Genomic DNA, 57671 nt, shown 5'->3' on the forward strand with positions numbered 1-57671 from the left:
TTAGCAAAAAAGCGACGGTTCTTATTGAACAGTCGCCCCAATAACTGAAGAAAAACAGTTTTTTATCTACTTCAATATATTATTTAATTGAATGGCTATATTCTTTTTTAATTAGAAGTTGTAAGCTAACAACCATTTTATTTATCGCGCTAAATAATGCTTTAACTGAAGATGTCATAATATCGGTGTCAATTCCGCAGCCCCAAAATACAATACCGTTGTTTGCTCTAATTCCTACATAAGATACCGCTTTTGATTTTGATCCTATTTCTAGCGCATGTTCTTTATAGACTAAATCTGTATAATCGATACCTAATTTAGCTTGAACAGCATTGCTAATGGCATCAAGTCTTCCATTTCCTATTCCCATGCATTCATGTTCTTCATTATTCATTCGAATTGATACCGATGTCTCGTAATGACCATTTTGCGTATGTTTAAATCGAATAAATTCAATCGGCGTATGGATATTCACGTATTCACCGATAAAAATATCATAAATTTCATCCGGCATCAATTCCTTGTGCTTATGATCTGAAACACTTTTCACATGATAGCCAAAACTCTCACGCATTCCGATTGGAAGATCAATTCCATACGATTGCTGAAGAATATAGCCGATTCCGCCTTTACCGGATTGGCTATTAATCCGGATGATATCTCCTTCGTATTCTCTTCCGATATCCATCGGATCAATTAATAAATAAGGAACCGTCCAATGCTGGCGTTCTTCTTCCTCACGCCATTTCATCCCTTTGGCAATCGCATCTTGATGGGAGCCTGAAAATGCCGTAAATACAAGTTCACCAGCATAAGGCTGTCTTTCGTGAACCCTCATCCTTGTTAATTTTTCATATTTAGAAATAATGCTTGGAATTTCTTCAAAATGTAATTTTGGATCTACCCCATGTGAAAACATGTTTAATGCAAGGGTTACGATATCTACGTTCCCCGTTCTCTCACCATTTCCAAACAATGTTCCTTCCACTCTCTGTGCTCCTGCAAGCATCCCTAGCTCTGCGTCTGCTACACCCGTTCCTCGATCATTATGTGGATGGACTGATAGAATTACATGATCCCGATAGCTCAAGTGGTCACTCATATACTCAATTTGACTTGCGTAAACGTGAGGCATAGACATCGATACCGTAGCTGGCAGGTTGATAATGACTTTGTTATCGGCTGTCGGTTGCCAAATATCAAGTACCCTATTACATATATCAAGCGAAAACTCCACTTCTGTCCCAGTAAAGCTTTCCGGTGAATATTGAAATTGGAAATTCCCTTCCGTTTCAGCAGCATATTTTTTCAGCATCTTCGCTCCGGTTACAGCAATATCAATAATTTCTTCCTTCGATTTTCTAAATACTTGCTCACGCTGTGCCACAGATGTGGAATTGTACAAATGGACCACAGCTTTATTCGCACCTTGTAACGCTTCAAATGTTTTTTTAATAATATGCTCTCTTGACTGCGTTAACACTTGAATGGTCACATCATCTGGAATTAAATTTTCCTCAATTAATGTGCGCAAAAAGGCGTATTCGGTTTCCGATGCAGCAGGAAATCCCACTTCAATTTCCTTAAACCCAACTTGCAAAAGTAATTGAAAATACTCTAACTTCTCCTCCAAATTCATCGGAACGATCAATGCTTGATTTCCGTCTCGAAGATCCACACTACACCATGTGGGTGCTTCCTTTATATATTCCTTTTCTGTCCACTTCAAGCTTTGCACTGGAGGCATAAAGTAACCTCTCGTATATTTTTCGCTATATTTCATCTTGACTCCCACCTTCATTTTTTAATGATTCATTTATGAAAAATAAAAAAGCCTCGTCTCTATAAAAAATATAGAGACGAGGCATTGCTCGCGGTACCACTCTAATTGATTAATGATTATCATATTAATCCACTCATTTTCGGTGGCAATCACCACCTATCTTCATAACGGTAGAAAACCGACATCCCCTACTGATATGTTCAGGGAGTAGCTTATGGATGAGTTCAAAGGCAGTAACTACCGATTTTCACCATCCATCGGCTCTCTAAGAAGTTAATAAATCCTTTTACTATTTCCAATCGTTGCAAATAATTATTTAATTAAATATGATGATATATAGATAAGCGCGAATTGTCAATATATAAACATTAAAAATAAATAGTACATTAATTTGCAAGTTGCTTTTAAAAAACAGAATCATAAGTTAGTCAGTTGAGATAATCCAGCAAATATTATTAATCTTAGTTTTTTAGATGGCATCCGGACTTCAAGGCTTGATATCTAGAGCGACATGGTCGGGGCAATCTAAATAAGTTAAGATGTGTGGAGTATTTTTACTAAAATAAACGAATATTTTAATCGGAGGTTACTATTTTGTTATTATACTTTTGATATATCGCCCGCCTAATAATTTATAAAAAGTTTAGGAGTTGATATATATAATGATATACAAAAGTTGCCTTAACGGTATTTCAGCTAATATGTTGGAAGGATTTTTCGTGGATTGGCCTAATCCTCCCGATCCGCCAACTCACTTAAAATTGTTAAAAAACAGCAGCGCAGTTGTCATTGCATTAGATGAACATACAGATCAGGTTGTTGGATTCATCACAGCTATTAGTGATGGTGTCCTGACAGCCTACATCCCGTTCCTTGAAGTGTTGCCAGAGTATAAAAATAAAGGCATTGGCAAGGAATTAGTAAAACGTATGTTAAAAGAACTTGATGATATCTATATGATTGATTTATGTTGTGATGATAGTTTAGTTCCTTATTATGAAAAATTTGGTATGTTTAGATCAAATGGAATGTGCACAAGAAATTATAAAATGCAATCGGGAAATTTAAGCAATTATTAAATTAAAATCACTTCGATATTTTCGTCAGCTTTAACGAAAAAAAATCGGCATTTCCGCCGATTTTTCTATACTTGCCCTTGATCAAATATTTCCCGCTTTTTTCTCGCGATTCAAACGGATTTTATAAATGATTAAAATTAAGGAAGCGACCATTAAGCCTTCAGCAATTGGTAAAAATATCGCTAAAAACGTAAAGAACAAGCAGCCCACGCATAAAAATAAATAGATAACGGCTGATTTTAATAATGGAAGCTTTTTGGCAAACCCTAATTTATATACTAGGATTGCTAATCCCATGATTGTTATCCATAATAACCAATTAGATAAGACCGGATTATTATTCGTCACAGTATAAAAAAACTTTAATGTTGGAGAAAATCTTTCAATTGCTCTTTGGTCTGCCTGTGTGAGCGCTAAAACGAAAAAAAGATTGCCCATCGTTTTCTTTCTGCCCCCTTTTTCAATTCTCAGTTCCATAAAAAATCGGCCCTTATACAAGGACCGATTTTAGCATATCATATTTTTATGCGAAAGGACGCGTTTTATTGTTCCATTTCTGCGAACTTTTTCTTTTTGGCGACTCTTTCCCGCTCATTTTTATCTAAGACTTTTTTGCGTAGTCGAATCGATTGTGGAGTAACTTCACAATACTCATCATCATTTAAATATTCCAAAGCTTCCTCTAGCGACATAATTCTAGGCTTTTTAATGACAGTCGTTTGATCTTTCGTTGCTGAACGAACATTCGTTGCATGTTTCACCTTCGTAATATTGACGGTAATATCATTCTCACGAGTGTGCTCGCCTACGATCATACCTTCGTAAATTTCTGTTCCAGGTTCAACAAAAATCGTTCCTCGGTCTTCTACATGCATAATTCCATACGTTGTTGATTTTCCTGTTTCCATTGAAACGATAACACCTTGTCTTCTGCCGCCTACTTTCCCTGACTGCATTGGTTGGTAGCTGTCAAACGTATGATTTAATATCCCATAGCCTCTTGTCAACGTCATAAATTCAGTTGTATAGCCAATTAAACCACGTGCTGGTACATTAAAAATAAGCCGGACTTGCCCATTCCCATTATTAATCATGTCAAGCATTTCACCTTTGCGTGAACCAAGCGATTCAATTACACCGCCTGTATGCTCTTCTGGGATATCAATTTGCACACGCTCGATCGGTTCACAGCGAACACCGTCAATCTCTCTTACGATGACTTGCGGCTTAGACACTTGTAGCTCATAGCCTTCACGGCGCATATTTTCGATAAGGATGGACAAATGCAGCTCCCCACGGCCAGAAACAATCCATGCGTCTGGAGATTCCGTATCTTCTACTCGTAAGCTTACATCTGTTTCCAATTGGCTTTTCAAGCGCTCCTCGATCTTTCTAGAAGTAATGTACGTTCCTTCCCTTCCTGCAAACGGACTGTTATTCACAAGGAACGTCATTTGTAATGTCGGTTCATCGACACGTAATTCTGGTAAAGCTTCTTGATGATCAACTGGACAAATCGTATCACCCACATCGATATCTTCCATTCCAGAAACCGAAATTAAATCTCCAGCAAATGCTTCTTCGATTTCCACTCGCTTCAGTCCGAGGAAACCCGATAATTTTGTTACTCTAAACTGCTTTACACCGCCATCTTGTTTTAAAACAGCGACTTGTTGGCCAACTTTTATCGTTCCACGATACACTCTTCCAATCCCAATTCGCCCAACATAGTCGTTATAATCAAGCAATGAGATTTGAAATTGAAGCGGCTCATCACGATTGTCAATTGGCGCTGGAATATGTTTCAAAATGGCTTCATATAGCACTTCCATATTTTCATCTTGTTGTTCTGTATTATCACTTGCAGTCCCATTAATACCAGAAGCATAAATAACGGGAAACTCCAATTGCTCATCATTGGCATCAAGTTCAATGAATAGCTCGAGCACTTCATCAACCACTTCTTCTGGACGTGCAAAATCACGGTCAATTTTATTAACGACAACGATCGGTGTTAAATCTTGCTCTAGCGCCTTTTTCAAAACAAAGCGCGTTTGTGGCATACAGCCTTCATATGCGTCGACAACGAGTACCACTCCGTCAACCATCGTTAAAATTCGCTCTACCTCACCGCCAAAATCGGCGTGACCAGGTGTATCTAAAATATTAATTTTTGTATCTTTGTATTGAATCGCGGTGTTTTTCGCAAGGATTGTAATTCCTCTTTCCCTTTCGATGTCACCCGAATCCATGGCACGTTCCGCAACTTGTTCATTGGAACGGAAAATTCCCGATTGTTTTAATAACTGATCAACCAATGTTGTTTTCCCATGATCAACGTGAGCAATAATAGCAATATTTCGTATATCTTCTCTTTTTTTCAAAGTTGTTCCTCCTAAGTTAGAAAAGCAAAAGCATTAGTTGTCGTTTCGTACAACCTTAGCGTAATACTCGACTTTTTAAATCGACAGCTACCTGTTAATATGATTAACTGAATTATTATACCATATCCGATAGAAAATCTGTAATTTTTTTTGTACAATAGACAGAGCAAAGGAGGCGAATGAATTGATTCAGTGGAATGCACTTATTTTAGCGATTTTAGGCGCGTTTTCGATTATTGCGATTGGGATTTTTCTTGGGGAGCGAAGTCCGATCGGGATGTTAATCTCCTTTATTGTTTTTATCATTATTATGATAATCGGTTTTAAATCGAAGAAAAAAGTCGATGACAAAAAAAATTAATAGCAAGCGGAGATTTTCTTTAAACAGATATACATAATGAGAAAAGTCCTTCTATTGCATATTGAAGGACTTTTTTCGGCTTGAATTATTTTTTAATATAATTCATAATTTTTTCATGCAAACCTGGTCTAGCGATGATGACTGGACCTGTTTCTAGTAGATTGACCGGTTCACCCTTTAGATTTGTAACGACTCCTCCAAGCTCTTCGACAATTATTTTTCCGCCGGCGAAATCCCATGGGGCTAAACGCATATTAATGTATGAATCAAGACGGCCAGTAGCAACGTAAGCAAACTCTAATGCGGCCGATCCGTATGATCGTGTACTGCGCACATCGTTAACGAGCGGGATCAACGTTTTTTCAACATCAAGATGGCGATTCGATGCAAGCCATGTTGCACTAAGACCGATGACCGCTTCTTCTATTTTGCCATCTGTAAGCGGTGGGAGTTTTTTCTTATCCCAATATGCACCTTCACCTGCTTGTGCATAATAAAGCTCGCCATGAACTACATCATATAAATAACCGAGCTTGCCTACACCGTTTTCATAAATGCCGATTGAAATGAAAAAATTTCTTTGTTGGTGAACAAAATTCATCGTTCCATCAATCGGATCAATGATCCAGACGATCCCTTGCAAATCTTTTACTTCATCTCCGAAGCCTTCTTCTCCTAAAATACGATGCTCTGGAAAGTTCTTTTTTATTTTTTCAGTGAAAAATTGTTCCGTTTCCTTATCTAAATTGGTTACAAGGTCATTCGCATTCGCTTTCGTCTGAATATTTAACGTTGTTGAAAATGAAGCGATGATCGTTGCCCCCGCTTCTCGTAGCCATTCTTTCGTCAATGAATCCACCTTTGTCCAACTTGTCATATCCATATCCATTCCTCCAAACTTCGTTAACTTTAGCTTAGAGAATATACTGACTTTTTTCAAGCGTAGGGACTTTTCACAAGTAAAAAACGAACTTTCCGATGTTTTTACGGGAAGTTCGTTTTAATCGATGATACATATGCTTTTATAATGCATCTAATTTGATTAACTCTTCACGGATTTTTTCTAGTTTTTGTTTAGATTTCAACTTCATTTCTTCATTTCCGTCTTGGAGAGCGTCGAATAAGACGGCTAATTCATAATTTAATTCTAATTGAAGAACAGCTAATCGTTGTCTATCTTGATTTTTTTTGCGATACGTATTCATTACTTGTTTCACAGTGAAACACCCCTTCCGAAATTAATGTTCACGGAATCCTTTCGTTTATCGCTTATTATATTGTATGTTAGCAGGATTATCCTGTAACAAAATTGTGTGTTTACCTATGAATGAAGGGTCGTTAATACCAATCATCCATACTGATGTTATTTTTAAAAAAATAAGTGCTTTTGTTTATAAATACCCTTTTAGAGAATTTTATAAACGTTTTGCTTTATATCAATTACGTCTTCGTGTAATTGGGTTAAACTAGAAAGGCTCCTTTGAAAATCCTTCCATCCACCGAAAGCGAAGCGTCAGTTACAGTAATTGAACCTTATCTTAATCCGATTTATAGCTTAATCATCGTATCTTCTTGCGTATTTTTCATCTTTTTAATCGCTTGATAAAGAGAATAGCCACTTACTTTTTCAAATTGATCACCGAGTTTTTTTTCATCGGCTTTCCCTGGAACAACCTCTTTAAATTTACGATAGGCTGCGAGCAATTCAGATTTTTGTACTCCTTTTTCGTATACGCGTTCAATTGCCTCATAAAAGTTAATAACTGATATGACTTCCTCGGTCGTCCAATCATGTGAAATCGGATATTGATAATCCATTTTTCCGTCTTCCCCTCTCATTTGTGTCATTTCATGTTCATTTGATATTTTTATCTACTTATACAAAAAATATGGCAAATCTCTTTAGAAAAAGATTTGCCTCGACAATTACTCCTGTACTGGAGTTTCAATTAACTTCGGATCAAGTAAATCATAACCTTTTTCCCTCAAGCCTTTTACAATTTGTTCTAGCCCTTCGCTTGTCCATTTTCGATCATGCATTAATAAATTGGCCCCATCGTTTAATTCAGGTGCGTTTACCATAATCTCAGCAATTGCATCTTTGTCCATATATTGTTTTTCCCAATCGTAACCGTATGTCCAATTCATCAATAGCATTTTTTCCTCTAGTGCAATTTGTCTGCTTTCATCCGTATTACTGCCAAATGGCGCTCTAAAAAAGATCGGGCGCTCACCAATAATTTCTTCTACTCTATCATTCACTGAAATAATTTCTTCTCTTTGTTCTTCCACTGTGAGCGTCTTTAAATCTTTGTGTGAATATGTATGATTCCCAATCGGAAAGCCAAGCTCGTGAATTTGCTTTAATATCTCTTCTTTTTCTTCCCCTTGCAAGAAATGACCATTAACAAAAAAGATCGCAGGTGCGTCTAAAGCTTTTAATGTTTTTGCCATTTCAAGTGCATATGTATCAGGTGCATCATCAATAGTTAAAAGAGCAACTTTTGAATTAGCATCTGCAATCGGTTCGAATCGATATGTTTTTTCATTCATGCGATATTGAGCTTCGATCTTTTCTTCCTCACCTGTCTCATTATTTTCTACTTCCGTTTCTTCTTTTTCATTTGATTCCACTTCTTGTTCCTGTTCATTGGCTTCACTGCTCACATTTTGCTGTTCTTTTTGTTGTTCACTTTGATTATCCGTTGCTGTCTGATTTGCACAAGCCGCTAAAAGAAAAATAACTGCGAGCGGCATGATCCACTTTTTCATGATAATCTCCTCTCTTTTTCTATAAAACTTAAAAACAATTTATTATAGAATCGTCTTTGAGACGGTCATTTGAAGGATGGTATGCAACATTCCATACGTCAAGACACTCAAAAGCGTGATAAAAAAAGATACCTTGTTTGATTTTATCATCATTCTTGCTACCAAGAAAGATAAATAGAAAAAAACGAGAAATAACAATACATTGGCAAAGAGACGATCTTTACCAGATAACCATTCTACGATGGTGAAACCACTCCAAATAATCCATTGCAATAGTAAAGTAATATATTTTTTCATCCGCACGCGCATCACCTGCTCTTAAGTATGTCCCTTCTTATTATATATGCACGTCATTTGCCATCTTAAACCTCTTTATAAGAAAATCCGGGCAAAAGTCATGCCCGGCCTTTTTCTACCTCTTGAAGATTGGAAACAGCTATTGGACATGAGCGGAGGTTTTGAATGGTTAACTGGCTGTTAAGAGGCGCCTATTGGACATAGTTCACGGTTTTGAATGGTTAACTGGCTATTAGGAGGCACCTATTGGACATAGTTCATGATTTTGAATGGTTAACTGGCTATTAGAAGGCGCCTATTGGACACAGTTCATGGTTTTGAATGGTTAACTGGCTATTAGGAAGCGCCTATTGGACACAGTTCATGGTTTTGAATGGTTAACTGGCTATTAGGAGGCGTCTATTAGACATAGTTCATGATTTTGAATGGTTAACTGGCTATTAGGAGGCGCCTATTGGACACAGTTCGTCGTTTTGAATGACTTACTGGCTATTAGGAGGCGCCTATTGGACAGAGTTCATGATTTTGAATGGTTAACTGGCTATTAGAAGGCGCCTATTGGACATGAGCGGAGGTTTTGAATGACTTACTGGCTATTAGGAGGCGTATATTGGACAGTGTTCGTGATTTTGAATGACTTACTGGCCATTAGGAGGCGCCTATTGGACACAGTTCGTCGTTTTGAATGGTTAACTGGCTATTAGGAAGCGCCTATTGGACAGAGTTCGTCGTTTTGAATGGCTAACTGGCTATTAGAAGGCGCCTATTGGACAGTGTTCGCGATTTTGAATGGTTAACTGGCTGTTAAGAGGCGCCTATTGGACAGAGTTCGTCGTTTTGAATGGCTAACTGGCTATTAGGAGGCACCTATTGGACATAGTTCATGATTTTGAATGGTTAACTGGCTATTAGAAGGCGCCTATTGGACACAGTTCATGGTTTTGAATGGTTAACTGGCTATTAGGAAGCGCCTATTGGACACAGTTCATGGTTTTGAATGGTTAACTGGCTATTAGGAGGCGTATATTGGACAGTGTTCGTGATTTTGAATGACTTACTGGCCATTAGGAGGCGCCTATTAGACATAGTTTGCGGTTTTGAATGACTTACTGGCCATTAGAAAATGCCCATCGACAATGTTGGTGATAATCTCATAAAAAAAGCTATGCCTTCTTTCCTAATAAGAAAAGCTGACTCACTATATTGTGAGTCAGCTTCATTCAAATCATTATTTAATGATATGGATTGGTGTTCCAAGTGCAACTTCTGCAGCTTCCATCGTAATTTCTCCAAGTGTTGGATGTGCATGAATCGTCATTGCAATGTCTTCAGCTGTCATGCCTGCTTCAATCGCAAGACTTAGCTCAGAGATCATATCTGATGCACTTTCACCCGCAATTTGAGCTCCGATCACGAGGCCATCTTCTTTGCGCGTAACGAGTTTCACAAATCCATCTGTGTTGTTTAATGAAAGTGCGCGGCCGTTTGCTGCGAATGGGAATTTCGCTGCAACGATGTCCAAGCCATCCTCTTTCGCTTGTGCTTCTGTATAACCAACAGTAGCTAATTCCGGTTCAGAGAATACAACCGCAGGAATACCAAGATAATCAATCTCAGAAGTTTGACCAGCAATAACTTCTGCAGCAATTTTTCCTTCATATGAAGCTTTATGTGCTAATGGTGGTCCTGGAACGATGTCACCGATAGCAAAAATGTTGCTTACACTTGTTCTGCATTGCTTATCAATTTCAATGACACCACGGTCAGTCATTTTAATGCCAACTTGCTCAAGACCAATTTCATCAGTGTTTGGTTTACGCCCAACTGTCACTAATACGTAGTCTGCTTCGATTGTTTTTTCTTCGCCTTTTGACTCATATGTGACAACAACACTGTTGTCTGTTTCTTGAACGCCTTTAGCTAATGCTTTTGTAACAATGTTAACATTTTTCTTTTTCAAGTTACGTGTAACTAAAGAAGTCATTTGTTTTTCAAAGCCGCTTAAAATATCATCCGCGCCTTCTAGAATTGTTACTTCAGATCCAAGATTTGCATAAGCTGTACCTAATTCAGTACCAACATAGCCGCCACCAATAACAACAAGTTTTCCTGGAATTTCTTCCAAGTTCAATGCACCTGTTGAATCAATAACACGTTTTGTATACTTGAACGTTGGAAGCTCAATTGGACGTGATCCAGTAGCAATGATCGCATGTTTAAACGTATATGTTTGTGCTGAATCTTCGTTGATTACTCTAAGGCTATTTGCATCAACGAAATATGCTTCACCACTAACAATATCCACTTTATTTCCTTTAAGAAGGCCTGCTACACCGCCAGTCAGTTGTTGAACAACTTTCCCTTTCCACGCCTGAACTTTCGAAAAATCAACTGTTACATTCTCAGCTGTAACACCAATTTCATTAGATTCTTGAGCTGATACATAACGTTGTGATGCAGAAATTAATGCTTTAGAAGGAATGCAGCCTACGTTTAAGCAAACACCGCCAACATTGCCTTTTTCAACGATTGTAACTTTTTGGCCGAGCTGAGCTGCACGAATAGCAGCTACATATCCTCCAGGGCCAGCACCGATGACAATTGTATCTGTTTCAATTGCAAAATCTCCTACTACCATTGTTTTACGCCTCCATTAATAAAAGTTCAGGGTCGTTTAACAAACGCTTGATTTGGTTAAGTGCCATTTGTGCGCTTGCACCGTCAATTGCACGGTGATCAAAGCTCAATGATAATGCTAATACTGGTGCAGCAACAATTTCACCATTTTTCACAACTGGTTTTTCGGCAATACGGCCAACACCTAAAATCGCCACTTCAGGGTGATTAATAACTGGAGTAAACCACTGGCCACCAGCTGAACCAATATTTGAAATTGTACATGAAGCACCTTTCATTTCGTTTGGTGAGAGCTTGCCACTACGAGCTTTTGCACCAAGTTCATTAATTTCTTGAGAAATAGCAAATACAGATTTTGTATCCGCACGTTTTACAACTGGGACTAATAAGCCTTTTTCAGTATCAGCGGCAATTCCGATGTTGTAATAATGTTTTTGAACGATTTCGTCCGTTGCATCATCAATAGATGTGTTAAGAATCGGATATTCACGCAATGCGCTCACAAGTGCCTTCACAATATACGGAAGGAATGTAAGTTTAATATCCTTTTCCGCTGCAATTTCTTTGAACTTCTTACGATGGGCAACGAGTGCAGACACTTCCACCTCATCCATAAGTGTAACATGTGGAGCCGTATGTTTCGAATTAACCATCGCTTTCGCAATTGCTTTACGAATTCCACTCATTTTTTCACGTGTTTCTGGATATTCCCCTTCAGGAATAACTGGTGCTTTTGCTTGTTGCTCAACTTTTTCTTCTGATGCAGCTTGAACCGTTTCTTCCGATTGAGCAGGCTGTCCACCGCTTAAGAATGCATCGATATCCGTTTTCAAAATACGGCCATTCTTTCCTGAACCTGATACACTGCGAATATTCACGCCTTTTTCACGTGCATATTTTCTAACAGAAGGCATCGCAATAACAAGTTGATTCGAATCAACTTCTGCTGCTTGCTCTGCTGCTGGTGCTGCTGGCGCTTCTTCTGCAGGTGCAGGTGCTTCTGCCGCCGGAGCTGCTTCTTCTTGATCATCAGCTGATTGTAAATGCTCATATCCTGGAGCATCAAATGTAATGAGTACATCACCAACAACAGCTGTTGTACCTTCCTCCACATGCACCTCTAAAACCGTACCTGCTACTGGAGATGGTAGCTCTACAACTGCTTTATCGTTTTGTACTTCACAAAGTGTATCGTCCTCTTCGATTTTATCTCCCGGTTTTATAAACCACTTAACGATATCACCTTCGTGGATTCCTTCACCGATATCTGGCATTTTAAATTGAAATGACAATGTTGTTCAACCTCCTAGATAACAATATTAAAATTCGAGTACTTTTTTCGCTGTTTCAACAATATCCTTATGGTTTGGTAACCAAACTGGCTCTGCTTGAGCAAATGGATATACTGTGTCAGGCGCAGCTACACGCAATACTGGCGCTTCCAAGCTTAAAATAGCACGATCATTAATTTCCGCTACTACGTTCGCTGCAATACCAGCTTGTTTTTGTGCTTCTTGAACAACAATCGCACGATTTGTTTTTTCAACAGATGCGATAATCGTCTCGATATCAAGTGGGCTTACTGTACGAAGGTCAATAACTTCAACAGAATGTCCTTCTTTTTCAAGCTCTTCAGCTGCTTTGATTGAATCATGAACCATCGCACCGTACGTTACGATTGTTAAATCTGTTCCTTCACGCTTTACGTCTGCTTTTCCTAATGGAATTGTGTATTCTTCCTCAGGAACCTCTTGACGGAAAGAACGATATAATTTCATATGCTCTAAGAAAATAACTGGGTCATTGTCTCTGATTGCTGAAATTAATAATCCTTTTGCATCATATGGTGTTGAAGGAATAACAACTTTTAATCCTGGTTGCTGTGCCATTAATCCTTCTAAGCTGTCCGCATGCATTTCTGGAGTAAATACTCCGCCACCAAATGGTGAACGAATCGTAATTGGAGCATTAAATGTGTTACCCGTACGGTATCTCCAACGTGCCGCTTGTCCACTGATCGAGTCAATCACTTCATATACGAATCCAAAGAACTGAATTTCTGGTACAGGACGGAAACCTTGAGTCGATAATCCGATCGCAAGACCCCCGATTCCAGATTCTGCAAGTGGAGTATCAAATACACGATCCTCACCAAATTCTTTTTGCAAACCTTCAGTCGCGCGGAAAACACCGCCGTTTACCCCTACGTCCTCACCGAAAACTAGAACATTTTCATCATTGCGCAATTCCGTACGAAGCGCATCCGTGATAGCTTGAATCATAGTCATTTGCGCCATGGCTTACTTCGACTCCTTCTCTTTATAAATTTCATATTGTTCTTCTAAATTATGTGGTAATTGTTCAAACATATTTGAAATTAAGTCCGTAACTTTTTGCTTAGGTGCTGCATCAGCTTGTTTAATTGCCTCTTTAATATCTTCTTTCGCTTGCTCGATTACAGCATTCTCTTTTTCTTCGTTCCAAATTCCTTTACCTTCTAGGTACGTGCGGAAACGAACAAGTGGATCTTTCTTTTCCCACTCGCTATCTTCGTCAGATGTACGGTAACGAGTTGGATCGTCACCAGCCATAGTATGCGGCCCGTAGCGATAGCACATTGTTTCAATTAATGTTGGACCACCACCATTAATTGCACGTTCACGAGCTTCTTTTACTGCTGCATAAACAGCAAGTGGATCCATTCCGTCTACTAACACGCCTGGAATACCAGCAGCAACCGCTTTTTGTGCGATCGTTTTACCAGCCGTTTGTAGCTCACGTGGTGTTGAAATCGCAAACTGGTTGTTTTGCACAATAAAGATTGCAGGCGCGCCATATGCACCAGCAAAGTTAATTCCTTCGTAGAAGTCACCTTGTGAAGATCCGCCGTCGCCTGTATATGTAATTGCGACTGCTTTTTGATTGCGCTTTTTAAAGCCTAGCGCTACTCCAGTTGCTTGAATAATTTGAGCACCGATAATGATCTGTGGTGGAAGAACATTCACGCCTTCAGGTACTTGCATACCCATGAAATGTCCACGCGACCATAAAAATGCTTGATAAAGTGGTAGTCCGTGCCAAACAATTTGCGGAACATCACGGTATCCCGGAAGAATGAAGTCTTCTTTTTCAAGTGCGAAGTGAGAAGCGACTTGTGATGCTTCCTGACCAGCAGTCGGAGCATAGAAACCTAAACGTCCTTGACGGTTAAGAGAGATGCTGCGTTGATCCAGAATTCTCGTATATACCATCCGACGCATTAATTCTTCTAGTTGCTCGTCTGTCATATCAGGAACAGTAGCGTCTTTAACAATTTCCCCTTTTTCATTCAAAATCTGAACCATTTCAAACTTACTTTCAATAGTTTCGAGCGTTTTAACCGCATCAAACTGTGCCTTCTTTGTTTTAGAAGCCATTGAAGCCACCTATCCTTTCTATTTCATTTATTTGATGATGGACATGGATTTGTTCTGTACCAATTTCTGTTAATAATTGCTGACAGTGCAAATCCCATACTAATATAGGTTTTCCACAATTCACTTAAAGAAAAACAGTAAATCATTCCTTTTATAAAAAAAGAAACTGTACTACTGTTTCTTTCCGCAAATATAACACAATGTTTTTTTCACTCACGAATCAAGATTACATGAAACAAGTTTGCACGTCAATGGATATGCTTAAAAACCTAAATTAATAATTTTTAGAAATTTACCTTCATTTTCAAACTGTATCACTAATCGTAATTATACTGTTTTATAATTTACACACAATTCCCCATCTGTTATAGAGTAGATTTACTCAAACTTACAAACAAGAAACATTACGCTCGTTGCTTATTTTGTTGCCTCGACATTTATCCCAGCCGCTTTATAAAAATTCAACTTTGCTTCATTAAATATTTCCGTTTGTTCATTAAATTCATCATTCGCTTCCATTACTGTTGCAAATGTATCGTTTACTAATTGTATTTGTTCTTCTAGCTCTTCCAATTTCAAATCTTCATTTTTCAATAATTGATAGATTTTTCGATCTTCCTCAAGCCCCTGATTGTATGCCGTGAATATTTTATCGTAGCTTTCGTATCTGTTCTCCATCAACGTTTGTAGCTCTTTTGCCTGTTTTTGTAATTTGTCACCCTTTATCTTATCCATTTCTTTCACAACGGTATTAAATTCTTGTTTTGCCGCGTCAAGAGCTTCTTTCTCTTTTTTCATTAATTCTTCACGCTCATCAAGATTCTTTAATGCCTCATCCGCTTTTTGCGTAATTTGATTAAATTCTTTCATCCCTAAAGCCATGATTTCATCGAACAAGTTTTTTTCAGCTGCTTCAAGCTTGGCAAGAGGTGCTTGTTGGTCTTCGAAATCCTTTTCTTTCTTAACCACTCCTTCTAATGATTGGTAAATTGTTTCTTCAGCCGAAACACATCCAGAAAAGATGATTGCGATGGATATCAAAAGTAGACTTACCATTCCTTTTCTCATAACTAAATCCCCCTTACATTGTCCACTTTTACTATACCGAGGTTCATCACATTTGACAACATCCTGCATCAATTGATATTTATCGCTAATTTTACAACTTTTACTTTGTTTCTCTCTTTGGTACACTAATTTTTATGAAGCACGAGGAGGTTATAATAATATGATATTAATGAAAGATATTATTCGGGAAGGGCATCCCGTCTTAAAAAAAGTAGCAAAAGAAGTCGCCCTTCCATTATCTGATGAAGATATTCAAACATTAAAAAGTATGGAAGAATATTTAAAAAATAGTCAAGATCCCGAGATTAGCCAAAAATACGGATTGCGTCCAGGAGTTGGGCTTGCCGCTCCACAAATCAATGTTTCCAAGCGAATGCTTGCCGTTCGCGTTGAAGACGAAAAAGGAAAGCAATATTATTATTCCCTAGTCAATCCCAAAATCATTAGCCACTCTGTCGAAAAATCGTATTTAACTTCTGGCGAAGGTTGTCTATCAGTGGATCGAAATGTACCTGGCTATGTTTTAAGATATTCTCGAGTCACGATTAAAGCATTTGACATCGATGGCAATGAAGTAAAACTTCGCTTACGCGGATTACCAGCAATTGTATTTCAACATGAGATTGACCATTTAAACGGCATAATGTTTTATGATTATATTAATGAAAAAGATCCATTTCACGTACCAGATGGAGCGATTCCGATCGATCGCTAAAATGAAAATCCCAGTTCACACTGAACCGGGATTTTTTTGTTAAACTTCTTATTTTTTTATCGTCATAAAATCTTCTGTCAAAAGTCCGACCGCTTTTAACCCATTCACAATTCCATTATCATCGACATCTGTCGTCACGTAATCCGCATGCATTTTCACCGCTTCATGCGCATTTCCCATCGCTACTCCCATGCCAACCGTTTGTAGCATCTCAACATCGTTAAAGCCATCACCAAACGCATATACATTTTCCATTTCAAAGCCAAGACGCTCGATAAGTTTTTTAATCCCTTCTGCTTTTGATCCGCCCTTTGGAACGATGTCCATTGCCGTTTCATGCCAACGGATAAATGTCTGTGAATCTTCAAATTCACTTATATAATCCGTTTCGCCTTCTTTTGCAAATAGTAACGCTTGATAAATTTCCTCTTTGTGATAAAAATTCGGATCATGATCCGGATGAATTAATTTTAAACTTTTTAAGCTTTGCGAAATTCTTTCATCGTATGAAACATTTGATTTTAATGTATGCTCATTCATGAAAACAAGGGGATGCCCATTGTCCTCCGCTTTTTTCGCTAGTTGGCCAAGCGATTCACGTGCTAATGGCTTCGTATAAATGACCTCGTTGTTGAAAACCACATACGATCCGTTAAAAGCGACATATGACTCTATATCCAATTCTTTTAGCAACGATGTAATCATAAACGGTCCCCTACCAGTTGCGATTGCCGTATAGACTCCGTTATTTTGTAATGTTTTTACCGCTTCCTTCACTGCTACCGGTAAATTTTTCTCATGATCAAGCAACGTCCCATCGATGTCAAAAAAAACAATTTTTTTCATGTGTATCTCCTTTATACGTATTCACTCACTATTTTTCTCTAGCCATTCTGATAAAGATTCCTCCTTAAGCATATAATAAAAAGAAAAAACTTGCATAAAAGGACGATTTGAACACCAAGTTACTTTTACTTTGGACAAGAATCGGTTAAAATGAGTAGAAGGAGTGATCCACAATGTTAAAGAGACTGAGAAAGAAGCTCTTAAAACAGTGGAAAGATTTGCTTAGAAAAAAAACAATTGCTTAATATCAATTGATTTCCTTCAAGCCCCTCTCTTCATTAGAGGGCTTATTCTTTATTCACGTCTAAATATCGTATTTATCATTGAATAATGATTATATAAATGAAATGAAATTAAGGAGAGAGAAATATGATTTACAAAGTATATTATCAAGAGAAAGAAAATGAAGTACCTGTTCGTGAGGAAACAAAAACATTGTTTGTTAAGGCTGATAGCGTTCGTGCTGTTCGCCAATTTTTAAAAGACCGCCCAATGAATATCGAATATGTACAACTGCTAGAAGGCGCATATTTAGAGTACGAAAAAAACTCTGAAGGCTTTGAATTACAGGAGATTCAGTAAGGATGAAATTTGTAAAAAACAATCAAACAGCCGTTTTTGCCTTGGGCGGATTAGGTGAAATCGGAAAAAACACATACGCAGTACAATTTCAAGATGAGATTATTTTGATTGATGCAGGGATTAAATTTCCTGAAGATGAGCTATTAGGAATCGATTATGTTATTCCCGATTATTCATATCTCGTTAAAAATGCTGATAAGATTAAAGGCCTATTTATTACTCATGGGCATGAAGATCATATCGGTGGTGTTCCCTATTTGTTGCGGCAAATAAATGTGCCAATCTATGCGGGACCACTAGCAATCGGTTTACTAAAAAACAAATTAGATGAGCATGGACTTTTAAGACAAACAAAGTTCCATGAAATTAAGGAAGATGACGTCATTAAATTTAGAAAAACATCAGTCACATTCTTCCGAACAACACATAGTATCCCTGATTCATACGGGATTGTCATTAAAACTCCGCCGGGAAATATCGTTCATACTGGTGACTTTAAGTTTGACTTTACCCCTGTTGGAGAACCAGCCAACTTAACGAAAATGGCCGAGATTGGGAAAGAAGGCGTCCTTTGTCTTTTATCTGATAGTACAAATGCGGAAGTTCCAAATTTCACGATGTCAGAAAGACGCGTAGGCGACAGCATTGAAGATATTTTTCGAAAAGTTGACGGTCGAGTGATCTTCGCCACCTTTGCTTCAAATATTCACCGCCTCCAACAAGTAACGGATGCCGCGGTTGCAAACGGAAGAAAAATTGCTGTCTTCGGCCGCAGTATGGATGCAGCGATTGAAATTGGTCAAGAGCTTGGTTATATTAATGCACCGAAAGATACATTTATTAATATTCAGCAATTAAATCGACTTCCAGCTAATAAGGTGACGATTCTTTGTACGGGCAGTCAAGGGGAGCCGATGGCAGCTCTATCTAGAATTGCAAATGGAACACATCGCCAAATTCAAATCCAACCTGGCGATACAGTCGTCTTTTCATCTTCTCCAATCCCTGGAAATACAATTAGCGTCAATCGGACGATTAATTTATTATACCGGGCTGGTGCGGAAGTAATCGCTGGTTCCTTAAATAACATCCATACGTCAGGACATGGTGGACAGCAAGAACAAAAACTGATGCTCCGACTGATGAAACCAAAATTTTTCATGCCAATTCACGGTGAATTTCGTATGCAAAAAATGCATGCTCAGTTAGCAGTTGAATGCGATGTACCAGAAGAGAACTGCTTTATTATGGATAACGGTGAAGTGCTCGCCTTGACAGAGGACTCGGCAAGCGTGGCTGGAAAAATTTCCTCTGGCAATGTTTATATCGATGGTAGCGGAATCGGGGATATCGGGAATATCGTTTTACGTGATCGAAGAATCTTATCTGAAGAAGGTCTCGTTATTGTCGTTGTTTCCATTGATATGGAACGATATAGAATTGCTGCTGGACCAGATATTATTTCACGCGGATTTGTGTATATGAGGGAATCTGGGGATTTAATTCAAGAAGCGCAAAAAATGATCTCGGTTCATCTTAATAAAATCATGGACCGAAAAACAACTCAATGGTCCGAAATTAAAAATGAAATTAGTGAAACACTTACACCTTTCCTCTATGAAAAAACAAAAAGACGCCCAATGATCTTGCCGATCATTATGGAAGTTTGATTTCATTAAGTTAGAAAAGCGGAAGCACCATTTATTTGGCCTTCCGCTTTTGTTATTCTAGTACTTTCTTTTCAAATCGATTAATATCACTATCTGCACCAATTACGATCAATATATCTTCTCTTAGAATCGGGCTATCCGGATCAGGAGAAACGATGATTTCTTGCCCACGTTTAATCGCCACGATGTTTAAGCCATATTTTGCCCGTACGTCTAATTCAACAAGAGAATAGCCAATGAGATATTCATTCGCCATAATTTCCACAATGCTATACTCATCGGACAGCTCTAAATAATCCAAAACATTCTTTGATACAATAAAATGAGCAATTCTTTTTCCCATATCCCGCTCTGGATGAACAACATGATCAGCACCAATTTTGCGGAGTACCTTTTCATGATAATCATTTTGAGCTTTTACCGTTACATGTTTAACGCCTACTTCTTTTAGCATAAGTGTGGTCAAAATACTGGACTGAATGTCTTCTCCAATTGCCACAATTACATGGTCGAAGTTTCTGAGTCCGAGATTTTTTAATACATTTTCATCTGTTGTATCCGCGATAACTGCGTGAGTAGCAATCGCTGCAAATTCATTTACTCGATCCTCGCTTTTATCCATCGCTAGAACTTCCATTCCATGTTCAATTAACTCTCGGCAAATGCTCCCGCCAAAGCGGCCAAGTCCAATAACTGCAAATTGTTTTTTCAATTTTATTCCTCCACTTATTTCTTCTTAACGATATTATGCTGAAACGCATAAATGACCGCCTGTGTTCGATCTTGCACTTCAAGCTTACTCAATATATTGCTTACATGCGTTTTTACCGTCTTTATTCCAATAAATAATTGATCGGCAATTTCCTGGTTGCTCTTCCCTTCCGCTATGAGCAATAATATTTCTTTTTCACGATTTGTCAAATCTTCATGAAGCGCTCGATTTCCTTTCTCCTTCATTCGCGCCATCATTTTCCCTGTCACTTCAGGTTCAAGAACCGACTGCCCCTCATATGTAGCTCTTATCGCATCAGCGATTTTATCAGCAGTTGACGTTTTTAATAAATAGCTGCTAGCACCAGCCTCAAGCGCAGGATATACTTTATCATCATCTAAAAAGCTTGTAACAATAATAATTTTTGCTTCTGGCCATTCATTCGTAATTTGCTTCGTTGCTTCCACACCATCCATTGGTTCCATAACAAGATCCATTAAAATAATGTCAGGGCGCAAATCCAATGCCATTTCTACTCCGTGTTTACCGTTATCAGCTTCTCCAATTACTTCTATACCTGATTGAACGGATAAATACGCTGAGACACCGATTCTTACCATTTCATGATCATCAACAAGTAATACACGAATCATTTCGAATCAACTCCCCCCGATATATATGGTACTTGTACTTCAACTGTCGAACCTTTTCCAAGAATGCTCATCATTTTAACATTTCCACCAATTTCTGCTGTTCGTTCCTTTATACTTGTTAAGCCAAGCGAACCAGCTTTTTGTTTTTCCACATCAAATCCACGTCCATTATCATGGATTTTCAAATAAACCATCTGGCCAATTTGCTTCAAATTCACTTCAAGAATTGTCGCCTTAGCATGTCTTAACGTATTGGAAACACCCTCCTGAACAATCCTAAATAAATGGTCCTCCATCGCTTTTTCCAACTTTACGTCTTGAATATTCCAAACAACTTCCAAAGCTAATCTCGAAGTTAATTCCGTTAGCATTTCTTCCATTCCATGCTTTAAGCTCTTTCCCTCTAATTGCACAGGACGTAAGTGTAAAAGCAATGCCCTCATTTCCGATTGAGCTTCATTAATAATTTCTTCAACAAGTTTCTTTTGTTTACGAACCGTCTCTGATAAAGGATCGGGGTTTTGATTGATTGCAGATAAAAGCATTGTCGCCGCAAACAATTGTTGGCTGACAGAATCATGAAGCTCACGGGCAAGACGATTTCTTTCTTTTGTAAGCACTTCTTTTTCTTGACGCTGATTCCATTCAACTTTTTGATTGGCTAATTTTTGATTAACGAGCGCTTGCTCTTTGAACTTCGCCGATAGATGATCGACCCGTTTCCATATTTCAGAAAAATCATCCTTTGCTTTTTCCGAAATATTTACCGGCTCATAAACACCTTTTTCTATCTCTAAAAGCTTCTCTGCGACTTGCTTGTTTTGATGTAAAATCATCGCGCCAATAATCGACCCAGTTATCGCTCCAACAAGGCAGCATGTAAGTATAATGAACAACGATGTAGGTATCATAAAAATGGTCGTGGCAAGGAGTGCGTCATACCAATTCGTTTCAATCGTAAAAAATAAAATAAGACCGACAAACAAAGCTGAAAATAAAGCGGTTAACGAGAAATAAATCGAGAATGATTTCCGGATTTTCATATCCTTTTCACCTCGACATTTCCAATGATCGTACTTGTAAATATTTTAATTGTTCGCGTTGCCGCTTCATCTTGCTCAGGTTGAAATATAATATTTGTATTAAATAAGTCCCGCTCCTCATCAAATACTTTGATTTTCCCACTCATCGTCGAATGATTGACAATGACGTCTACATCAAAAGGAACGAATACTCTTATATTGCCAAACAAGCCCCTAATGATAACCGTGCTCTCTCCTTGCGGCAACATCGTCATACCAAGATCAATATCTGTGTCACCGAAACCGCAATGGATGTTAATATCATCCCATTCATACACTTCATTCCCAGTATTGCCCGAGCCCCAAAATCGATTATTGAAATATGGGCGTCTTTCAATATGACGGCGTGTGTGGGCTTGTGGAGGTACCGTATGAAGGTTGATTTTTTTTGTATGCTTTTTTGTTTTTGAGTATTGGATAAAACCATAAATGACGAGACCAATGATCGCTAATCGAAAAAAACTAGTCGAAACAATTGAGATAAAAATAAGTGACAATCCGATAATAAGCTTTACATTTCGATTCTTTTTTCCATTTTGTTGTTTGTTTGTATAAACTAAATAAATTCCGATTAGAAGAGGAATGATTAATCCCCAATTAAACAGCAGTTCAAGCGCCACCCCGATTGTAGCAATTAAAATCAGCCAACCAATCAGGCTTTCCTTACTTATATTCCTCACCCATTCCTCCTCCTTTCAGCAACAGAATGAATGTAAAAAGAAAAACGTAGCGTTTTTCTTTTACATCCATACTTATTTATTTTACCATGTTTTGTCGATTACATTGAATATTATTCGGCTTTATTCATTTCTTTTGCAAGCTGTTGAATACGCGCATCAAAAACCGTTATATCATATAATTGATCCGCCGTTTTTTCTTGCTGCTTCATGTCTGATTCAATTCTTTCAAATTTATCAGCCGCTTGTCCGAATTCCGCCTCATCAATCATTTTATTCACTTTTTCTTTCATCGAAAGAATATTTTCTCTGCCCATTAACTCAAGTCTTTTAATATGCATGTCTTTTACTTTCAATTTCATCTCTTCATGCTTTTGTTCAAGTTCAGCTAATTGATCAAGAGAGGTTTCATAAGCAAGCTGTAATCGCTCTGACTGATTTTCCGCTTGCACTTGATATTTTAAAGCCATTTCCGCTAGTTCCGCTTCCCCAGCAGCCGTCGCCACTTTCACTTGCTCTTTTCTTTTTTCGACGATTGCTTCTACCTGTTTTAATTCTTTTAAAAATTCGTCTTTTAGCATCCGTTGTCTACGAATCAACACGGCAGCTTTTTCAATTTCTGCCTCACTTTCTTTGACATAACGATTTAAGATCGTAATCGGATCTTGCTTATCTTTTATCACAGTCGTTACATGCTCAAAATCAGATTGAAACATTTGCTTCATTTTTTCAATAATGTTTTCCATTGTTATTCCCCTTTTCTTCTTAATTTTCCTTCCATCTCTTTCCACTGGCGCTCAAAACCTGTGAAAGGATCTGTTTCAGTTGGCTCAATAATAATTTCTTTTGTTTTCCACTTTTTATAGCCGGTATATAAAAGATATACAGCGATGATGCCGACCAAAGCAGGAAGATTTCCGATCAAGCCAGAAATACCAACTAGACCAATGATCGCCCAGACGATTTTCCAACCAGTCGATTCCGTTTTTGTAAATTGTTTTAATGAGTAGTATACGATTAGTAAGCTAATTGCCATGCCGATCATATGTCCGACACTACCAAACGCAATCAAAGCTAAAATAATCGCTGCTGTAACGAATAGAAACTTTTTCATATCGTTATCCTCCTTTCGTTTTCCTTATGACTTAACTTTAAACGATATTTGCAGACGCCTTAACCAGCCAGAGCTTGATTTTTAACTAAGACTTAAGGCGGATATGTAATTTTTAACATGAAACATTGGAAGCTTTTCAAGCGATAATTTTGAACTTTTTACAAAATGAACTGAATTAATCTAAAATGCTGAGAATAGGCCAAGTGAGGTTTGCTTAGAGACTCGTTTGAAGATAAATTGCCGGGGATAGGCGATTAGACTCTTCCTTATGAACTTGAATTTAACTTAATTACTGAGAATAAATCCATTAGAATTTGCTTAGAGACAAAATTCCTAAAAAATAGCGTTCAATGTCCATTAGACCATCTCTTATAGACACACTTCTAAAGAAATAGCGTTCAATGTCCATTAGACCATCTCTTATAGACAAAATTCCTAAAAAAATAGCGTTCACTGTCCATTAGACCATCTCTTATAGACAAAATTTCTAAAAAATTAGCGATCACTGTCCATTAGACCAGCCCTTATAGACAAAATTCCTAAAAAAATAGCGATCAATGTCCATTAGACGATCTCTTATAGACACACTTTCTAAAGAATTAGCGATCAATGTCCATTAGACGAGCCCTTATAGACAAAATTTCTAAAAAATAGCGATCACTGTCCATTAGACCATCCCTTATAGACAAAATTTCTAAAAAATAGCGATTTCTGTCCATTAGATGAGCCATTATAGACAAACTTTCTAAAAAATAGCGATCACTGTCCATTAGACCAGCCCTTATAGACACACTTTCTAAAAAATTAGCGTTCAATGTCCATTAGACCATCCCTTATAGACAAACTTTCTAAAGAATTAGCGATCAATGTTTATTTGACGGTGCCTTATAAACTGTTTTGACAAAAAAAGCCTGGTTTTAGGTGATAAGATATTTACTGATACACCATTAAACGGCAAAAGCAGTAGAAGAAACTGCTTCTTCAACTGCTTTTGTTTTTTATTGCTTATTTTGATGTGTCCAACCATCTTCTTGATACACTTTGCCTTCCTTCATTAATTTACCAAGAGCTCGTTTAAAAGAGGCTTTGCTCATATTAAATCTTCTTTTAATTTCTTCAGGTAAGCTTTTATCCCAATATGGCATGGAACCGTCACGTTCGATTAAATAAAGATAAATCTTTTCAGCGTCCGTATCGATTTGCTCATGACTCCTCGGTAAAAATGAAAGATTGATCGTTCCGTCTGGTTTTACATCAATAATTCGGCCATTGACCGTTTCACCTAGACGCGGCTCTGCATGTCGCTCAGATTCATGAACAAACGCTAAATATCCTTCTGTCGTCATTAAAAATGAGCCTTCAAGTAAAAGCCGATAGACCGTACCGGTTACATTTTTATTATAATCCTCTTTTTTTGCCGGGATTGCAATCTGTCTCATTACATCTTCTGTTCCAAGCTTGGCGAATAGACGATTTTTATTATCTGTTTTTAATGAGCAATATAACTTATCACCAACAACAGGCCAAAGATGAGGCAATGCTGGTAAATCATCGAGCGAAACAAGCATGTCTTTTTGAATCCCAATATTCACAAACACACCAAGCTCTTTCTTTACTTCAACAACTTCTACCCAATCATAATGACCAATCCGTACGTTCGGGATCGTCAACGTCGCTGCTAGACGACCTTCATGGTCTTGATATAAAAATACTTCTTGCTCTTTATCCGGATCAAAATGACTAGTTATCTCCGTATGATGCAATAATACATCCTCATAACCATCTGATAAAAAATATCCAAAAGGCACTTCTCTTTCTACTTTTAATGTTGCAACTGTTCCAGCTTCCATTGCAGTATCCCTGCTTTCTTGCTTTATTTTCAGCTCATTATAACATGTTCAATGAAAGATCGTATAATGTGTGCCTACCTAACAGCAAATATTAAGCCACAGATTGCTCCTGTAACGGCTGATTTTTGTATTTTATCTGCATGGCGAAACAAATCAGCATCCCAATAAATGCGAATACTGCCCCAGCTTGATACACAAAGCTGGCACTATAAACCTCCATTAAATATCCACCAACTGAATTTCCGATGATTGCGCCAAGTCCACTATATGTAGCAAAATAAATCGTTTGCCCCGTGGCGAGCATTTCTCTCGGTACAACAGTTGCCACATATTGAACGGATGCTACCATTAAAATGGCGAATGTCACACTATGCATCGCTTGAGAGATGATCAGCATTGTTGGATCATTGAAGGACGCATATAAGAGCCAGCGAATCGTATAAAATCCACCCGAAATACCAATCAATACTAATAATGGAACTCTTCTCATCACTAAATATAGCAAGGCGATAACCGGTGCCTCACTAATTGACGAAACCATCCAAGCCATCCCGACATGTCCCTCGGTTGCACCTAAATGCTTCATATAAATGCCTAGCATTCCGTCATTCATTCTCGTCGGTATCGCAATAAATAAAACAGCGACCAAAAATCCGACATATCGCGGATTTTGAAATGTCTTTTTCATTGCGGTAATCGTAATCGGTGCTCGCTTCGTTTGCGAGTTTGTTAGCTTACTAGCGATAATGAACGAAATGACAATGATTGTTGAGTAAACAAACCATAAATATTGAAGACCTATTTTCCCAATCATATAGCCAATGAAAAAAGAGGCAAATGCAAAGCCAATCGATCCCCAAAAACGAATCGATCCATAACTAACACCTTTATCTTGTGCATACGCGCTAGCCATACTATCAACAAGAGGTTGCACAGGGGACATAAAGAAATTAAAGACCATCATTGCCACAATCACTAATAAAAGTGATGAACTATAAAATAAAGCCGCACTCGTAAATAATGTAACAACTAGTAACATTAAGACGATCTTTTTTACATTTTGTCTTCTATCTGAAATGACTCCCCATAACGGCTGTGAGAAAATTGCCACTAACGGTCCGACCGCAAGCACAATACCGATCTCTCCAGGACCCATCCCTTTATATCTAAGATACAATGGGATAAAAGCGTTCACAACTGCGATCGCCCAATAGTAAAAGAAGTTAAACATCGATAACTGAAGCATGAATTGAATTCTCCTCGTAAAATATTTAAGCACATAGTTGATACTACCTGATTCCATGAAGAAAGCCAAGCTGTTGAGCTGAGCATAGTGTATAATGACACGGGTATCTTATATGAGGATTATATTTCCCAATTTGTTTTTTCACCAATTCAGACTTTCTTCACTATTGTTCCTAAAGACAATTTAGTATGGTGTACTCATAGGTAAATTTCCATAAAAATGACAGCGCTTACTAAAAAAGATAAGAGGGGATGAATTATGAAAAAAACAGTTAAAAATCGTTGGCTTATTGTTGCCTCTGCAGTGGGAATTCACATTTCAATCGGTTCAGTTTATGCATGGAGTAATTTTACAACACCACTTATGGAGCAATTTAACTGGACTGCTAGCCAGGTTCAGCTAACTTTTAGTTTAGCCATCTTATTTCTCGGTTTATCGGCAGCTTTTTTGGGTCATTTTGTAGAAAAACACGGGCCGAGAAAAGCCGGTTTACTTGCTGCAAGCTTTTTTGGAGTCGGTGTTTTCTCGACAGGATTTGCCGTAAATTTGGAGTCTCTTCCTCTGTTATACATATGTTATGGAGTCTTAGGGGGGATAGGGCTTGGGGTTGGATATATTGCGCCAGTTTCAACATTGGTTAAATGGTTTCCAGATCGTCGCGGGATGGCCACTGGTCTTGCGATTATGGGATTCGGTTTTGCAGCAGCAATTAGCAGTCCGATTATGGATGCATTGATCAAAACAGTTGGAATTGCCAATACCTTTTTCATTTTAGGGGCTGCTTATTTTATTGTTATGACCGCTTCCTCCCTTTACATGGAAAAACCGCCTGTTGGATGGTTGCCAAAAGGTTTTAAAGAAAAAATGGATGCTGGTAAAGTAGCCGTCGATTTATCCCAACTTACAGCTAATGAGGCAATAAAAACTCCTCGTTTTTATTATTTATGGATGATGTTGTTTATTAATGTTACGTGCGGTATTGCCATTTTGTCTGCCGCAAAACCACTTGCCCAAGAGAGTATTGGCATGAATTCAGTAGAGGCAGCTGCGCTTGTAGGTATTCTCGGTCTTTTTAATGGACTCGGTCGAATTGGCTGGGCTTCTGCTTCTGATTATTTAGGCCGCCCAAATACGTATACAACATTTTTCGTCATACAAATCTTATTATTTACCCTTTTGCCTTTTACTTCTGTTTCGCTATTATTTCAGCTCATGCTCATCATTATTATTACATGCTATGGCGGCGGATTCTCCTCCATCCCGGCATACATTGGCGATTTATTTGGTACAAAGCAACTTGGCGCCATCCATGGGTATATTTTAACTGCATGGGCAGCGGCTGGGTTAGCAGGTCCTATGCTTGCAGCTCGAATCAAAGATGTTACAGGTAGTTATGCAAATAGTTTACTATTTTTCGCAGGAATGTTTGCAGTGGCACTTATCGTTTCATTGGCGATCCGAACGGAAATCAAAAAACTACGAAATCATGCACAGCCTGTAATTGAGCAGAAGCCAAAAACGATCAACGTCACTTAAACTATTGAGAATTTTCTTTAATATGATAAAATAATAATATGCAATTATAGTTAAGGACTGATTGTTGATATGAAAAAATATGAAGCTGAATTTAGCAATTTAGTCCGTGCGTTTCGAAAGCGGCATATGGGTAAAGGTCCACGTAACATAAAAACAACGTTTTGCAAAAATTGGGCGATTTGTGAAATGGAAGGTAACTTATCACCAGTTGAGAAATTCATTGCGACCGCAGATGATGGAAAACAAATGCTTCGCGCCGCAAGAACGGAAATGGTAAAAGAAATGTATCGAAAAAATCATCCAATCGAGATGGAAGAGTTCCTTGGTGCAAAATTTGTTGATCTCTTCGTCGATATTGATATTGAGAAAGATTTCGGGATGTCGATCTTCGTTTTTGACAAAGATCTTGAAAAGAACTTTAAGCAATAACTCGATAACAGCTTAGGTTGGCACTTGGCAGCGAACCTGTTAAAGACTAACCACCGTATTTCCTTATCAAATGATAAGTGATTTTGCGGTGGTTTTTTATTTCATTAATAATGAAAGGGTGTTCAATATGAATAAAACAAAACATAAAGGACCACAAAAACTTCCAGTACTTCCCGATCCTAAATTATGGGTAAGTCCAATTCCATTTGGGTTAGGAAAAGTAAAACCAAAACATATTAGAGATACCGTAAAAGTAATTGCTGAAAACCGTGATAATCTTCCATACGCCTATCGGATTTTAACTCAAGGTGTTTGTGACGGATGTGCACTTGGGGTTTCTGGTCTTTATGATCAAACACTGGCCGGACCCCATCTTTGTACAACCCGACTCAATGTATTAAGGCTCAATACAATGCCGGCAATCGATCATGATATTTTACATAGTGATATTGATGAACTTCGTAAATTCGATAGTAAGGATCTGCGAAAATTAGGACGCATCCCCTATCCCCTATCACGAAAGCCAGGAGAAAGGAAATTTAGGCGGATATCATGGGATGAAGCTTTAAATAAAGTTGCTGAAAAAATAAGGAGCATTGATCCAAAGCAGCTTGCCTTTTTTCTAACAGCAAGAGGAATTACGAATGAGGTTTACTACACTGCTGGAAAATTTGCCAGGTTTATAGGAACAAATAATATCGACAATGCTTCACGAATCTGCCACTCTCCAAGTAAAACAGCATTACAGCGTTCGCTTGGAATCGGGGCATCAAGCTGTAATTACCAAGATTGGATCGGGACAGACGTTCTCATCTTCTGGGGTTCTGTTGCTGCCAACAATCAGCCTGTTTCAACAAAGTACATGTATGCGGCAAAACGAAAAGGAACAAAGATTATTTGCATTAACCCATACAAGGAGCCCGCAATGGACGGGTATTGGGTACCATCCATCCCTGACTCCGCATTATTTGGAACAAAGATTGCCGATGATTTTTATCAAGTAAACATCGGCGGCGATATCGCCTTTATGAATGGTGTGATCAAGCATTGGTTTGAAATGGAAAAGGAAAGTCCTGGCTCAGCACTGGATCATGATTTTATCCGTAATCATGCAAATGGATTAGAGGAGCTTAGAAACCATGCCAATAACCAGGATTGGGAAGAGCTTGAAAAGTCGTCAGGTTTATCAAAAGAAAGAATGCTCGAATTTGCAACTTTACTAGCTAACTCTAAAAGCGGTGTATTCGTATGGTCAATGGGACTTACACAGCATCGTTTTGGTACAGATAATATTTCACAAGTGGCAAATCTCGCCATTCTACGTGGATTTATCGGTCGGGAACATTGTGGCGTTATGCCAATTCGTGGCCACTCTGGTGTGCAAGGCTCAGGTGAAATGGGTGCAGATCCATTTACTCTTCCAGGTAGTAATTTTGATCCAAATAATATTGAACGCATGGAGAAGATTTGGAATTTCGAAATACCGAAATGGCAAGGTGACATCGTTGGCGTATCGCTAGAAAATGCTATGCTCCCCGAAGACCATGATAGAAAACTAAAAATATTATATACTTCTGGCGGAAATTTCCTTGAAACAATGCCGGATCCTGATTTTATGAAAGAGTGTTTAGAGAATATGGAGCTGCGGGTTCACCAAGATATTATTTTCAATACTTCAACACTTGTGGACGCCAAAGAAGAGGTGATCGTCCTTCCTGCCATGACACGATATGAACAGCGCGGCGGTGGAACTTCTACTTCAACTGAACGCATGGTCTATTTTTCTCCAGAAATAAAAGGGCCGCGGATTGAAGAAGCTCGTTCAGAATGGGAAATTTATGTCGATCTTGCTGCTCGAATAAAACCTGACGAGAAACATTTGCTCAATTTTACGGAAGCAGAGCAAATACGAGCAGAAATTGCGATTGCTAACCCTAATTATGATGGCATTCAACATTTGAAAAATCGTGGAGATGTGTTCCAATGGGGTGGCGCTTGGCTATGCGAAGGTGGAATTTGTCCAACCGAAGATGGCCGAAGCAACTTAATTCCAATTGAGCTTCCAGAACTTAGAAAGCCGGAAGGGCATTTCCATGTAACAACTCGACGTGGTAAACAGTTTAATTCAATGATTTACGGTGAAAAAGATGCGTTCAATGCCGCCGATCGCTATGATATTTTAATCCATGAAGATGATGCTCGCGAACTGGGGATTAGCGAAAAGGATGCCATCGTCGCATATAATAAAGCAGGAACATTCCAAGGAAGGGCAAAATTCGCCGAAACACGCCGCGGCAATATTTCTGTATTCTGGCCGGAAGGAAATGTATTAATTCCTAAAGGGGTCTATGAACACCATGCAGGTATACCTGAATATACTACAGGAGTGATGATTGAAAAGGCTGAAACATACCTTGCTAATAAAGACACAAAATATGCAGAGAAAAGGATTGATGACCTTGAACAGGACATCGGTTAAGAAGGCGTTATGATGGTCCATAATAAATTAAAAGTCATTAAGTTTTCTAATGATTCTTTAATAGAAACAACAGATGTGGCAGCAATTGAATACCCGCTTACGATCTATGTCGATGGCGAGGAGTTTGCAACAATTGTTTGTACACCAACTCATTTAAACGAATTAGTCATTGGATTTTTAGCATCGGAAGGTATGATTCGTTTCAAGGAAGATATAACTCTACTAGAAATCGATGAAAGCCGTGGCTTCGCATATGTGGAGTTAAAGATAAAGCAATCGATCAATAAAGAAATGTTTTCCAAAAGAATGATCGGTTCATGCTGTGGAAAAAGCAGACAATTTTATTTTCACAATGATGCAAAGACAGCGAAAACGATTATGAGCAAACAATTAATTTCAATTGCTCAATGCTTTTCTTTGATGAACCAAATGCAAATGAATTCAACAGATTTCCAACTGACAGGCGGCGTGCACAATGCTGCATTATGCACGACAGATCAACTATTATTTAGCTATTCCGATGTAGGCCGTCATAATGCATTAGATAAATTATTTGGCCATTGCATTCAATCTAATATGCCCCTAAAGGATAAAATCATTGTGTTTAGTGGCCGAATTTCTTCAGAGGTAGTGTTGAAAGTTGCAAAAATTGGTGCTGGGATTCTCCTTTCAAAATCAGCCCCAACTTCGCTTGGGATTGATTTAGCTGCTGATCTAGGTATTACCGTCGTTGGCTTTATAAGAAATGATCAACTAAATATATACTCGCATCCAGAAAGAATAATCGAAGCCAACCAAATAAATAAAGAACCGGAACCTTCCTGTTGAACGGAAGGTTCCAATTCTTTACGATTTAATTTTCTCTAATAGCTCTTCGATGACTTGCATATTTTTCACAGTATCTTTTCCGCTATACATTGGCTCCTTACCAGTTGCGACACAATCAGCAAAATGTTCAACTTGTAATGTATATTGATCTCCAGTGACTCTTTCTTCCTTCACAACACCATCTGCATCCTCTACAACGATTAAGCCTCCTTCTTCCTGCTCATCTGGACGAAAAGCAAATGGAAGCTTAATTGAACCTTCCGTTCCGTAAATCTCGTATACATTTCTTCGTTGCTGCTCAAAGCTACTATTAAATGAGGCAATCACGCCACTAGGAAATGTTAACATGCCAACAAAATTTACATCGACTTGGAGCTCAGGATGAATCGCTGCTGATCCTTGGATCGACGTTGGCTCCTCCCCTGTGATCATCCGAGCTGCATGAATACAGTAACAGCCGACATCAAATAGAGAGCCGCCCCCTACTTCCTTGTTTAAACGTATATTATTCACAGTTGGATCTAAAGGAAATGTAAACGCTGAGTGGATAAATTTCACCTCACCAATTTCTCCACTTTGAATAATCTCCTTTACCCGCTCATGTTGTGGGTGAAATTGATACATGAACGCTTCCATAAACACAACACGATTTTGTTGGCAAACTTCGGCCATTTCTGCTGCATCTTCAGAAGTTAGCGCAGCTGGCTTTTCACATAATACATGCTTCCCCGCTTCGGCTGCAAGTAACGTCCATTTTTTGTGAAGATGGTTTGGCAGCGGAATATATACCGCATCAATGTCCGGATCAGCCAATAATTCATCATATGTACCATATACTTTCGGAATATTGAATTCTGAAGCAAATTGTTCGGCCTTCCCGCTTCCACTTGCAATCGCAGTTACTTCTGCATTTTTTGAGCGTTGAATTGCTGGAATTAATGCCTTTCTAGCAATCCCCGCTGCACCTAAAATACCAAATCTTATTTTTTTCATCTAACTCCCTCCCCTATTTATTAGTATAGATGATCGTGTAGAAATGAAAAGGAAAATAAATATTTTTTATATTGCTTCTAGAACTTTAAACTGTGCTTTTACAAGGCGATAATATTCACCGCGCTGCAACATTAATGTTTGATGATTTCCTTCCTCAATGATCTTCCCATTTTCAAGAACATAAATATTGTCTGCCTCCCTAATAGTGGAAAGTCGATGTGCGATAATAATTGATGTTCTGTTTTTTAATAATGTTTTTAATGCATGTTGGATTTGTACTTCCGTTTCCGTGTCAATGCTTGCTGTTGCCTCATCCAAAATAATGATGCGCGGGTCTGCTAATAATGCCCTTGCAAAGGATAGTAGCTGACGCTCACCAACCGATAATATATTTCCTCTTTCCTCAACTTCTGTCTCGTATCCGTGCGGTAAGTTTTCAATGAAGTGATTTGCACCGATCGCGACGGCAGCATGAATCACTTCTTCATCTGTCGCTGTTGGTCGTCCAAAGCGAATGTTTTCCATAATCGTCCCAGAAAAAATAAATGTTTCTTGAAGAACAACACTTATTTGCTGGCGTACACTTTGTAACGATAGATCACGTAAATCCTTTCCATCAATGCTCACAGTCCCCGCTGTTGGATCATAAAATCGCGTAATTAAATTGGCAATCGTTGATTTGCCTGATCCCGTATGACCGACGAGAGCGATTGTTTGCCCTGGCAGCATTTCGAAAGAGACCCCGTTTAACGCTTTTCGTTTCTCGTCATATGAAAATTCTACACAATCAAATTGAATTCTTCCTTCTATTTCTTTCAGTTGCTCTGCCTTTTTCTTCTCATGAACGATCGGCTGTTCATCTAAATACTCAAAAATTCGCTCAGATGACGCCATCCCCATTAATAACTGGTTGTATACTTGACCTAAACGGGAGATCGGTTCCCAAAACATCCCTAAATAAAAGGCAAAGGAAACGAATTCTCCTAGCGTTAATTGCGATGACATAATTAAATGTGCACCTAACCAAATAAGTACCGCAGAACCAATCGCATTCGTTAATTCTACAAGCGGTCGAAATACTGCACTCTTCTTCGAAGCAATTCTCCATGCTTCAAAGTTTTCAAAGTTTACCCCTTCAAAAAAGGCAATGTTTTCGATTTCCTGCGTATAACTTTGAGTCACACGAATTCCTTGAATACTTTCATTTAAATGTGAATTAAGTTTCGATTGCTTCATGCGCATGTTTTGCCATGCCCTGCGAATGCTTTTTCTTAATGTTGTAGATAAAAGAAACATTAATGGCAAAATGACAAGAACAGCTAATGTGAGTTGCGGGCTTAATGTAAACAAAATAATTATAACACCGAAAAGCATTAATAAATCCATGAAAATATTAATCACACCATTTGTGAACAGCTCTTGCAATGAGTTTGTATCATTCATAATCCGGACAAGAATTGAACCGGCTGAACGCTGATCGAAAAATCGGTGTGATAAGCCTTGAACATGTGTGAAAATATGCTTTCTTAAATCATAAATCACCCCTTGCCCTAGTTCATAACTCCATTTAATCCGAAAAATATTAGCAATATAAGAAATGACAAATAATCCAGTAATGATTGCAACGATGACCAGTAATAAGGTAACGTCTTTATCCTTCGTAATCGCCTTATCTAATGCGTACACACCGATTAAAATCGGGATGATCAAGCGTACCGCGGTTGTTAGCAATACCATTAAAATCGATGCCGGCAAAAGCTTTTTTGAATAAGGCTTCAAATAACCAAGTAGACGAATCATTTGTTTCCAGTTAAATGGTTTATCAATGAGTTGCTCCGTTGAATAGCGAAACCGCTCAAGTACAAGCGGATTTATTTTATTATTTCGCGCCATTTTCATCCCTCACCCTCTATTGCCTTGTAGCACTGCCTGTTGATCTTTGAATTGAATGTTGAATATTCGCTCGTATGGTCCGCCATTTTGAAGTAAATCTTCATGTTTACCACGCTCAACAATTTCACCTTTTTCAAACACCAGTATCTCATCCGCATGTTTTAACGATGAAATCCGATGTGCAATAATAAAGGTCGTTCTTCCCTTCATTACATAACGAAGAGCCCCTTGAATTTTGAACTCCGTTTCCATATCAACGGCACTTGTCGCATCATCAAAAATAAGAATACTTGGATCAAGGCATAAGGAACGAGCAATCGCTAGCCTTTGTTTTTGTCCGCCAGATAAACCGAGTCCGCGTTCACCCAATACCGTGTCATACCCATCAGGAAGTTCAATAATAAATTGGTGTGCATCGGCACTTTTTGCCGCTGCAATAATTTCCTCCATCGACGCATCTGGTCTTCCGTAGGCAATATTCGCTTTAATCGTTGATGAAAATAAAAAGCTTTCTTGATGAACAAAGCCAATATTACTTCGAAGCGCTTTCAAATCATATTCTTTTACATTTTTCCCATCGATCAACACCTCGCCGGCTACCGGCTCGTAAAATCTCGTAATTAATTGAGTAATACTTGTTTTACCCGAACCTGTCGAGCCAATCAAGCCAATCGTTTTCCCGGGCTCCACCTTAAAATTAATATCTTTTAATGCAGCATAATCATCACCTGCATAGCGGAGCGTTACGTTTTTAAATTCGACCCCACCAATGATCCGCTTTGGTTCGTACGCTTCTTCTGGATTTGTAATGTCTTCCTTCGCTTCTAATATTTCGAGTAGACGTTCCCCCGATGCTTTTGATTGAGAAAACATATTAATTGTAAATCCTAAGCTCATAATCGGATATAAAATATATCCTACTAAACTATAAAAAGCGACAAGCTCCCCGGGTTGCAATGAACCTTGAATGACTAAATAGCCGCCATATGATAAAAGAGCAATGACACATACATTTCCTAAAAACTCCATTAACGGAAAATATTTCGCCCAAATATTAGAAGTAAATATCATCTGATCTTTATAATCCGCATTGGAATCATTAAATTTCCCCTTTTGAAACTCTTCACGTGAAAGCGACTTTACTGTATTGATTCCAGATAGATTCTCTTGCACATTCGTATTTAGCTTCCCGAATGACTTGCGAATGCCACGGAAGGCAGGATGAACCGCACGATCAAATTTATAAACTGCTATAAATAAAAAAGGAAGAGAAATCATCGTTGCAAACGTTAAAGGTACGGAATAATAAAACATAACGGTGAAACAAATAGCCAGCATTAAAATAAAGCGAAATAATTCAGAAAATCCAAACGATAGGAAAAATCGAAAGGATTCCACATCTGCGGTCAGTCGTGACATTAAATCTCCTGTTTTCGCGTTATCATAATAGCGGAAGGGTAGTACTTGCAACTTTTCATACAGTGCATTTCTCATGGAATAGACAGATTTAATTCCAAATAAATCGCCACTATACTGATGAACAAATGTAGCAATTCCTTTCACAACCATAATTCCAACTACGCTTAAAGAAAGAAGCATAATTAAATCATACTTTTGATTAATAATTACCTCATCAATCGTCAGTTGTAAAATGATTGGATATACGACTGTAATCGCTGTCACAAAAAGCAAAAAAAACATTGAAAAAAAGAAATAATGCTTATAAGGCCAATAATACTGTTTCAGCTTTTTAAAGGTTTCCATTTTTGTTCCTCCTAAGGCAACAATTTACCATACACATAAATATATCGGGTTCCGAAGTATTTTGCCAGTACTTTTCACTACTTTTCTGATTATTCTCGCACGTGATTAGTTAAAAAAATACGCCCTATCATCCTATGGGCGTATCGTTCGCATTATGTGTATTTACGCTTTTTCAATTTCTTCATGTGAACGGTATACTCTTTTTTCGAGCATCTTCATGCCACCACCACCAGCTTGAAAATGGTAAAGCATCCCCTCCTTATCGAATATGTAATAAGCTGGGATATATTGATTTTCAAAACAATTTGTTAGCGTTAATTCGTTATCAACAAAAATAGGTTGGGTCATCTCATGTTCAGCAGCTACCTTTTTAATTTCTTCCATAGCAAGATCTTTTTCCGATCTCGGCATATGTATCGCAATCACATTTAAATTATCTTTATATTTATCACGCAATTGATTTACATCTGGCATTGCTTCCTTACATAGGTGACAGCTAATCGACCAAAAATGAATCAATGTCGGAGTTTCACCAATAAGTTCTTCTTTTGATACTTGACCATTTATCCATTCTGTTGCACCGATAAGCTCAGGCATTGGTTCACGCAGTTTCATTTCGAACCCTCTCTTTATGAAATCAGCTAAGTAAAATTACTCTAATACTGTTTGATCTTGCCTCAAGTTTTCAGAACAAAGTCCGCCGTCAACAATCCGCGATGTGAGACCCTTTTTCATGTGTATAATTAAATACCTATCATCTCCAAAAAACGACCATTCATACGGTCGTTTCGAGTTCTTGTCTTTTTATTCCGGTTGTTTTTCAATAAATTCCTTAATTGTTTTTAAAAATGCGTTTACTTGACGGAGTTGAAAGACCGACTCATATCCGAGCAGCCATGTATCCCTTTTAATTGGTTGATTGCGTTCGTCCATGAGCGGTATTTTGAACACATTCTTTTCTGCTCCACTTAATGTAATCGCTGGCAGGATCGCATAACCAATTCCATTATACGTCATTTGCTTACATGTCTCGATTTGGTCAACAACGATTGTCCTTTTTGGAACTGTTTGAAATTGTCGATGCCACCAATTTTGGATTTCTTGATAATAATTGGAATCGCTTTTAAATTGAATAAATGGACGATCAGTTTCCATTACCTCTTCAACTTTCTGGATTTCACGGTCGACGAGATAAAGGCTATCCTCAAATAAATGGAATTTCTCACCTTTCCAATCCGTGTTCCCCCTAATGATGCCAATATGTACTTCTCCTTCATAAAGGCTTTTTAAAATTTCGCTACTCCAGCCGGTAATAAGTGATATTTTTGCATTCGGATATTCACTGACGAAATGTTTTAACACCTTTGGCAGCCAGTTTTGACCAACAATCGATGCACATGCAATTTTTAACGTCCCATGGACGGTTGATTCAAGCTCATGAATCTCTTCATATACGCGCTCTTGCTTTTCAAGCATCTCATTGGCATATGAAACAATAATTTCCCCCGATGGTGTGAGCAAAAGTCCTTTTTGTGTCCGAATGAACAGCTTTACTCCCCATTGCTTTTCAATACTTTGCAGTCGCTGTGAAAGTGCTGGCTGTGAAACAAATAGTCGCTCTGCTGCTTTTCTCATATTTGCTTCTTGTGCAAGGACAACGAGCAAGTTCAAATCTGATAATGACATACTAACTCCTTTCAACAGGTAATCCCCTGTAAAAAAGATCGGCCCCCTTTAGGTGGGAGCCGGATACTAGTTATTTAGCTTATACATATATTCTCTTAATTCTTTTAAAAGCGCTCTTCTCGTAAAAATCCCTTCGAAAACTCCATCATCATCTGCAACACATAAGAATGGATGATCGATAAGTAAATTAAGTGCTTTTTCAAAGCTATCATCAAGTGACACTTTCGGAAAACGAATCGCCATGACGTCCTCAACCTTCTTATCATTAAGCTTTTCAAACTCAATTCTTTCAAGTCCAAGGATCGATTCGGTTATCATTGATGAGCTTATTAAGCCGTGAAGGCGAAAGCGCGCATCAAGAACTGGTATAGCAGAATATCCGCTTTTTGTTAAAACGAGTAGTGCATGTTCCAAACTATTTCCAACTTGTACATGGGCTACTTTTTCGGCCGAAATCATATAATCACTAATTTTCGGATCCATAAATGTATGATCTTGTAAGGAAAGCACCATAAACTCCCCCATCTTTTTATAATCTTTCCTTTATATTTTACCACATTTTTCAAAGGAAACATGAGTATTCTGTGATGATTTAGGAATGGTAGTTAAGACGGATTTTTTTCTTCTTGAATAATGTCAAATATTTCAATTGCTGCCATATCGATATCATCAAATTGATATTTTTGCATATTATTATTTTTATCATATTCCTCAACTTCATAAGTGCTCGTTGCAGGAAAATATTTAACTTGACATAATACTCTTCCGTTAACCTCAAATAGCCGTTGTGGATGATCCTCCTGCTCACCGACATTTTGCATTGTTTGTAATCGTTTAATAATACTTACTAGCTGTGACATGTTTAAGCCCCTTTCTTTGAAAGACAATGCAATTATAAAAGAAGAATGGGTATGATGCAACCATCTTCATTCAAAAAGGTAATTGATTTAGCCATTGACCTCCATCCAAAGTGATACATTCACCGTTCATATATGCTGCTTTTTCACTCAGCATAAAATAAGCTAACTCAGCAATTTCCTCTGGTTCACCGAGACGCCCAAGCGGAATCCCCTCTACTGTACGCCTTATCTCCTCTGCCGATTGTGCAAGCTTTTCTACTCCACCCGTCCGGTTAATCGCTCCAGGAGCAATTGCATTCACTTGAATTCGATATTTCCTTCCCCATTCTACTGCTAATGTTCTCGTTAATGACAAAACTCCTGCTTTGGCTGCGGCCGAATGGACGATACCAGCTCCAGCATCCCACGCATATGTTGCGACAATGTTAATAATCTTCCCTTTGATTTGATTCTCAATCCAATATGAACCCAATTCTCTACTACAATAAAAAGTGCCATTTAATACAATATCAATCACACTATTCCAACCGTTAACCGACAATTTTTCAGCTGCAACAAGGAAATTTCCCGCTGCATTATTTACTAAATAGTGAACAGAGCCAAAGTATGCAATTGCTTGTTCCAGCATTTTTTTTACGTCTTCTGGTTTTCTTACATCCATTTGCACGATTTGTACATTTTCAGACTCCCCACTTATTTCTCTTTTTGCCTCCAGAAGTCGCTGTTCATTTCTTCCTGTAATTACGACATTCATTCCTGAGTTTGCAAATTTTTTAGCCATGTATTTCCCCATACCACTTGATCCACCAGTAATAATGACTGTTTTCCCTTCCATCATTTGCTCTCCTCCATTTCCATGAATGAATATTCACTCATATTGTATCAATATCATTAAGCTTAGAGCAACATTGTTAATAAGAAAAACACACTCCAAATTGAAGTGTGTTCCTCCCCTAAGAAAAAACCCCTTTTGACAAAATATTAGCTTCAATTTCTTCAGCTTGAAGTGGATGGCTAAAATAGAAACCTTGTGCCTTCTGACATTGGGCTTCCGTTAAAAACTCTACTTGCCTCGCTTCTTCAACACCTTCTGCGACCACTTCTAAACCGAGACTATGTGCAAGATGAATAATCGTTTTCGTAATTGCTGCATCTTTGTCATTCATTTTTATTTCACCAATAAATGAACGGTCAATTTTTAATATATCGATTGGATATCGTTTTAAATAATTTAATGATGAATAACCTGTGCCGAAATCATCAACAGATAAAATCATTCCTAATTGCTTTAATTTATTTAATATTTCTAATGTTGCATTTGTATCATGCATAGCCCCTTCAGTAATCTCAATTTCAATCGATGTTGGAGGCAGATCATATTGATCCAACGTTTGTTTAATAAAGTAAGGTAAATTTTTTTGAATAAATTGTCTTGGTGAAATATTAATGGCTACTCTTATATTTTTATAACCTTTATCGCGCCATTCTGCGATTTGTCTACACACTTCTTTAATCACCCATTCCCCTATTAAAACAATCAGCCCAGATTGCTCAGCTATCGGGATAAAAACGGCGGGAGAAACGGAACCAAGCTTCCAGTTGTTCCAACGTAATAATGCTTCAAAACTTTCAATCTTACCTGTTTTCAAATTAACTTGCGGCTGATAATGAAGAGTGAGTTCTTTATTTTCAATCGAATTTTTGAGATGGGACTCCATCATCAGGAAATTAGACATATCTGTTTCCATTGCCGAGCAATAAAATCGTGAATGATCTTTCCCCTGATCTTTCACAAAAAATAAGGCACGATTGGCATTTTTCAATAATGTATTTGCATCTTTACCATCTTGTGGAAACATACTAACGCCAATGGATGGTGTCATATAATATTCCTCATTATCAATGTAAAAAGGTTGATCAAATAATTGAAGAATTTCCTGAACATCATGTTTTGTTTCTTTTCTATTCGTGTTTATAATGAGAATAATAAATTCATCCCCACTGAGGTGGTACAAACGACTTGTTGGCTGATTCCATTGAGCCATCCTGCCGGCAACCATTTTTAACAATTGATCTCCTATATGATGCCCTAGAGAATCGTTAAATTGCTTGAAGCGATCAATATTAACATTTACAATCGAAAATTCTTGATTTACGGTTTCCGCTCTTGATATTTCCGTTTGTAAATGCTCCATCATCGCTTTTCGATTCCATAAACCTGTTAATCGATCAGAGCGCTCCAACTGTTTGATCGTTTCAGCATGCTTGTCATCAATCTTGCGAATAATCCAAATGAGATGAGTAGGATCATTATTTTCATTTCTCATTATCTTAAAGCTTGATTCAAAGATGGCTCCATCCTGATCTACTTGTTCTTCGGTATACATAACCAATTCATTTGAATGTAAAGCTTTTTTATAATGGCTGTATATTTTAAATACACGTTCTGAAGGAATAACATCCTCTAATAATTTTCCAACAGGATTTTCATCAAGCTTAGCAAAGTCCATTCCCGCTTGATTTACAAATAAATAACGGAATTTCGGTCCCTCTTCAATTTCCATAATAAAAACCATATCCGAAAAATGATGAAAAAGTATTTCAGCAATCAACTTCTCTATACCTTGTTGTCTTTGTTTTGACTTTTTATATGTAGAGTCGGTAACTATTTCCATTTATTATCATCCCTTATGTTCGCCATCGGACTTCTCATGCTATGTAAGTTTTCTTGAGTGGCATTGTATACCCGCTACTCCCCCATGGGACGAGCTTTCCAAAAAGTGTATATAATGTTATAATATTTATAATTTCAGTTTTTACTAAAAAATAGAAAGGTGTCATTGCATGAATTCTCATACGAAAAAACAGATTGTATTAGAACCTACCGTATCAAACCTCTCTCAAGCAATATTCACCGTAAATCGTCATGCAAAAACAGCTACTGATCCGAAGTATTTGTACGAATTGAAAAAAGCAGCACTCGCTAAAATGATTTCGGAAAGGAAAGCGATGAAAATCGGGCTTCATTTTTCAAGAAATCCCAGATTCAGCCAACAACAATCGGATGTTCTTGTCGAATGCGGCGATTACACTTTTCATATTCCACCAACAAAAGAGGACTTTGCTAACTTGCCTCATCTTGGTCAGCTTGATCAACACTCCCGCAACCCAAAATCCCGCATGTCTCTTAATATGGCAAAACAGCTTCTACAAGACTATACCGGAATAAAGGAGAGGAAAAAGACACAAGCCGAACAAAGGCAAAGACCTGTTTTCAAACGATTAGGCGATTATTTTTAATGATCCAGTTTACGAGGATTTCCATTTTAGGAGATCCTTTTTTAACAGAAAGAAAAAGACTCCGTCCACTTTAACCGTCTAGTGATTGCCTTTGCGCTAGGCCAACTTCGCCATGTCTTTTTAGGTCCACTACATAATATAAATCTCACCAACGCCTTTGTGCCTCTGCGAATTACAAAGGCGTTGCCACAGGACGTGGTGGTGTTTTAGCCTTTGCTCCCTCATTCGGTTTAGCCTTTGCTCCTCGTTCGAACGTATCCACTTGTTGGTTAGGCAAAATCACAAAGAGATTTGAGCATATAACCCACGCTTGTACTTTTCTTAATTAAGCAGCGATTCATAATATGTGTTGATCAACTTTTAAAACGAGTTCACCTATTTCCGGTTTCGATATTTGCTCAACTGCTCCAACTTTTTCTCCCTTATGACGAAGCTCATCACTAATAAGGGAGGAAAAGATAATGACTGGCAATCGTGATAAGCCTTCATCTTCTTTAATCCTTTTAACTAGATGATGACCATCCATTTGAGGCATTTCAATGTCTGTAATAACAAGCTGGACTTCTTGGTAAACATCTTTTCCGGCGTTTACAATCCCTCGTAAATATTCCAATGCATCTAAGCCATTTTCAAAAAAATTTACGTTTTCATATCCAGCTTCACTCAGCGTTTCTTTCATTAAATTCCGTAATAATGGTGAATCCTCCGCTACAATTATTCGTTTTGCCGATCGTTCACGTTTACCTAGACTTTTTATTTTCCCCATATGAATCCCTGATTCAGGTTGAATATCGACAACGATTTTCTCAAAATCAATCAGTAAAATCATTTCATCTAACATTTGGATGACGCCGATAATATGATGATTCGCATCAGAATATACATTTCCTGGTTTTTCAATGTCGCTCCAAGAAATTCGATGAATTTGACTTACATGATCAACTTGAAAAACAACCTTTTGCATGTTAAATTCCGCAACAATTAATTTCGAACTTGCACGTTGCTTGTCACTTTCCTCCATATTCAAAGCTCTTGCCATACTAATGACAGGTAGAACCTCTCCGCGCAATTGAATAAGCCCTAATATGTTATCGTGTGCATGTGGGATTGATGTAAGTGGCAACGGCTGGATAATTTCCTTTACCTTTAAAACATTTATGCCAAATTTCTGCTGATTGATTTCAAACTCAATCATTTCAAGTTCATTCGTGCCACTTTCTAATAAAATTCCAGAATCGATTGTCATTGTTCGCAATCCTTCCCTTATTTACGTATGTAATCTAATCTTTCCAATAATGAATTAATGCCTGTGTTCCATGGTTTTCTTCCCCTTTTTCAGCAAGCGCATCGTACATTTTTTTTGCCAACTGAAGCCCTGGAAGCTCAAGCTCCATCTGTTCAGCTTCTGCCAAGGCGATCCCCATGTCTTTAATAAAATGTTTAATGAAAAAGCCAGGTGAGTAGTCTTCTTGTAGTACACGAGGAATTAAATTAGTCATTGACCAGCTTCCTGCCGCTCCACTGCTAATTGATTTTAAAACATTATGCGGATCTAAACCGGCCTTTTTCGCATAAACAAATGCTTCGGTAACACCAATCATATTTGAAGCAATTGCAATTTGATTACACATTTTCGTATGTTGACCAGCACCAGCTTCTCCTTGATATACAATATTCGTACCAAGAATTTGCAAGATCGAGCTTAAAGCAGCGAACGTTTCCCTCTCTCCTCCTACCATAATCGATAACGTTCCATTTTTCGCTCCGATGTCGCCTCCAGAAACAGGCGCGTCTAGCGCTTTCCAGCCTCTCGTTTGAGCAGATTTATCAATTTTTTTAGCCAATGTAGGGGTAGAAGTAGTCATATCAACTGCAAACAATTCTTTACTCGTTCCCGCAAAAATACCATCTTCGCCAAAATATACTTCTTCTACATCTTGCGGATAACCAACCATTGTAATTATTATTTCGACACTATTCGCAATTTCTTTAGGACTTTCCTTCCAAATTGCGCCTTCTTTTAATATTTGTTTCGCCTTATCTTTCGTTCTACTATAAACAAAGAGCTGATGACCGTCCGCTAGTAAATTTTTAACCATACTTTGTCCCATAACACCTAGACCAATAAAGCCAATTTTCTTTTTATTTAACATGAACATTTCATCCTTTCTTCGTTCTGAGATTTCAAAATTTATTACATTATAACACTTTTCCTTCTTATTACGTTGGAAAATAAGCGATCATAACGTTTTAATACGAAAAAACTTGACAAGCTTTAGTTCTTTTATTGAATTTAAAAAATTCCATTTAAAGGAAATAGTTTGAACATGATGATTTTCGTGTATCCACCTAGATGCTGACTGAAAAATGATTAAGACTCTACAAACAAGGGACAATTCAAAATCAAAACACGATAAAATTAGCAAACTAATGGACATGTAGGGGGATTTGCAAGCCATTGCGGAGTTTTTCTAAGCCGTGGCTGAGATTTGTAAGCCATTGTAGACTTTTCTAAGCCGTGCTGAGATTTGTAAGCCATTGTAGACTTTTCAAAGCCGTGGCTGAGATTTGTAAGCCATTGTAGACTTTTCTAAGCCGTGGCTGGGATTGTAAGCCATTGTAGATATTTCTAAGCCGTCCAAGGAATTTACAATCCATTGCCCTGATCCCCATCTCAACTAGAAGAGGATACCAAGTTATTATAATAAGTCGAGAAAGCAATTTTTCTTATATTAGCCGCAAAGTAAACAAAAAAACCACAAGACATCAAGTCCTGTGGTTAAAAAAGGGGGAAAAATGAGAATGAAATGACTATTAAAGTCACGTCAATCATAATTATTATTCTATACCACCTTTTATTAATATATACTCCTAAATTACATTACATTTTTATTACAATGTTGTAGCTTGTTTAACGAGCTCCATTACTTGCTCTGAAGTATCCTTTTGCAATGCTTCTTCAGCTAATGAAGCCATTTTGCTTTGGTCTAGTTGTTTAATTTGACTTCTCGCCCTTAAAATGGACGAAGCGCTCATTGAAAACTCATCTAATCCAAGACCAATCAATAGCGGGATCGCAATTTCATCTCCTGCCATTTCCCCACACATTCCAGCCCATTTACCTTCTTTGTGAGCTGCGTCAATGACCATTTTTACTAATCTTAAAATGGACGGGTTATAAGGCTGATACAAATAGGAAACTCGCTCATTCATACGATCAGCTGCCATTGTGTATTGAATTAAATCATTCGTTCCAATGCTGAAGAAATCAACTTCCTTCGCAAATTGGTCCGCTAATACAGCCGTTGATGGGATTTCAACCATAATACCAAGCTCAATTTTTTCTGCAACAGCAATTCCAGCCTGTTCAAGCTTTTGTCTTTCTTCTACTAAAACTGCTTTCGCATCTCTAAACTCGCCAAGCGTTGCGATCATTGGGAACATAATTTTTAAGTTTCCATGTACACTTGCACGCAATAATGCTCTTAATTGTGTACGGAAAATATCTTGCTCCTCTAAGCATAGTCGAATCGCTCGGAAACCTAAAAATGGGTTCATTTCTTCAGGCATGTTTAAATAAGGTAGATGCTTATCGCCACCAATATCAAGTGTACGAACAACGACTGGCTTTCCTTCCATTCGCTCTAAAACTGTTTTATATGCTTCATATTGTTCTTCTTCTGACGGTAGCTGGTCCCTTTCCATATATAGAAACTCAGTTCTATATAGGCCTACACCTTCACCACCATTAGCAAGTACACCATCAACATCTTGAGGTGTTCCAATATTTGAAGCAAGTTCAACTTGTTTGCCATCACTTGTAAATGTCGCTTCATCTTTCAATAAAGCCCACTCGGCCTTTTGCAACTCTAATTTTTTCGATTCTTCTTTGTACGTATTCACTACTTCGGCGGTAGGATTAATATGTACTTGACCATTTACACCGTCGACAATAATGAAATCACCATTTTCAATTGTTTCCGTCGCAGTTTTTGCTCCTACAACCGCAGGTATTTCCATCGAACGGGCCATAATTGCTGAATGGGAAGTACGTCCACCAATATCAGTCGTGAAACCTTTAACGAACTGTTTGTTCAATTGTGCTGTATCAGAAGGAGTTAAATCTTCCGCAACGATGATGACTTCCTCAGCGATTAATCCTGGATTAGGAATTTTTACGCCAAGTAAATGGGCAAGCACACGTTTCGTTACGTCTTTAATATCTGCCGCACGTTCTTTCATGTACTCGTTTTCCATTTGTTCAAACATCGTTATAAACATATTGGCCGTTTCATTTAAAGCGAATTCAGCATTTACGCTCTCACTTTTCACTTTATCTTCAATTGTTGATAAAAGCTCAGGATCACTTAAAACTAAAAGATGCGCATCAAAAATTGCTGCTTTATCTTCACCAAGATCTTTCGCTGCTTTTTCACGGATGATACTTAGATCAGCCTTTGCTGCATCAACACTTGCATGAAAACGACTTACTTCTGAATCAATATCTGTGATGTTGTTTTTCGTAAAGGATAGATCTGGCTCAACTAAGCGGTACGCTTTACCAAGTGCAATTCCGCTTGAAGCCGCAATTCCATGTAAAATCGAAACCATTATTCAGCAAGCCCTTCTTTTTCAAATAATTCTCGAATGCTATCCATTGCTTCATCTTCGTCATTTCCATTTGCACTAATTGTAATTTCTGCACCTTTACCAATTCCTAAAGACATAACACCCATAATTGATTTTAAGTTTACTTTTTTATCCTTGTAGCCTAACTCAATGTCTGAAGAAAATCTGCTTGCTGTTTGTACAAGCAAAGTAGCTGGTCTAGCATGGATACCTGTATCTGCAATTACTGTAAATTGTTTTTCTGTCATTTTAATCTTCTCCTTTTAATAAATAAAATAATGAACCTTATATTAAAAATTAGCCAATTTTCTCGGTTTAGTCAATCAAACAGCAGCGAAAAATGAAGATTATTTTTTCTTCTTACATTACTTGACAATTTTCTACTGATTTATCAACTATCCCTCCCTTAAAGCGATAGAATAAGGTCCTTTTCCATTATATTTTATCATACATCATCTCAATTGGACAGAAATCGCCTTAAAGGAATTGGTTTAGCTTCGAGGTTGTGACAAATATTCATACACAACATTTCCTCCATGCTTGGCAATCCCATGAAATTGTTTAAAATCCTCTTGCTGAACCAACACACTACGAAATTGCAAAAAATCTTCTTTCGTTATTTCGACCTGTTTGACTTTCCCCGAACGAAGCTCATCGATCATATTCTCAATATCGTTCATTTCCATTTTACTCCCTCCAATTTAATGATTCTTTTTTCATCTTGCACTTTATTAAAATATAGTGCAAACTATAACAAATGCGAAAGCGCTTTGATAAGACATATTTCCTAGCGCGACGCCATAGATAATTAGTAACAAGGGGGAGATTGAAATGAAGATTGCAGAGCTTGGGAATGTAGTCGAATTTAAAGACGGTCTACGAGGTATCGTAGAAAAAGTAAACGAAAACTCCGTCATTGTCAATTTAACGATAATGGATGATTATCGTGACCTCGAATTGGAAGAAAGAACTGTCGTCAATCATAAAAATTATAAAATTGTTAAGCAATCCGTAAACGTCTAAGAGCAAGCATTGCGCTTGCTCTTTTCTTTCTGAAATATTTGAATTACAGATAAGGATAGCCCAGACCGTTCATCTTTGTTAAAATATTTTTACGATGGTTTATTTTAGAAAGGATTTTTTTATGAAAAAAATAATAACAGATTATAAATTACTTGGTGGTATCTTTTTTGCCTATTTACTCATTTACGTTTCCTTTGATAGCAAACAAGTTTTTTGGTATTTATATACCGCCTCGATGCTGTTTTTAATTAGTATTACAATAGTAAATGAAAAGATTGATGATGAAGCAAATACTAAACTTAATTTCCTCTATGGAATCGTGTCTGGCGTCGCTTTATATGTACTATTCTTTGTAGGCGATTGGCTCCTTGCATTTATGCCAACTTCATTAAGCAAGCAAATCCCTAAAATATACTCCCATTTTTCTTTAGAGTGGATTTGGCACTATTTAGTTCTATTTTTCATTATCGTTCCTGGTGAAGAAATTTTTTGGCGGGGATTTATTCAGAAGAAATTAATGAGATATATGAATGTTAAATTAGCGATTATCCTTTCAGCTGCGCTAAACGCAAGTGCTTTTATTTTTTCTGGGTACACTGTTCTGATTATCGCTGCCTTTATTAGCGGGCTTGCATGGGGATGCTTATATGCTTGGAAACGCAGCATGCCACTGCTCATTATTTCTCATTTAACATTCAATTTACTTCTCATGATCTTTTTGCCACTAGTATGAGAATTGATTTTGTAACATTTTTGCTTTTGATGCGTCTAAATATGTAGAAACATAATACTTATAGACAGGAGGAGATTGAATGAGAAAAGGTTTGCTATTGCTTATTTGCTCATTTCTTTCCTTAATCTTGCTCGTTGGCTGCGGAACCGCGAAAAATAACAATCCATCTGATACACCTGATCCTTCAACAGAGGAGAAAGAGCAGGCTAGTGGTGCAGAAGAAGCGCCAGTTAATGATAAGGAAGCGGATAACGAGGAAGAAAGCTCTGAAAAAATAAGAGTAATGGAAAAAAACATTTCCTATGAAATAAACGGAACATCACACGAGGATACCGCATTTCTTAAAGAGAGTGATCTTCAAAACTATTCCTTATATGTTTTGCCTGAATATACATTAACAGGCGAAGAGCCAGGTAAAGACGTCCTATATTTAACAGAAAATGATGTACATTTCATGCGGATTGAAATTCTCCCGAAAGATGTAAATGTAGAAGATGCAATTGAAACGATAAAAGGCCAGCTTTCTGCTGTTAGTGAGAACGTTGAAAAAATAACGAGTCATGGCGATTCTGATTGGCTTTCTGAAGCCTCGATCTTTGAAGCTAACAATGATGAAGATAAGGTTTCAGCGTATTTCATTCCGAAGCAAGATTATTTCGTTAAGCTGACAATTTTCTCTAAAGTAAATGATGATTATAAGGATCCATTTTTAAAAATGGCCGAAACGCTTGAATAAAACAGCAGCTTAGCCTGCTGTTTTATTTATGAAGAGGCTTAAGCATCATAATAATTAAAAACAAAATACTTACGTAGCCGAAAATCGGATACAAAAATCCCAATAAGGTTCCATAGTCGATGAGTCCAATAACATAAATCGTCGCTAATATCCCTCCATAAATCCACACGCTTTCAATTCGTATATATTTTTTAATTTGTCGTTCAAGTCCATACATATTTCCTATCACCGTACTAAATATTTCCCCATAAATAACTAATAAATAAATGAAAAAGATTCCGCTCGCCACTTGCCCAACAATGACGGCCATCGGAATATCATATAAGTGAAAATCAAGAAGCGTTGTTAAAACAAGATGGCTGGAAATCAACACGATTGTAAGCAAACCGCCCCCAATATAACCGCCCAATCGAACCATTTGCTTATCATTCATCTCAACTGCAATCGGGACGAGTACTGCTTGAGCTAACGCGAGGTTAAACGCTGCGTAAGCGATCGCAGAAGCTAAGGCTTTTAATACCGTAGCATGATGAGGAACAGCTAAAAATAAATCTAAAAAGTCCATTCTTGGGATCGTTTTGAAAAATAGAATAATCGAAAAAAGCACTAATATCGGTACAACGAAGGAATTAACGGCAAATAAACCTTTGGCTCCGATGATTAGTACCGCAATCGCAAGAACGCTCGTAATGATCGCACCGATTGATTTTGACAAGCCGAGCTGTTCATGAAAAAGTGCCCCTGCACCCGAAAACATAACGGCACACACACCCAAAAGCATTACTAGCATAAAAAGGTTCATAATCTTAGAAAGCTTTTTTCCAAATAAATATTCATTAAATTCTTCAAATGAGGATGCTCGAATGTCGATTGCTTTTATCATTATTTTTGCTCCAAGAAAAATAAATAAATAGCCGGAAAGCAAAATAGAAAGAAATCCGTAAAATCCAAATCGGGTAAAAAACTCAACGATCTCTTTCCCGGTTGCAAAGCCTGCTCCGATTACTGTACCTACATATACAGCGGCAATTTGAAAAGCCCCTGTCCAATTTTTCAAATCACTTTCCCTCCTTTCTAGACAACACCACTTATTTCATCCTATGTACGAGCTTTTAAAAAAATCCAAGAAAATAAGCGAAAATGATTGAATGTCAGAAAAGGTCAGTGTATAATCAACTTATGATCAAATTTGGTCAATGTTTTTTTAGCTTATTGGTCAAAGTTAGTCAATAGTTATACAGAAGGTGATAATATTATCCTTTCTAAACAAATTTACCTAAACTATAAAAGAACAAACGCAAAAAGTAAGTTGCAATTGTTGAAAGTCAAAGAAGGTCAGAGTATAATTATTATATGATCAATATTGGTCAAACATTTTCTTCCGCTCAATGGTCAAAGTTAGTCAAAATCAAATATGGAGATGATGATACATGCTTTGCACAAAATGTAAACATAATCATGCAACAATTCAATTCCACGTAAATATAAATGGTCAAAAACAAAAAATGTCATTATGCTCAGAATGTTACCATTCTGAACAACAAAAGCTTAACGCTTCATTTGGTGGCTCCGGCTCCCCTTTTGATGACATACTAAATGGTTTTTCAGCGAATCAAGCACAGCAATCTATACAACAACAAAAGAAACGCTCTCATGACGGATTTTTAGATCAGTTTGGCCGCAACTTGAACGAGATGGCTCGCGCTGGTTTAATTGATCCGATCATTGGCCGCGATGAGGAAATTAGACGAGTAATTGAAATCCTCAATCGCAGAAATAAAAATAATCCGGTATTAATTGGTGAACCAGGGGTTGGGAAAACAGCAATCGCAGAAGGACTAGCATTGAAAATTATTGAACAAAAAGTGCCTGCGAAATTAAAAAATAAAGAAGTATATTTGCTTGACGTTGCTTCTCTTGTGGCAAACACAGGCATACGTGGTCAATTTGAAGAAAGAATGAAGCAGCTGATTGCTGAATTACAAGAACGAAAAAATGTCCTTCTTTTCATAGATGAGGTCCATCTTCTCGTTGGAGCTGGTTCTGCGGAAGGCTCAATGGATGCCGGCAATATTTTAAAACCAGCACTTGCTCGTGGAGAGCTTCAATTAATTGGTGCGACTACGTTGAAGGAATACCGACAAATTGAAAAGGATGCTGCGCTTGAACGCCGTTTTCAGCCCGTCCAAGTCGGCGAACCAACGGTTGAAAAAGCAATTGAAATATTACAAGGCTTAAAAGAAAAATATGAAAGCTACCATCAAGTCACTTATAGTGAAGCCGCTATTAAAGCTTGTGTCGAGCTCTCACATCGCTATATCCAAGATCGTTTTCTACCAGATAAGGCGATTGATCTTATGGATGAAGCAGGTTCTAAATTGAATTTAACGTTGAAAGAAACAGACAAGGACAACATCCAACAACGTTTAGCTGATATTGAAAAAGAAAAACAAGTCGCTCTATCAAAAGAAGACTATGAACATGCGGCTACATTACGAGATGAGGAATTACAGCTCGAGAAACAAATGAATAATGTATCTTCCCAACAAACACTTCTTGTTGATGTTGAACAGATTCATGAAATTATCGAAACAAAGACAGGGATACCTGTTGGGAAACTTCAAAGTGACGAACAGAAAAAAATGAAGCATCTTGAGCAAAACCTTGCAGCAAAAATAATTGGACAAGATGAAGCGGTTGCTAAGGTGGCAAAGGCAATCCGTCGCAGCAGAGCCGGATTAAAATCAAAAAACCGTCCGATCGGTTCGTTCTTATTCGTTGGTCCGACAGGTGTAGGTAAAACAGAATTAACGAAAACATTAGCGGAAGAATTATTCGGTACGAAAGATGCCTATATTCGTCTTGATATGAGTGAATATATGGAAAAACATAGTGTATCGAAATTGATCGGTTCACCACCAGGATATGTTGGCCATGATGAAGCGGGACAATTGACGGAGCGGGTCCGCCGCAATCCGTATAGCATCGTTCTACTTGACGAAATCGAAAAAGCACATCCAGATGTTCAGCATATGTTCCTACAAATTCTTGAGGATGGCCGACTCACAGATAGCCAAGGACGAACAGTCAGCTTTAAAGATACAGTAATCATTATGACAAGCAACGCAGGAACAGCGATAAAACAAATTCAAGTTGGGTTTGATCGAAGCAATGCACTGAAAGAAACGAGCATTCTTGATTCACTCGGATCTTTCTTTAAACCCGAGTTTTTAAATCGTTTTGATAGCATTGTTGAATTTAAGCCATTAGAGCAACAACATCTTCTATCCATTGTTGATATTCTATTAACCGAGCTGAATAAGCAAACAGCTGAACAAGGAATTACAATGGAAATAACAAAAGAAGTGAAAGATAAAATAGTAGAACTCGGATATCATCCAGAATTTGGCGCCCGTCCACTTCGCCGAGTCATCCAAGACCAGCTCGAAGATCAAATTGCCGATTATATTTTGGATCATCCTGATCAAAAATCTTTAATGGCATCGATCATTGACGATAACATTACCGTAACAGTAAAAGAGATTGCTGAATAATACAGCAATCTCTTTTTTGTCATTACGGCAAAGATTGTTCTAAAGTAACGTCTCTGCCCCATCTATATATATTTCAGATCCACTAACATGACTTGATTCTTTTGAGGCTAAAAAATGAACGAGATCTGCCACTTGCTCAGGCTTACCCGGTTGATGTTCAAGTGGATGACTACCTTCTGGAAATACGACAGGAATCCGTACTTTCTCTAATTTATTTTCGTCTTTATGAGTATTCTCTCCGATATTTGTCTCGATCGCCCCGGGACAAATAATATTTACTCGAATTTTATAACGAGCAAGTTCCAATGCCGCCATCTTTCCAAAGGCCATTTGTCCCGCCTTGGAACTACTGTATGCTGACATACCTATTCCAGAAAATTTACGATTCCCATTAATCGAACTTGTAATAATGATACTACCACCTTGATTTTTCATATGCGGAATTGAATACTTCACTGTTAAAAAGGTACTTTTTAAATTCGTTGTTAACGTATGATCCCATTCCTCTGGTGGAAAATCTTCAATCGGTGTAACAACCCCATTGACACCAGCATTAGCAAACACAACATCCAATCGTCCAAATTGATTAACTACTTCATCAATCGCTTGCTTCACACGATTATGGTCTGACAGGTCGACGTCAACTATGTTTGCTTTTCCACCGGCATTTAAAATTTCTTCTTTTGTTTTTTCGGCTCTTGCTTCTTTTAGATCTAATAATCCAATTGCTGCACCAGACGCTGCAAGCCGAATAGCTGCCGCTTTACCGATTCCTGAAGAAGCGCCTGTAATGATTGCTACTTGATTTTCTAAAGATTTTTGCTTTTCACTCATTTACTAACCCTCCAACACTTATCTTTTGGTCAGTTTACCCACGAATGAAAAATCTAATCTTAAAAGCGATGTTTGAATGTCTTGATGTGAAGGTAGTTTTAAACTATTACGACGAGATTTTTGGTTGATTATATAAAAACCATAATATTTTACGAGGAGTTGAAGTCTTGGTGTATGTATGTTTTTGAAACAATTGATAGTATTCATTTAATAGATAATCCAAATCTTGGCTACTTTTAATTGTTTCCTTCGCACAAAGTCCATATTTTTTACCGTTGGAACACATTTCTTCACGTTTCATTTGAATGCGCATTAAATAATGTTCTTTTTCCTTTCGACTATCTAGCATTTACCTTTTCTCCTCCATTGATTTATGTCATTCTTACTATCCATCTATTGAATTCATACTAATTACCTATTTGGTCACAACATTTTTCATTATCTCAGGGATCGTCGAATTTGTAAATAGATTCGCAAAACTAGACATATTTTGCATATAAATATGAAATTTCTATGAAATCACTCCAATCACCCATAGCACCCCTTCTAAATTAACTAGTATCCATTGTACATTATTTATTCATTCTGCACCTCTTTTTCTTTATCTTTTAATATGTTTGAAATATTTGTTTTTTCTGCTTGTTACTCGTTGATGATTTTTGTAAGATAACGACTGATTATTTTAAAGTTTGTCTAACTTTTATTGAGGTTTTCAATTAGATTCGGTAGACTAATGTGAAATGGAAAGTTTATATATGAAAAGGAGTCACCAACATTGATGAAAATTATCGCTACGACATTAAACGCGAAATACATACATACAAATTTAGCCATCCGCTGTCTAAAATCTTATGCTGAACCAGATTATCAGATCGACATTGTCGAATATACGATTAATGATCCTACGTTGAATATTGTCACCGATTTATATCGTAAGAAGCCAGATGTACTCGGGTTTAGCTGCTATATTTGGAATATCGAGGAAACAATTAAAGTGATCGAAATTATTCGAAAAATCCTTCCTAAAATAAAAATTGTGCTCGGTGGGCCAGAAGTCTCTTATGATGTCATCTACTGGTTAAAAAGACTACCAGAAATTGATTATATTGTCATTGGTGAGGGAGAAGAAACATTTAAACAGCTTTTAGATGAATTACACGGTGACATGCAGCTTGAAAATGTTCATGGTATCGGCTATATGAAGGATGAAAAGCCAGTGATCAATATCGTACGTAATAAAATTGATTTACGAGAAATGCCTTCACCGTTTCGCTTCCCAGAAGATCGTGCCACTCTTTCCAAACGAATTACGTATATTGAGACGAGCCGAGGCTGCCCATTTAGTTGTCAGTTTTGCCTATCATCGATTGAAGTAGGTGTTCGATATTTCAATCGTGAAAAGATTAAAGACGATATTCGCTATTTAATGGAAAATGGGGCGAAAACGATCAAATTTGTTGACCGTACATTTAATATAAGCCGTAGTTACGCAATGGAAATGTTTCAATTTTTAATTGACGAACACCGGCCTGGTACTGTTTTTCAATTTGAAATTACTGGGGACATTATGCGCCCTGAGGTCATAGATTTTTTAAATAAAGAAGCACCGCCAGGACTTTTTCGTTTTGAAATTGGGGTTCAATCGACAAATGACTTAACAAACGAACTCGTAAAAAGGCGCCAAAACTTCGAAAAACTATCGCGAACAGTCAATATGGTGAAGTCAGGCGGCAAAATCGTCCAGCATCTTGACTTAATTGCTGGTCTACCAGAAGAGAATTATGACTCTTTTCGCAAAACGTTTAATGATGTATTCATCCTTGGGCCTGAGGAACTGCAACTCGGCTTTTTAAAAATGCTGCGCGGGACTGGGTTACGGATTCATGCAAAGGATTATGGTTATACGTATATGGACCATGCCCCATATGAAATCCTTGGCAATCATGTCATTGATTTTGAAGACATCGTTCGGATTAAACAAGTCGAAGATGTATTAGAAAAATATTGGAATGACCATCGCATGGATCACACAGTTACTTATTTAACCTATAATTGTTTTGAAACGCCTTTTGATTTTTTCCAGCAGTTCGGTACATATTGGGAGGAGAAAGGCTGGTCACGAATTGGGCATCAGCTAGAGGATTTATATAAAAGACTTCGTCAATTTCTCCTTGATCATCATATTCCGAATACAAATATAGCCGAAGGATTAATGAAATATGACTATTTGAAAAATCATCGTTATAAGCCGCGGAAAGCTTGGTGGGATATTGAACTCAACCGTCAAAGTCGTTCGGCGATTTATTCATCGATTTTAGCCAATTCTTCAATCGTTGACAGGGATTTTACTAATATTAAGCTAAACGAGAGAGATCTGTATAAACATACTTTACTTGAACACTTCCCTTTTTGCATTAGCACATATATAAATCATGGAGAAATCATAAAAAAACCGTCACTTGCATTAATCCATTTCCATCCCGAAGATGGAAGTTCCCGTTTTTATCCTCTTCATCAACAGGTAAACGGATAAACGAAATCGAGCGTTGTTCAGCTACAACGCTCGATTTTTTTATCGCTCTTCAGTGACCGTTGCTGCTTATTTCTAGCGACTCGGCAATGTGACTCACTCTCGTGTCCCTCTATTTCCAGCGACAAAGGCAATACCAGCTTAGCCAACGAAACAAACGAAAGGCTCAAATCAATCCAGATTTGAGCCTTTCTTCATAAAACAATTATAATAATTCTTTTCTTAATTGTGCAGGTGATTTAGGTGAAAGATGTCCAATTGGCACATCGAATACGGTTTTTGCTCCTGCTTGTCCTTCTTCATTTAATTTGAATGCTGCTCGTGCGTAGGCAACTAATACACTCGCTGTATATTCTGGATTGCTATCAAGCTTTAGTGAATACTCAACAATTTGTTTATTTCCGCTCCCAGTTTCCCCACTGCGGATCACAAAGCCTCCGTGCATCATTTTTGAATGATTCGCATTCATTTCATCTTCCGTAATAAAATGCACCTCTGTATGATAATCAGCAAAATAATGCGGCATTGTTTTTATATCATTTTCAATTTTCGCTTGATCTGCTCCAGCTTCAGCGACAACATAACATTCACGTAAATGCTTTTCCTTCGTAGTAAGCTGAGGATTTTCCCCGTTACGAACTCGGTTAACGGCTTCTTCAATCGGGATTGTATATTGGACAGCGGCCTTTACTCCATCAACTCGACGCACCGCATCTGAATGACCTTGGCTTAAGCCTTTCCCCCAGAACGTATACGTTTCTCCAACAGGTAAAATCGCTTCTCCAAGCAAACGATTCATCGAGAACATGCCCGGATCCCAGCCAACAGAAATGATGCTCGTTTTTCCACTTGCTTTTGCCACTTCATCAATTGCAGCAAAATATTCCGGAATCTTCGCATGTGTATCAAAGCTGTCAATC

General features: G+C 37.8%; 54 protein-coding genes and 1 other annotated feature (1 of these 55 only partly in view). Of the genes, 15 read left to right on the plus strand and 39 right to left on the minus strand.

Annotated features, from left to right (window positions below):
* Positions 1-79: 79 nt before the first annotated feature.
* Positions 80-1783, minus strand: coding sequence for a 2-isopropylmalate synthase (locus tag KHA95_RS06780; RefSeq protein WP_213136720.1), 1704 nt, complete (start codon positions 1781-1783; stop codon positions 80-82).
* Between the two features lie 69 nt (positions 1784-1852).
* Positions 1853-2095: a binding site (T-box leader), on the minus strand.
* Positions 2096-2445: 350 nt separating this feature from the next.
* On the opposite strand from KHA95_RS06780, the gene KHA95_RS06785 reads away from it, so the two are divergent.
* A complete protein-coding gene (locus KHA95_RS06785) occupies positions 2446-2862 on the plus strand; it encodes a GNAT family N-acetyltransferase (RefSeq protein WP_213136721.1) in 417 nt (138 codons plus the stop codon).
* A gap of 81 nt (positions 2863-2943) precedes the next feature.
* Here the strand turns inward: KHA95_RS06785 and KHA95_RS06790 are convergent, their stop codons facing one another.
* Positions 2944-3300 carry a YlaH-like family protein gene (locus KHA95_RS06790; protein ID WP_213136933.1) on the minus strand — a complete coding sequence of 119 codons (357 nt, stop codon included), beginning with the start codon at positions 3298-3300 and terminating at the stop codon, positions 2944-2946.
* Between the two features lie 104 nt (positions 3301-3404).
* Positions 3405-5246 carry a translational GTPase TypA gene (gene typA / locus KHA95_RS06795; protein ID WP_213136722.1) on the minus strand — a complete coding sequence of 614 codons (1842 nt, stop codon included), beginning with the start codon at positions 5244-5246 and terminating at the stop codon, positions 3405-3407.
* Between the two features lie 184 nt (positions 5247-5430).
* Between typA and KHA95_RS06800 the strand changes: the two genes are divergently transcribed.
* Entirely contained in the window at positions 5431-5607 is a 177-nt protein-coding gene (locus tag KHA95_RS06800; protein WP_213136723.1) for a DUF5325 family protein, read from the plus strand.
* An 85-nt stretch (positions 5608-5692) separates the two neighbouring features.
* Here the strand turns inward: KHA95_RS06800 and KHA95_RS06805 are convergent, their stop codons facing one another.
* The 9 genes from KHA95_RS06805 to KHA95_RS06845 all read right to left on the minus strand — a co-directional run bounded on the left by KHA95_RS06805 (position 5693) and on the right by KHA95_RS06845 (position 15797).
* Entirely contained in the window at positions 5693-6484 is a 792-nt protein-coding gene (locus KHA95_RS06805) for an inositol monophosphatase family protein (protein WP_213136934.1), read from the minus strand.
* A 145-nt stretch (positions 6485-6629) separates the two neighbouring features.
* Entirely contained in the window at positions 6630-6824 is a 195-nt protein-coding gene (locus tag KHA95_RS06810) for a hypothetical protein (RefSeq protein ID WP_213136724.1), read from the minus strand.
* A 331-nt stretch (positions 6825-7155) separates the two neighbouring features.
* Positions 7156-7425: a UPF0223 family protein gene (locus KHA95_RS06815; protein WP_213136725.1), complete on the minus strand. Its 270-nt coding sequence runs from the start codon at positions 7423-7425 to the stop codon at positions 7156-7158.
* Positions 7426-7533: 108 nt separating this feature from the next.
* Positions 7534-8379: a polysaccharide deacetylase family protein gene (locus tag KHA95_RS06820; protein ID WP_213136726.1), complete on the minus strand. Its 846-nt coding sequence runs from the start codon at positions 8377-8379 to the stop codon at positions 7534-7536.
* 1525 nt (positions 8380-9904) lie between these two features.
* Positions 9905-11314 carry a dihydrolipoyl dehydrogenase gene (gene lpdA, locus KHA95_RS06825; RefSeq protein ID WP_213136727.1) on the minus strand — a complete coding sequence of 470 codons (1410 nt, stop codon included), beginning with the start codon at positions 11312-11314 and terminating at the stop codon, positions 9905-9907.
* Positions 11315-11318: 4 nt separating this feature from the next.
* Positions 11319-12605, minus strand: a complete 1287-nt coding sequence (locus KHA95_RS06830) for a dihydrolipoamide acetyltransferase family protein (protein ID WP_213136728.1) — start codon at positions 12603-12605, stop codon at positions 11319-11321.
* 27 nt (positions 12606-12632) lie between these two features.
* Complete coding sequence (locus KHA95_RS06835; RefSeq protein ID WP_213136729.1) at positions 12633-13610, minus strand: alpha-ketoacid dehydrogenase subunit beta; 978 nt, start codon at positions 13608-13610, stop codon at positions 12633-12635.
* A gap of 3 nt (positions 13611-13613) precedes the next feature.
* On the minus strand, positions 13614-14729 hold the full coding sequence (gene pdhA / locus KHA95_RS06840; protein WP_213136730.1) for a pyruvate dehydrogenase (acetyl-transferring) E1 component subunit alpha: 1116 nt from the start codon (positions 14727-14729) through the stop codon (positions 13614-13616).
* Between the two features lie 417 nt (positions 14730-15146).
* Positions 15147-15797 carry a YkyA family protein gene (locus KHA95_RS06845; RefSeq protein WP_213136731.1) on the minus strand — a complete coding sequence of 217 codons (651 nt, stop codon included), beginning with the start codon at positions 15795-15797 and terminating at the stop codon, positions 15147-15149.
* Between the two features lie 160 nt (positions 15798-15957).
* Here KHA95_RS06845 and def point away from each other — a divergent pair, with 160 nt between their 5' ends.
* Positions 15958-16512, plus strand: coding sequence for a peptide deformylase (def, locus tag KHA95_RS06850; RefSeq protein ID WP_213136732.1), 555 nt, complete (start codon positions 15958-15960; stop codon positions 16510-16512).
* 48 nt (positions 16513-16560) lie between these two features.
* Here def and KHA95_RS06855 read toward each other — a convergent pair whose 3' ends face one another.
* Entirely contained in the window at positions 16561-17358 is a 798-nt protein-coding gene (locus KHA95_RS06855) for a Cof-type HAD-IIB family hydrolase (protein WP_213136733.1), read from the minus strand.
* Between the two features lie 369 nt (positions 17359-17727).
* Between KHA95_RS06855 and KHA95_RS06860 the strand changes: the two genes are divergently transcribed.
* Both KHA95_RS06860 and rnjA read left to right on the plus strand, forming a co-directional pair.
* The gene (locus tag KHA95_RS06860; protein WP_213136734.1) at positions 17728-17940 is read left to right on the plus strand and encodes a DNA-dependent RNA polymerase subunit epsilon; all 213 of its coding nucleotides are present in this window, start codon (positions 17728-17730) and stop codon (positions 17938-17940) included.
* Positions 17941-17942: 2 nt separating this feature from the next.
* Positions 17943-19610 (plus strand): ribonuclease J1, encoded by a 1668-nt coding sequence (gene rnjA / locus KHA95_RS06865; protein ID WP_213136735.1) that lies wholly within the window; start codon positions 17943-17945, stop codon positions 19608-19610.
* A gap of 52 nt (positions 19611-19662) precedes the next feature.
* On the opposite strand, the gene KHA95_RS06870 is transcribed toward rnjA, so the two are convergent.
* The 8 genes from KHA95_RS06870 to KHA95_RS06905 form a co-directional block, all read right to left on the minus strand.
* Entirely contained in the window at positions 19663-20322 is a 660-nt protein-coding gene (locus KHA95_RS06870) for a potassium channel family protein (RefSeq protein WP_213136736.1), read from the minus strand.
* Positions 20323-20336: 14 nt separating this feature from the next.
* Positions 20337-20975: a response regulator gene (locus tag KHA95_RS06875; RefSeq protein ID WP_213136737.1), complete on the minus strand. Its 639-nt coding sequence runs from the start codon at positions 20973-20975 to the stop codon at positions 20337-20339.
* Positions 20972-22018 carry a sensor histidine kinase gene (locus KHA95_RS06880; RefSeq protein ID WP_213136738.1) on the minus strand — a complete coding sequence of 349 codons (1047 nt, stop codon included), beginning with the start codon at positions 22016-22018 and terminating at the stop codon, positions 20972-20974. The genes KHA95_RS06875 and KHA95_RS06880 overlap by 4 nt, the downstream gene beginning before the upstream one ends.
* Positions 22015-22737: a cell wall-active antibiotics response protein LiaF gene (gene liaF, locus KHA95_RS06885; protein ID WP_213136739.1), complete on the minus strand. Its 723-nt coding sequence runs from the start codon at positions 22735-22737 to the stop codon at positions 22015-22017. The genes KHA95_RS06880 and liaF overlap by 4 nt, the downstream gene beginning before the upstream one ends.
* Positions 22738-22847: 110 nt before the next feature.
* Positions 22848-23480: a PspA/IM30 family protein gene (locus KHA95_RS06890; protein WP_213136740.1), complete on the minus strand. Its 633-nt coding sequence runs from the start codon at positions 23478-23480 to the stop codon at positions 22848-22850.
* Positions 23481-23482: 2 nt separating this feature from the next.
* On the minus strand, positions 23483-23848 hold the full coding sequence (locus KHA95_RS06895; RefSeq protein ID WP_213136741.1) for a lmo0954 family membrane protein: 366 nt from the start codon (positions 23846-23848) through the stop codon (positions 23483-23485).
* Between the two features lie 998 nt (positions 23849-24846).
* Positions 24847-25698, minus strand: coding sequence for a CvfB family protein (locus tag KHA95_RS06900; RefSeq protein WP_213136742.1), 852 nt, complete (start codon positions 25696-25698; stop codon positions 24847-24849).
* Between the two features lie 91 nt (positions 25699-25789).
* Positions 25790-27001, minus strand: a complete 1212-nt coding sequence (locus KHA95_RS06905; protein WP_283248130.1) for an MFS transporter — start codon at positions 26999-27001, stop codon at positions 25790-25792.
* Between the two features lie 201 nt (positions 27002-27202).
* Here KHA95_RS06905 and KHA95_RS06910 point away from each other — a divergent pair, with 201 nt between their 5' ends.
* The 4 genes from KHA95_RS06910 (at position 27203) to fdhD (ending at position 32216) form a co-directional block, all read left to right on the plus strand.
* Positions 27203-28480 carry an L-lactate MFS transporter gene (locus tag KHA95_RS06910; RefSeq protein ID WP_213136744.1) on the plus strand — a complete coding sequence of 426 codons (1278 nt, stop codon included), beginning with the start codon at positions 27203-27205 and terminating at the stop codon, positions 28478-28480.
* Between the two features lie 69 nt (positions 28481-28549).
* Positions 28550-28909: a Na-translocating system protein MpsC family protein gene (locus tag KHA95_RS06915; protein WP_213136745.1), complete on the plus strand. Its 360-nt coding sequence runs from the start codon at positions 28550-28552 to the stop codon at positions 28907-28909.
* Positions 28910-29036: 127 nt separating this feature from the next.
* Positions 29037-31388 carry an FdhF/YdeP family oxidoreductase gene (locus KHA95_RS06920; protein ID WP_213136746.1) on the plus strand — a complete coding sequence of 784 codons (2352 nt, stop codon included), beginning with the start codon at positions 29037-29039 and terminating at the stop codon, positions 31386-31388.
* Positions 31389-31400: 12 nt separating this feature from the next.
* Positions 31401-32216 (plus strand): formate dehydrogenase accessory sulfurtransferase FdhD, encoded by an 816-nt coding sequence (gene fdhD, locus KHA95_RS06925; RefSeq protein ID WP_213136747.1) that lies wholly within the window; start codon positions 31401-31403, stop codon positions 32214-32216.
* Between the two features lie 18 nt (positions 32217-32234).
* Here the strand turns inward: fdhD and KHA95_RS06930 are convergent, their stop codons facing one another.
* From KHA95_RS06930 to KHA95_RS06970, 9 genes are all read right to left on the minus strand, one after another.
* A complete protein-coding gene (locus tag KHA95_RS06930) occupies positions 32235-33209 on the minus strand; it encodes a Gfo/Idh/MocA family protein (RefSeq protein ID WP_213136748.1) in 975 nt (324 codons plus the stop codon).
* Between the two features lie 66 nt (positions 33210-33275).
* Entirely contained in the window at positions 33276-35102 is a 1827-nt protein-coding gene (locus KHA95_RS06935; RefSeq protein WP_213136749.1) for an ABC transporter ATP-binding protein, read from the minus strand.
* Between the two features lie 9 nt (positions 35103-35111).
* Positions 35112-36866 (minus strand): ABC transporter ATP-binding protein, encoded by a 1755-nt coding sequence (locus KHA95_RS06940; RefSeq protein ID WP_213136750.1) that lies wholly within the window; start codon positions 36864-36866, stop codon positions 35112-35114.
* 162 nt (positions 36867-37028) lie between these two features.
* Entirely contained in the window at positions 37029-37481 is a 453-nt protein-coding gene (locus tag KHA95_RS06945; protein WP_213136751.1) for a redoxin domain-containing protein, read from the minus strand.
* 189 nt (positions 37482-37670) lie between these two features.
* Positions 37671-38552, minus strand: coding sequence for a LysR family transcriptional regulator (locus KHA95_RS06950; RefSeq protein WP_213136935.1), 882 nt, complete (start codon positions 38550-38552; stop codon positions 37671-37673).
* A gap of 66 nt (positions 38553-38618) precedes the next feature.
* Positions 38619-39062: a cyclic-di-AMP-binding protein CbpB gene (cbpB, locus tag KHA95_RS06955; RefSeq protein WP_481748414.1), complete on the minus strand. Its 444-nt coding sequence runs from the start codon at positions 39060-39062 to the stop codon at positions 38619-38621.
* A 95-nt stretch (positions 39063-39157) separates the two neighbouring features.
* Positions 39158-39412 carry a YkuJ family protein gene (locus KHA95_RS06960; RefSeq protein WP_213136753.1) on the minus strand — a complete coding sequence of 85 codons (255 nt, stop codon included), beginning with the start codon at positions 39410-39412 and terminating at the stop codon, positions 39158-39160.
* Positions 39413-39482: 70 nt separating this feature from the next.
* Positions 39483-40247, minus strand: coding sequence for a 2,4-dienoyl-CoA reductase (gene fadH, locus KHA95_RS06965; protein WP_213136936.1), 765 nt, complete (start codon positions 40245-40247; stop codon positions 39483-39485).
* 118 nt (positions 40248-40365) lie between these two features.
* Positions 40366-42087 (minus strand): sensor domain-containing protein, encoded by a 1722-nt coding sequence (locus KHA95_RS06970; RefSeq protein ID WP_213136754.1) that lies wholly within the window; start codon positions 42085-42087, stop codon positions 40366-40368.
* A 169-nt stretch (positions 42088-42256) separates the two neighbouring features.
* On the opposite strand from KHA95_RS06970, the gene KHA95_RS06975 reads away from it, so the two are divergent.
* A complete protein-coding gene (locus KHA95_RS06975; RefSeq protein ID WP_213136755.1) occupies positions 42257-42712 on the plus strand; it encodes a YkyB family protein in 456 nt (151 codons plus the stop codon).
* Positions 42713-43049: 337 nt separating this feature from the next.
* Here the strand turns inward: KHA95_RS06975 and KHA95_RS06980 are convergent, their stop codons facing one another.
* From KHA95_RS06980 to KHA95_RS07000, 5 genes are all read right to left on the minus strand, one after another.
* Positions 43050-43958, minus strand: a complete 909-nt coding sequence (locus KHA95_RS06980) for a chemotaxis protein (protein ID WP_213136756.1) — start codon at positions 43956-43958, stop codon at positions 43050-43052.
* A gap of 34 nt (positions 43959-43992) precedes the next feature.
* Positions 43993-44895 (minus strand): NAD(P)-dependent oxidoreductase, encoded by a 903-nt coding sequence (locus KHA95_RS06985; RefSeq protein ID WP_481748421.1) that lies wholly within the window; start codon positions 44893-44895, stop codon positions 43993-43995.
* 709 nt (positions 44896-45604) lie between these two features.
* Complete coding sequence (ptsP, locus tag KHA95_RS06990; protein WP_213136758.1) at positions 45605-47323, minus strand: phosphoenolpyruvate--protein phosphotransferase; 1719 nt, start codon at positions 47321-47323, stop codon at positions 45605-45607.
* Positions 47323-47589, minus strand: coding sequence for a phosphocarrier protein HPr (locus tag KHA95_RS06995; RefSeq protein WP_213136759.1), 267 nt, complete (start codon positions 47587-47589; stop codon positions 47323-47325). Before KHA95_RS06995 ends, ptsP begins: the two co-directional genes overlap by 1 nt.
* Before the next feature lie 243 nt (positions 47590-47832).
* Positions 47833-48027 (minus strand): hypothetical protein, encoded by a 195-nt coding sequence (locus KHA95_RS07000; RefSeq protein WP_213136760.1) that lies wholly within the window; start codon positions 48025-48027, stop codon positions 47833-47835.
* Between the two features lie 145 nt (positions 48028-48172).
* On the opposite strand from KHA95_RS07000, the gene KHA95_RS07005 reads away from it, so the two are divergent.
* The 3 genes from KHA95_RS07005 (at position 48173) to KHA95_RS07015 (ending at position 49833) form a co-directional block, all read left to right on the plus strand.
* Positions 48173-48364: a YkvS family protein gene (locus KHA95_RS07005; protein ID WP_213136761.1), complete on the plus strand. Its 192-nt coding sequence runs from the start codon at positions 48173-48175 to the stop codon at positions 48362-48364.
* A 121-nt stretch (positions 48365-48485) separates the two neighbouring features.
* Positions 48486-49097 (plus strand): CPBP family intramembrane glutamic endopeptidase, encoded by a 612-nt coding sequence (locus tag KHA95_RS07010; protein WP_213136762.1) that lies wholly within the window; start codon positions 48486-48488, stop codon positions 49095-49097.
* A 79-nt stretch (positions 49098-49176) separates the two neighbouring features.
* Positions 49177-49833, plus strand: coding sequence for a hypothetical protein (locus KHA95_RS07015; RefSeq protein WP_213136763.1), 657 nt, complete (start codon positions 49177-49179; stop codon positions 49831-49833).
* Positions 49834-49855: 22 nt separating this feature from the next.
* On the opposite strand, the gene KHA95_RS07020 is transcribed toward KHA95_RS07015, so the two are convergent.
* A complete protein-coding gene (locus KHA95_RS07020; protein ID WP_213136764.1) occupies positions 49856-50890 on the minus strand; it encodes a YkvI family membrane protein in 1035 nt (344 codons plus the stop codon).
* A 373-nt stretch (positions 50891-51263) separates the two neighbouring features.
* Here KHA95_RS07020 and KHA95_RS07025 point away from each other — a divergent pair, with 373 nt between their 5' ends.
* A complete protein-coding gene (locus tag KHA95_RS07025) occupies positions 51264-53387 on the plus strand; it encodes an ATP-dependent Clp protease ATP-binding subunit (protein ID WP_213136765.1) in 2124 nt (707 codons plus the stop codon).
* A gap of 39 nt (positions 53388-53426) precedes the next feature.
* Here KHA95_RS07025 and KHA95_RS07030 read toward each other — a convergent pair whose 3' ends face one another.
* On the minus strand, positions 53427-54221 hold the full coding sequence (locus KHA95_RS07030; RefSeq protein ID WP_213136766.1) for an SDR family oxidoreductase: 795 nt from the start codon (positions 54219-54221) through the stop codon (positions 53427-53429).
* Between the two features lie 106 nt (positions 54222-54327).
* Positions 54328-54570 carry an aspartyl-phosphate phosphatase Spo0E family protein gene (locus KHA95_RS07035; RefSeq protein ID WP_213136767.1) on the minus strand — a complete coding sequence of 81 codons (243 nt, stop codon included), beginning with the start codon at positions 54568-54570 and terminating at the stop codon, positions 54328-54330.
* Positions 54571-54999: 429 nt separating this feature from the next.
* Here KHA95_RS07035 and KHA95_RS07040 point away from each other — a divergent pair, with 429 nt between their 5' ends.
* Positions 55000-56754, plus strand: a complete 1755-nt coding sequence (locus tag KHA95_RS07040; protein ID WP_213136937.1) for a B12-binding domain-containing radical SAM protein — start codon at positions 55000-55002, stop codon at positions 56752-56754.
* A gap of 202 nt (positions 56755-56956) precedes the next feature.
* Here KHA95_RS07040 and KHA95_RS07045 read toward each other — a convergent pair whose 3' ends face one another.
* Positions 56957-57671, minus strand: the 3' portion of a protein-coding gene (locus KHA95_RS07045; protein WP_213136768.1) for a diaminopimelate dehydrogenase. It continues 272 nt past the right edge of the window; 715 of the gene's 987 nt are visible here — the last part of the coding sequence; the start codon falls outside the window, past its right edge — the gene reads right to left on this strand; its stop codon occupies positions 56957-56959.

The sequence above is a fragment of the Bacillus sp. FJAT-50079 genome (assembly GCF_018343515.1).
In the GTDB taxonomy this organism is placed as follows: domain Bacteria; phylum Bacillota; class Bacilli; order Bacillales; family Bacillaceae_C; genus Lederbergia.

What these genes read in the sequence shown, in the direction of transcription:
- KHA95_RS06780 (WP_213136720.1), bottom strand. Translation starts at nt 1,783, where the DNA reads ATGAAATATAGCGAAAAATATACGAGAGGTTACTTTATGCCTCCAGTG.
- KHA95_RS06785 (WP_213136721.1), top strand. Translation starts at nt 2,446, where the DNA reads ATGATATACAAAAGTTGCCTTAACGGTATTTCAGCTAATATGTTGGAA.
- KHA95_RS06790 (WP_213136933.1), bottom strand. Translation starts at nt 3,300, where the DNA reads ATGGGCAATCTTTTTTTCGTTTTAGCGCTCACACAGGCAGACCAAAGA.
- KHA95_RS06805 (WP_213136934.1), bottom strand. Translation starts at nt 6,484, where the DNA reads ATGACAAGTTGGACAAAGGTGGATTCATTGACGAAAGAATGGCTACGA.
- KHA95_RS06815 (WP_213136725.1), bottom strand. Translation starts at nt 7,425, where the DNA reads ATGGATTATCAATATCCGATTTCACATGATTGGACGACCGAGGAAGTC.
- KHA95_RS06820 (WP_213136726.1), bottom strand. Translation starts at nt 8,379, where the DNA reads ATGAAAAAGTGGATCATGCCGCTCGCAGTTATTTTTCTTTTAGCGGCT.
- lpdA (WP_213136727.1), bottom strand. Translation starts at nt 11,314, where the DNA reads ATGGTAGTAGGAGATTTTGCAATTGAAACAGATACAATTGTCATCGGT.
- KHA95_RS06835 (WP_213136729.1), bottom strand. Translation starts at nt 13,610, where the DNA reads ATGGCGCAAATGACTATGATTCAAGCTATCACGGATGCGCTTCGTACG.
- pdhA (WP_213136730.1), bottom strand. Translation starts at nt 14,729, where the DNA reads ATGGCTTCTAAAACAAAGAAGGCACAGTTTGATGCGGTTAAAACGCTC.
- KHA95_RS06845 (WP_213136731.1), bottom strand. Translation starts at nt 15,797, where the DNA reads ATGAGAAAAGGAATGGTAAGTCTACTTTTGATATCCATCGCAATCATC.
- def (WP_213136732.1), top strand. Translation starts at nt 15,958, where the DNA reads ATGATATTAATGAAAGATATTATTCGGGAAGGGCATCCCGTCTTAAAA.
- KHA95_RS06855 (WP_213136733.1), bottom strand. Translation starts at nt 17,358, where the DNA reads ATGAAAAAAATTGTTTTTTTTGACATCGATGGGACGTTGCTTGATCAT.
- KHA95_RS06860 (WP_213136734.1), top strand. Translation starts at nt 17,728, where the DNA reads ATGATTTACAAAGTATATTATCAAGAGAAAGAAAATGAAGTACCTGTT.
- rnjA (WP_213136735.1), top strand. Translation starts at nt 17,943, where the DNA reads ATGAAATTTGTAAAAAACAATCAAACAGCCGTTTTTGCCTTGGGCGGA.
- KHA95_RS06875 (WP_213136737.1), bottom strand. Translation starts at nt 20,975, where the DNA reads ATGATTCGTGTATTACTTGTTGATGATCATGAAATGGTAAGAATCGGT.
- KHA95_RS06880 (WP_213136738.1), bottom strand. Translation starts at nt 22,018, where the DNA reads ATGAAAATCCGGAAATCATTCTCGATTTATTTCTCGTTAACCGCTTTA.
- KHA95_RS06890 (WP_213136740.1), bottom strand. Translation starts at nt 23,480, where the DNA reads ATGGAAAACATTATTGAAAAAATGAAGCAAATGTTTCAATCTGATTTT.
- KHA95_RS06895 (WP_213136741.1), bottom strand. Translation starts at nt 23,848, where the DNA reads ATGAAAAAGTTTCTATTCGTTACAGCAGCGATTATTTTAGCTTTGATT.
- KHA95_RS06900 (WP_213136742.1), bottom strand. Translation starts at nt 25,698, where the DNA reads ATGGAAGCTGGAACAGTTGCAACATTAAAAGTAGAAAGAGAAGTGCCT.
- KHA95_RS06905 (WP_283248130.1), bottom strand. Translation starts at nt 27,001, where the DNA reads ATGGAATCAGGTAGTATCAACTATGTGCTTAAATATTTTACGAGGAGA.
- KHA95_RS06910 (WP_213136744.1), top strand. Translation starts at nt 27,203, where the DNA reads ATGAAAAAAACAGTTAAAAATCGTTGGCTTATTGTTGCCTCTGCAGTG.
- KHA95_RS06915 (WP_213136745.1), top strand. Translation starts at nt 28,550, where the DNA reads ATGAAAAAATATGAAGCTGAATTTAGCAATTTAGTCCGTGCGTTTCGA.
- KHA95_RS06920 (WP_213136746.1), top strand. Translation starts at nt 29,037, where the DNA reads ATGAATAAAACAAAACATAAAGGACCACAAAAACTTCCAGTACTTCCC.
- fdhD (WP_213136747.1), top strand. Translation starts at nt 31,401, where the DNA reads ATGGTCCATAATAAATTAAAAGTCATTAAGTTTTCTAATGATTCTTTA.
- KHA95_RS06930 (WP_213136748.1), bottom strand. Translation starts at nt 33,209, where the DNA reads ATGAAAAAAATAAGATTTGGTATTTTAGGTGCAGCGGGGATTGCTAGA.
- KHA95_RS06935 (WP_213136749.1), bottom strand. Translation starts at nt 35,102, where the DNA reads ATGGCGCGAAATAATAAAATAAATCCGCTTGTACTTGAGCGGTTTCGC.
- KHA95_RS06940 (WP_213136750.1), bottom strand. Translation starts at nt 36,866, where the DNA reads ATGGAAACCTTTAAAAAGCTGAAACAGTATTATTGGCCTTATAAGCAT.
- KHA95_RS06945 (WP_213136751.1), bottom strand. Translation starts at nt 37,481, where the DNA reads ATGAAACTGCGTGAACCAATGCCTGAGCTTATCGGTGCAACAGAATGG.
- KHA95_RS06950 (WP_213136935.1), bottom strand. Translation starts at nt 38,552, where the DNA reads ATGTCATTATCAGATTTGAACTTGCTCGTTGTCCTTGCACAAGAAGCA.
- KHA95_RS06960 (WP_213136753.1), bottom strand. Translation starts at nt 39,412, where the DNA reads ATGTCACAGCTAGTAAGTATTATTAAACGATTACAAACAATGCAAAAT.
- fadH (WP_213136936.1), bottom strand. Translation starts at nt 40,247, where the DNA reads ATGGAAGGGAAAACAGTCATTATTACTGGTGGATCAAGTGGTATGGGG.
- KHA95_RS06970 (WP_213136754.1), bottom strand. Translation starts at nt 42,087, where the DNA reads ATGGAAATAGTTACCGACTCTACATATAAAAAGTCAAAACAAAGACAA.
- KHA95_RS06975 (WP_213136755.1), top strand. Translation starts at nt 42,257, where the DNA reads ATGAATTCTCATACGAAAAAACAGATTGTATTAGAACCTACCGTATCA.
- KHA95_RS06980 (WP_213136756.1), bottom strand. Translation starts at nt 43,958, where the DNA reads ATGACAATCGATTCTGGAATTTTATTAGAAAGTGGCACGAATGAACTT.
- ptsP (WP_213136758.1), bottom strand. Translation starts at nt 47,323, where the DNA reads ATGGTTTCGATTTTACATGGAATTGCGGCTTCAAGCGGAATTGCACTT.
- KHA95_RS06995 (WP_213136759.1), bottom strand. Translation starts at nt 47,589, where the DNA reads ATGACAGAAAAACAATTTACAGTAATTGCAGATACAGGTATCCATGCT.
- KHA95_RS07000 (WP_213136760.1), bottom strand. Translation starts at nt 48,027, where the DNA reads ATGGAAATGAACGATATTGAGAATATGATCGATGAGCTTCGTTCGGGG.
- KHA95_RS07005 (WP_213136761.1), top strand. Translation starts at nt 48,173, where the DNA reads ATGAAGATTGCAGAGCTTGGGAATGTAGTCGAATTTAAAGACGGTCTA.
- KHA95_RS07010 (WP_213136762.1), top strand. Translation starts at nt 48,486, where the DNA reads ATGAAAAAAATAATAACAGATTATAAATTACTTGGTGGTATCTTTTTT.
- KHA95_RS07015 (WP_213136763.1), top strand. Translation starts at nt 49,177, where the DNA reads ATGAGAAAAGGTTTGCTATTGCTTATTTGCTCATTTCTTTCCTTAATC.
- KHA95_RS07025 (WP_213136765.1), top strand. Translation starts at nt 51,264, where the DNA reads ATGCTTTGCACAAAATGTAAACATAATCATGCAACAATTCAATTCCAC.
- KHA95_RS07030 (WP_213136766.1), bottom strand. Translation starts at nt 54,221, where the DNA reads ATGAGTGAAAAGCAAAAATCTTTAGAAAATCAAGTAGCAATCATTACA.
- KHA95_RS07035 (WP_213136767.1), bottom strand. Translation starts at nt 54,570, where the DNA reads ATGCTAGATAGTCGAAAGGAAAAAGAACATTATTTAATGCGCATTCAA.
- KHA95_RS07040 (WP_213136937.1), top strand. Translation starts at nt 55,000, where the DNA reads ATGAAAATTATCGCTACGACATTAAACGCGAAATACATACATACAAAT.